This is a genomic window from Streptomyces phaeoluteigriseus, assembly GCF_001896135.2.
GTDB lineage: Bacteria > Actinomycetota > Actinomycetes > Streptomycetales > Streptomycetaceae > Streptomyces > Streptomyces phaeoluteigriseus.
Map to the genome: position 1 here is coordinate 229270 of NZ_MPOH02000006.1, position 57347 is coordinate 286616.

The window sequence follows — 57347 nt, forward strand, 5'->3', positions numbered from 1 at the left end:
TGTCGGCGACGGTGGGGCCGGCCGGCAGCACCCGGTTCTCCACCCTGACGTGCGGTGTGCCGTCGGCGACGGCGTAGACCGGGCGGTTCCAGCGGTAGATGGTGCCGTTGTGCAGGGTCAGCTCGGCCAACTCGGGGATGTCACCACGCTCCAGTGTCTCCGTCGGGTCCTGCTCGTCGCACAGGGGCAGGAGCGCGGGGAAGTAGCGCAGGTTCTCCTCGAACAGGTCGAAGACGCTGGTGATCCACCGCTCCCCGAACCACACCCGGGGCCGTACCCCCTGCACCTTGATCTCCTGCGGCCGGGTGTCGGTGGCCTGCTCGAACAGCGGGATACGCGTCTCGTGCCACAGTTCCCTGCCGAACAGGAACGGCGCGTTGGCCGCCAGCCCGACCTGCACCCCGGCGATGGCCTGGGCCGCGTTCCAGTACGCGGGGAACTCCTCCGGGGAGACCTGGAGATGGAACTGCGTGCTGGTGCACGCGGCCTCCGGGGTGATCGTGTCCGCGTAGGTGCGCAGCCGGTCGACGCCGTCCACCTCGATCCGCAGGTCCTCGCCCCGGGCCGCGAAGACCTGGTCGTTGAGCAGCCGGTAGCGAGGGTTCTCCGACAGTGCCGACTCGCCGATGTGCTCCTGCCGCAGCGTGGGCAGGATGCCGACCATGATCAGCTGCGCGCCGACCGATCTGGCCCGCTCGTCGGCGTGGTTGAGGGCGGCGCGGATCTCGGACTCCCACGCGTCGGGGCCGCCCTCCGTCAGCCGGCGGGGCGGCACGTTGATCTCGAGGTTGAACCGGCCCAGCTCGGTGTCCCAGGCCGGGTCGGCGATCGCCTCCAGCACGTCGCTGTTGCGCATGGCCGGCTCGGCGGCCTCGTCGACCAGGTTCAGCTCGATCTCCAGCCCGACCCGTGGCTCCTCGGACGCGAACCGTGCCTCGCGCAGCATGAGGGCGAACGCGTCGAGGCACTCCTGCATCTTGATCCGGTACCGGCGCCGGTCCTCGCGGGTGAAGACCATCGCCGGGACGTCCCGCCCCATGGGGCCTCCCGGGGGTCCGGGTCTGTCCTCGGACAGCTGTCACGTCCAGCGTCGCACCAGCGGGCGGCCCCGACCACGTGAGCGAGGCGCCGAGCGAGGTGGGGGCAAAGGTGCCCAGCGAGGTGCGGACCGAGGCGCGCAGCGAGGTGTCCCCCCGGCCTCAGGCCCAGCCGAAGCGGCGGTCCACGACCGCCGTGAACTCCTCCAGGGTCAGCACCGCGTCCCCGTTCTGGTCGGCCGCGTCGAACAGCGCGGAGGCGGCGTCGGCGTCACCCAGAGCCCAGACCGGCAGGTCCCCCGAGGCGACCAGGGTGGGCCCCTTCGTCCGCAGCGCGGTGATCACCTCTTCGCGGGTCAGCGTCCCGTTCGCGTCGAGGTCGAGTGCCTCGAACAGCTTGCGTGCCTTGTCGCTCATGATGCTTCCCCGTTCATGATGTTTGCCCGTCCCCGCCGACTTGCCGTCCCCGCCGGCTTCCCGTCCCCGCCGACGTCGCGTCCCCCGGCGGTTCCCGCTTCCCGTCGGTTCCCGCTTCCCGCCGCCGACGGGCGGGGAAGGGCCCCGGCCGCCCGCCCCGGAGGAAGACGCTCCCACCCCCCTCCGGGTTCCCTACCGCCGGGACCGTACCGGGTCACGGCTTGCGGGCGAGGCCTCCGTGCTCGGCGATGATCTCCGGGGTGGACGCGGAGGGGTCCGGACGCCACAGGGGCACGGAGACGACACCGGGCTCGATCAGCTCCAGCCCGTCGAAGAACGCGGTGATCTCCTCGACCGTGCGCAGGTTGTACGGGACGGCGCCGCTGGCGTTGTAGGCGTCCTGGGCCGCCTCGAAGACGGGGTCGATGCCCCGGGAGCCGTCGTTGATCGAGAGGTAACTGCCCGACGGCAGGGCTCCCATGAGCCGGGTCACCAGCTCACGGCCCTGCTCGTAGTCGGAGACGTGCCCCAGGATGTTGCTCAGGATGAGGGCGGTGGGCCGGCTGAGGTCCAGCGTCTCGGCGGCCGCCGCCAGGATGCGGTCCGCGTCGAGGACGTTGGCGTCGATGTAGGCGGTCGCGCCCTCGGGGGTGGAGTAGAGCAGCGCGCGGGCGTGCGCCAGGACCATCGGGTCGTTGTCGACGTAGACGATCCGGGCCTCCGGCGCGATCCCCTGGGCGACCTCGTGGGTGTTCTCGGCGGTCGGCAGGCCGGTGCCGATGTCCAGGAACTGCCGGATGCCCGCCTCGGACACCAGGTAGGTGATGTTGCGGCGCAGGAAGGCCCGGCTGCTGCGGGCGATGGTGACGATGCCGGGGAAGACGGCGGTGTAGGCGTCGCCGGCCTCCTCGTCGACGGGGTAGTTGTCCTTCCCGCCGAGCCAGTAGTTCCAGATCCGGGCCGAGTGCGGCACCGAAGTGTCGATCTTCTGGTGCACCGACGATCCGGGCGTCGTCGCTGAGTCGCTCATGGGTGGCGTCCGTCTTTCAGCCGAGGTGTGCAGGTTCCACCGCACAACGTACGTCCCAACAGTCACGCCGTGCACACCAGTTCACCTCTTCGAACGACACGGTTCCGTGGGGCCCGCGTCGCGCGCGGCGGGCGCGTGAGGTGCGGGTGAGTGGCGTGTGACGTGAGTGTGACGTGCCGTGACGCCGCGGGCGTGGGCCGGGTCCGGTGTCCGGCACGACAACTCCTGTGCTGGACTGGAGGCGTGGAAGCGCGGGTGGTCGGAGTCGACATCGGTTCGGTGGCGCGGGGCCGGTTCGCCTGGGCGGCGATCGACGCTCCGGTGCCGACGCTCGCCGGACAGGGGAGCGACCCGGAGACGGCGGTGCGGGCCCTGGCCGAGCGTCTGGCCGCGGGCGGCCGGGCGGCGCTGGTGCTGGAGGCGCCGATGTCGGTGCCGGTCCCGGGGGCCGACCGGGCCGACGGGTGGGCGGCGCTGGGCCGGGCTCGGACCGGTGAGGGGAACCGGGCGTGGTCGGCGGGCGCCGGCGCCGGGGCCCTGGCCACGGGAATCGCGCAGGCCGGATGGCTGCTGGCCAGGCTGGCCGGGACGGTCCCCGGTGTCAGGGCGACCACCCGGCCGGACCGGTGGGCCGCACCGCACGGCCCCCGGCTCCTCCTGGCCGAGGCGTTGGTCTCCGGCGCGGCAAGCCCGTGCCCACGGCCGGTGACCCGCACGCGGCCGACGCCGAGGCCGCGGCCCGCGCCCTCGCCGAGCGCCTGCCCGGCCTTCCCCGGATCGCCACCGACGTCGAGTGCGCCCCGCACGGCTCGCTCAACCTCCTTGCCGCCGCCGCGCTGTGGGCGGGGCTGGACCTCCCGGGCCACGAACTCCGCACGGACGTCCTGGTGTTGCGCGCCCGGCCCGCGCCCCGGCGACCGGCCTAGGTGTCGGGAAGGTCCCGTCCGCCGGGCGACGCCGGACACGCACACCCTCAGCCGCTTTGGCGGACTCATGGCGATACACCCGGTATCGGGACGGCCCTCCGCCTCGCGGTTGCGCGCACCAGACGCAACCCGGCCCGCCCTTCGGACAGACGACGCCACTTCCGACACACACGCCTCAGCGGCCCGCAGTCCGCGGAGAGAGGCACCGTAGCCGGCCCGGAGGTCCTCGTCTGCGGCCCCCGAGCGCGCGCACCCGCGCCAATTGCCGTGCTCCATCAGGTCGATCGTCCCGGACCCTTGACTCGTAACCCGCCAGTAGCGATCCTCGTCGCATATCTTGCGCGGTCATGACAATTCCGTGTGGGTCGTGGGCGCCCACGGATCCCCGGCGTCCCGGCTCGTCGACCGCGCGCTCCCGCCGACCGAGGGACGTGGGCAGTGACCATCGCTGGACGCCCGTACCGCAGACACCGGCAGATCACCGTCGTGTCATTGCTCCTGCTCGTGCTCTCCATGACCTTCGGCCCGACGCCGAGTTCGGCCGCCGGCGCCGACTGGTGGAACCCGACCGCCCGGCCCGCGCCCGACTCCCGGATCAACGTCACCGGCGAGCCGTTCACCGGTACGAACGCCCAGGGGGAGGTGCGCGGCTTCGTCGACGCGCACGACCACCTCTTCGCCAACGAGGCCTTCGGCGGCCGGCTCATCTGCGGCAAGGTGTTCTCCGAGGCGGGCGTCGCCGACGCGCTCAAGGACTGTCCCGAGCACTACCCCGACGGCTCCCTCGCGGTCTTCGACTACATCACCAGGGGCGGCGACGGCAGGCACGACCCGGTCGGCTGGCCCACCTTCAAGGACTGGCCCGCCCACGACTCGCTGACCCACCAGCAGAACTACTACGCCTGGGTGGAGCGCGCCTGGCGCGGCGGCCAGCGGGTGCTGGTCAACGACCTCGTCACCAACGGCGTGATCTGCTCGGTGTACTTCTTCAAGGACCGGGGCTGCGACGAGATGACGTCGATCCGCCTCCAGGCGAAGCTGACGTACGACCTCCAGGCCTACGTCGACAAGATGTACGGCGGCACCGGCAAGGGCTGGTTCCGGATCGTCACCGACAGCGCTCAGGCCCGCCAGGTGATCACGCAGGGCAAACTCGCCGTGATCCTCGGCGTCGAGACCTCGGAGCCGTTCGGCTGCAAGCAGGTCCTCGACATCGCGCAGTGCAGCAGGGAGGACATCGACAAGGGCCTCGACGAGCTGTACTCGCTCGGCGTGCGCAGCATGTTCCTGTGCCACAAGTTCGACAACGCGCTGTGCGGCGTCCGCTTCGACGAGGGCGGCCTCGGAACGGCCATCAACGTCGGGCAGTTCCTGTCCACGGGCACCTTCTGGAAGACGGAGAAGTGCACCGGCCCGCAGCACGACAACCCCATCGGCACCGCGGCCTCCGCGGCCGAGAAGGACCTGCCCGCGGGCGTGGAGGTACCCGGCTACGACGAGAACGCCCAGTGCAACGTCCGTGGGCTCAGCGACCTCGGCGAGTACGCCGTGCGCGGCATGATGCAACGCAGGATGATGCTCGAGATCGACCACATGAGCGTCAAGGCCACCGGCCGCGTCCTCGACATCTTCGAGTCCGCCTCCTACCCCGGCGTGCTCTCCTCGCACAGCTGGATGGACCTCAACTGGACCGAGCGGGTCTACGGTCTCGGCGGCTTCGTCGCCCAGTACATGAACGGCTCCGAAGGATTCAGCGCCGAGGCGAAGCGCACGGACGCCCTGCGCGACAAGTACGGCGTGGGCTACGGCTTCGGCACCGACATGAACGGCGTCGGCGGCTGGCCGGCCCCGCGCGGCACCGGCACCGCCAACCCGGTGACGTACCCCTTCCGCAGCGTCGACGGCGGGTCCCTCATCGACAGGCAGACGACCGGCGAGCGCACCTGGGACCTGAACACCGACGGAGCCGCCCACTACGGCCTCGTCCCGGACTGGATCGAGGACATCCGGCTCGTCGGCGGCCAGGACGTGGTCGACGACCTCTTCCGGGGCGCCGAGTCCTACCTCGACACCTGGGGCGGCACCGAGACCCACCGGGCCGGCGTCAACCTCGCCGAGGGTGCCGCGGCCTCGGCCAGTTCGCAGGAGTGGAACCCCTTCACGAGCTACGCCGCGGGCCGCGCCGTGGACGGCGACCTCGCCACCCGCTGGGCCGGCGACTGGAGCGACGACCAGTGGCTGCGGATCGACCTCGGCGCCACGAACCTGGTCGGACGCGTCACCCTCGACTGGGAACGCGCGTACGGGAAGTCGTACCGGATCCAACTCTCCGCCGACGGTCAGAACTGGCGGACGGCCTGGTCCACGACCACCGGGGACGGCGGCCTGGACACGGCCCGCTTCACCGGCACCCCCGCCCGCTACGTCCGCGTCCAGGGTGTGGAGCGCGGCACGGAGTGGGGGTACTCGCTGCGCGAGGTCGGCGTGCACAGCGGCTGACCCCGTCCCACCGGCCCGCCCGCCCCACCGCGGGCGGGCCGCCACGAGCACGAAGGACACGCACATGGCACGGATGCCGTCGGCACAACGGCGCCGGCAGCTGACGGAGGCGGCGATCCGGGCGATGACCCGCGACGGCGTCGCCGGGACGACGACCCGGTCCATCGCCACCGAGGCGGGTGTGTCCCTGAGCGTCTTCCACTACTGCTTCGACTCCAAGCAGGCCCTTGTCGAGTCCGTCATCACGACGATCACCGACCACTCCGTGACCGTCGTCCGGGAGGCCCTGCGCCCGCGGGCGACGCTGGAGGACACCGTCCGGGCCGGCTTCCAGGCGTACTGGGACCACGTCCGCGCCCAGCCCGACGAACACATGCTCACCTACGAACTGACCCAGTACGCGCTGCGCCGGCCCGGGTTCGAGCATCTCGCGCGACGCCAGTACGAGCTGTACGCCGACACCTACGCCGATCTCATCGAGCACCTGCGCGCGAGCATGGGCTTCCGGCTGCGGGTGCCCGTCCCCGTCCTGGCCCGCTATCTGGCCGCCATGACCGACGGCCTGACCCTCAACTACCTGGTGCTCGGCGACGCGACCGTCTGGACCGACATCCTCGACACGGTCACCGCCCACATCGCGGGCCTGGTGGAACCCACCTGACGACATGTCACCCGGTTCACGGGCGGGCCCTGCGGTGGAGGTGGTCGAGGGCGTCGGCCACGACGCTGCGCCGGTACCACTCGTGCCAGGTCGCCACATCACGGGCCAGCGTCTCCAGGGCCCGCTCCTGGGGGCCGGACAGCCACCGCCCCGCCGCCGGCCAGTGCGCGGAGACCACCCCGACACTGGTGCCCGCCTCGCCGATCAGTGGCGCGCAGTACAGGGAGCGCGTCCCCTCGGCCAGCAGCACCTCGCGCATCCGCGGACCGGCCAGGACCGGGTCGGTGGCCACGCTCTCCACCACCACCCGGCGCAGCGTCGAGTGGGCGACCGTGCACGGCGCCCGGACGTGCGACACCTCCGCGAACTCGTCGGCGAAGGCCTCGCCCAGGTTGCACCGTGCCTCCAGCACCAGGGTGTCCTGCGCCTCCTGCACACACAGCAGGTCCACGGAACGGGCCCCGGTCACCGCCAGCGCCTCCAGGGCCGCGGCGTCCAGCACCCGGCGCCGCTCCACGGGTGAGACGTCGGCGCGTCTGAGGAACGGCGCCGTGGGCACGGGCGGATGCTCCGACCAGGCGGGCGACCGGCCCGGCGGGGGAGTGGTCACCAGCGCCGAGGCGAGTACCCGGACCGGGACATTGCAGTGTTGGGAGGCGCCACTGAGCAGGTCGAAGGCGACGGCCGCCCCAGGCAGCCCGTACCGCTCCACGAGGATCCCCTGAGCCACACCGATCAGCGCGGAACTGCGCAGCTTGGCCCGCAGCCCGCGTACTTCGGCGTGCAGGTCGCCGACCGCCGGTGGGTGCGGAAGGTCGGCCCGGGCCGTCACCGGGCCCGAGTCGGGAGCGTCCCTGAGGCCCCGCAGGGCCGACTCCACGGTGGCGTGCGGCCTGATGCCCGGCAGCCCCGCCAGCCGCAGCGCCTCCCGCACATGCGGGCGCGGCTGCACGACCGGCAGGGGGCGGCCCGCCGCGGCCAGCCCCCGGGTGACCTGGTCGAGGGCGCGCACGGCGGCGGCGCTCGACAGATACATGTCCGTCATGTCGAGCACGGCGTGGGTCTCCGTGACCTCCGCGTGCGCCAGATGCGAGGCGAGCGCGTGGGAGAAGTCGTCGGCGTTGGAGGCGTCCAGGGTGCCGCGCACCCGCAGGAACGTCACCTGCCCCAGGCTCTCGCCGTCCAGCGGAGAGGCCTTCATCATCAGCGGGGCGGGCGGTTCGCCGGCCCGGCTGGGCTGATCGGACATCATGAGGAGAGGCGCCTCCCGGTACGGATGGATCACCAGCCGGCCGCGTCCTGACCGAAGACGTCCACCATGCCCAGCGCCGGCGACCGTATGCAACGACCCCCGGCCCCGTGTCCGCGCGGGCATGCCCGCACGCTCATCCGACGTACTGGCGTGCGGGCGACGAGCGCCGGGCGCGTTCCAGCAGGGCGATCCGCTGTTCGATCGCCGGCGGTACGGGCGACCGCTGCCTCAGCACCCAGGCCGGTCCGGCCGCCGCGTGCGCGAAGGCGCGGACCGAGGCCGCGTCCCGGGGGACCGTGAGCACCAGGTGGGCAGAACACCCAACGCCGACGGCAGCGGGCGGCGCAGCCAGGTGAACCACAGCGTGTTGCGCAGCCCCAGGATCCGGCGGGCCGTACTGTCCCGCGGCACCGAGGCCTGGTGATGGAGGGTCAGCTCCTCGACGTGACTCAGCCACCAGCCCTGCCGCAGCAGATCGGAGGCCAGGAGTTCCTCCTCGCCGCCGAGCCACAGGCCGGGATGGAAGCCGACCGCGGCGCGGAAGGCGTCGACGCGCAGGACGGTGGCCGCCGCCAGGAAGGAGCCGAGGCCCGGCCCCGGCAGGTCGCCCGGACCCGTCAGCGGTGATTCCCGGAGTTCCCTGACGACGGGGTCCTCGGTACCGTCCGGCTCCACGACGGGTCCGGGCGGTGACGGCGGCCGGCCGCCGTCCCGCGTCGAGCAGGTCCGCCGCGCGGCGCAGGCTGCCCGGCTCCCCCCAGGTGTCGTCATCGCGGAACGCCCCCTAAGGCGTGCGCATGTGACGCACCGCCAGGTCGCGGCCGACCGCGCCGAGATTCGTACCCGGCTCCGGCAGGAGGACCTCGGGGAAACCCCGGAGCACCGCTTCGGCCGTACCGTCGCCCGAGGCGTTGTCGGTGACGATCACCCGCTGCCGTTCGGGCAGTTCGCGCAGGCGGGCGAGGGTGCGCAGGAGTTCGTCCCGCCGGTCGTGGGTGATGACCACGACCGGCGTGCGGCCGTCCTCCGTGCGTTCGCTCATACCGGTCTCCGTCCGGCCGTGACGGGATCCGCCTGGTCCAGCAGCCGGGCCGCCCGCTCCACGCGCGTGGGCAGCGGGCGCGCCGGGCGAGTGCGGCGGGCAGCCGGACCGCGACCTCGCGCAGGGCACGGCGGGCGCCGGGAGCGCCGCTCACCGCGGAGGCCGCCAGCCGGGCACCCGCCCGCAGGGCCACCGGGAGCGGGCGGCGCAGCACCAGCGTCAGCACCTCGTTGCGCCGCACCTGATGGCTGCGCGCGTCCCGGCCGCCGGGCTCGGGAGCGTGCCGGGCCGTCAGCGAGGGCTCGTACGTGAGGCCCCAGCCGCCGGCCGCCAGGTCGTAGGCGAGCAGGGTCTCCTCACCTCCGAAGAAGAGCAGCGGGTGGTAGCCGCCCGCGTCGAGGAAGGCGGCACGGCGCACCACGCAGGCGCACGCCAGGAAGCCCAGCACAGGACGCCCCGACAGGTCGGGTTCGAACGGCAGGGGCGAGGCGGCGAGTACGGCGTTGATCGGGTCCTCGGCCCGGTCGGGACCGACCAGGGTGCGCGCGGCCACCAGGCCCAGCCGGGGATACCCGTCCAGGAGATCCGCCGCGCGGCGCAGGCTGCCCGGCTCCCACCAGGAGTCGTCGTCGCTGAACGCCACGTACGGGGTGGCGGCCTCGCGGACCGCGAGATTGCGGCCCACGGCACCGGTGTTGGCCCCGGGCCTGATGAGGCGGACGACCGTCGGGTGTGCGCGCACCACCTCGCGGGTCGCGTCGTCGGAGCCGTTGTCGACGACGACGACGGGCGGGCGTTCCGGCAGCGCGGTCAGCGCGTCGAGCGTGCGCAGCAGGCTGTCCGGCCGTCGCGGGTGATCACCGCGACCGTGATCCGGCCGTCACGGGCGGCCTGAGGCGACACGCGGCTCCGCTCCCCTCTCCGAAGCGGTGCGGCCGTGCCGCACCAGTGATCGCGCGGCGGCGGCGGCCTCGTCGGCCGCGATGCCCAGCAGCCGGGGGTCGGGCACGTCGCCGTGCGGGTCACCCGGTGGACCCGGCTTCCACAGGGCGAGATGACGCGGCGAACGCGGCGGGCCCCACAGCCGCGGTGCCACCGGCCCGAAGAGCGTCACGGACGGCGTCGCGTGCGCCACGGCGAGATGCGCCAGCCCGGTGTCACCACTGACGAGGAGCGTGGCTCCCGCGACGAGCGCCGACAGCTCGCCGAACGGCAGTCCGCCGCGCAGCGCGTCCCGCTCGGGCAGCCCCGCACGCCCGGCGACGTCCAGGACCAGCGCGTCCTCCCCGGGACCGCCGGTGACGACGACCCGGTGGCCGTCCTCGCGCAGCGCCCGTGCCACGGTGGCGTAGCGCCCGGCGGGCCAGCGACGGGCCGCCGACTCCGCTCCGGGGTGTACGACGACGGCCCCCGGCGCGGGCGATTCCACGGTCGGCGGCGGCAGCCGTACGTCGGCGGGGTCGGCCGGGATGCCGTAGTGGGCCAGGAAGCGGCACCACCGGTCGCGCTCGTGCTCGTCCGGCCGCCACCGCGGCGGGGGCGGGTCGGGCTGGGCGAAGGCGAGCAGCCGGCCCGGGGAGAGGGCGGCGAGGGCGTCCCGGCTCTCCGGGCCCTTGCCGTGCAGGTCGATCGCGACCTGCGGCGGCGGTCCCGTCCAGTGCGTCAGCGTCGGCACGCCCCGCCCCGGCGCCTGCGCCGGGAGGACCGTGTCCACCGCGCCGCCGGACAGCGCGGCCTCGCGCAGCGCCGACGGCAGCGCCAGCACCACCTCGTGCCCGGGGAAGGCCCGGCGGACACCGCGCAGCGCGGGCACCCCGGCGAGCAGGTCGCCCAGGCCCAGCGCGCGCAGCACCAGAACCCGAGGGGTCACCGGTGCCCCCGTCCGGGCGCCAGCCCCGCGGGGCGCGGGGACAGCGCCGCCCTTTCGGCGATGCCGGTCGTGGAGCGGCCGTCCAGATAGGGGAAGAGGACGACCTGCCCGCCCCAGCTCTCCACCAGGGGGGCCTCCGGCAGCCGCTCCAGGGCGTAGTCGCCGCCCTTGGCCCAGATGTGCGGGCGCAGTTCGGCGAGCAGCCGCTCCGGGGTGTCCTCGTCGAACACGGCGACCGCGTCCACGCACTCCAGCGCGCGCAGGACCCTGATCCGGTCCGCGACCGGCACCAGCGGCCGCCCGCCGCCCTTGCGGCGCCGCACGGAGGCGTCCGAGTTCACGCACACCACCAGGCAGTCCCCGGTACGGCGGGCCGCCTGGAGCAGGGCGACATGGCCGGCGTGCAGCAGGTCGAAGCAGCCACCGGCGGCCACGACGGTGCCGCCCGCCGCCCGCACCCGGGCGGCCGTGCGCAGGGCGTCGTCCGTCGGCTCGGCGTCGACCGCCGGGGGCGCCGGTACCGGCGGCGCGGACACCGCACGGGCGCCGCCCTCGGCGACGTACCGGGTCGCGGCGTGCACGGCTCCGCGGACCGCGGACTCGGTGAGTTCGCCGTCCGCCAGCAGGCCGGCCGCGGTCGCCGCGAATCGGTCGCCAGCGCCGCAGGCGTCACCGTCGGCCGTCACCGGCGACGGCACCAGCAGCGGCGTGTCGCCGTGCGACAGGAGGGCGCCCCGCCCGCCCAGCGTCACGGCCACCGAGGCCGCCCGCCAGGCCCGGACGAGCGTGTCCGCGTCACGGGCGGCCGTCTGGAGGGCGCCCGCGCCCTCGGGCCGCTCGTCGCCCGCGAAGCCACGCGCCTCGCTCGCCGACGGCGTGACCAGCCGCACCCCCGGTACCGGCCGCTCCCCGCGCGGATGCGGGTCCCAGACGACGGGCACCCGGGCCGCCGCCGTCGCCAGTTCCTCGCGCAGCACCTCGGCGGTGCCGCGACCGTAGTCGGCGACGAGGACGGCGCCGGCCTCGGCGACCGCCCGGCGTGCCTCGTCGGTCGCCTCGCGGGCCCGGCCGTCCCCGTCGTCCAGCCGCAGCAGCGGTGTGCCCTCGGCGAGGACCCGGGTCTTGCTGGACAGGTCACCGGTCAGCGGCAGCCGCACCAGCCGCACGCGGCCGCCCAGCGCCCGTACCAGGCAGGCGCTGGACTCGTCGTCGCCGAGCGCGGTCACCAGGGTGACGGGCCTGCCGTCGGCCGCGGCGAGCCAGGCCGCGAGGGCCGCCCCGCCCGGCCGGGTGGTGCGCCGGGCCGCGCTGACCACCGGCACGGGCGCGTCCGGCGCCAGCCGCTCGGCCCGTCCGCACAGGTCGTGGTCGAGGAGCGCGTCGCCGACGACGAGCAAGGGAGCCGGGGCACTCATACGCCGTCCCTCCCCGCCGTATCCGCCCACCGGTCCACGCGCGGGCGCCGCCGCTCCACGGCCGGGCGCCGTTCCACGGTCCGGTCGAAGGACTCGCAGAGCATGTGTACGGCCACCAGGTGCAGCTCCTGCACCGTGGCGGACGTCGCCGCCTCCACGCACAGGGCCGTGTCCGCCGCCCCCTCCAGGGGGTTGGGTGCCGGGCCGGTCAGCGCCCAGACGGTCATGCCGAGACGGGCGGCCTCCTTGGCCGCGACGAGCAGGTTCTCGCTCGCGCCGCTGGTGGACAGCAGCATCAGCACGTCCGCGTCCCTGCCGTGGGCGGCGACCTGCCGGGCGAAGATCTCCTGCACGCCGTAGTCGTTGGCGATCGCCGTGGTGGAGGACGTGTCGGCGTGCAGGGCGAGCGCGGAGAACGGCGGGCGGTCGTCGCGGTAGCGGCCGACCAGTTCGGCGGTGAGGTGCTGGGCCTGGGCGGCGCTGCCGCCGTTGCCCGCGACCAGCAGCCGGGAACCCGACCCGAGCCGGTCGGCGAGGGTGGCGCCCCACCGATTGACCACGGGCGTGGCGTACTCGCGGAACCCTTCGAGGGCCTTCATCAGGTCGTCGCAGTGAGTGACGTCGGTGTCGATCTTCATCGGACGACTCCCGAGAGCGAGGGGACGGAGGAGACGGCGCCGTAGACCTGGGCCACGCCGTCGGCGACGCGGTCCCAGGTGTAGCGGGCGAGGACGCGGCGCCGGCCCGCGGCGCGTACCGGGCGAGCCGGTCCGGGTCGTCGAGGAGGCCGCGGATCGTCGCGCTGAGATCGTGGTCCTCGTCGGGCGGCACCAGTACGCCGGTGACGTCGTCGACGACCGTGTCGAGCTGGCCGCCGACGGCGGTGGCGACGACGGGCGCGCGGCAGGCCATGGCCTCGACGGGAACGATGCCGAACGGCTCGTAGCGGGGCAGCGACAGCACCAGGTCGGCGCTGGACATGAGCTGGGGCATCCGGTCGGGGCTCACCCCGCCGAGGAGCGTCACCCGGTCGTCCACCCCGCACTCCTCGGCGATCACCCGCAGCCGCTCCGCCTCGGGTTCCGCGCCGAGCAGGGCGGGCTCGGGTCCGCCGGCGATGAGGAGTTCGGCGTCGGGGACGCCGGCCAGGGCGCGGATCGCCCGGTCGAACCCCTTGCGCGGGACGAGCCGGCCCACGGAGAGCAGCCGGCGGGGCGCGGACGGGGACCGCCGGGCTCCGGCGACGGGCGCGAACCGCACCGGGTCGACCCCGCAGGGGACGACGGAGACACGGTCGCGCGGCAGCCCCATGGCGATCAGTTCCGCCACCTCGTCCTCGCAGGTGGCGATGATGCCGCGGCACTCCCGTCCCACCGCCGACTCGATCGCGAGGCGCTGCGGCGGGCTGGTGTCGGCGGTGCCCTGGTGACGCTTCTTCACGGTGCCGAGCGCGTGGTACGTCTGCACCACCGGCACCCCCAGGGCGCGCGCCCCGGCCACCGCGGCCATCCCGGACATCCAGAAGTGCGCGTGCACCACGTCGGGTCGCTCGGTGGCCCACTCCTGGGCCAGCCACGCGCCGAAGTCCGGTATGTACGGCAGGAGTTCGTCCTTGGGTATGGGGGCCGGAGGCCCGGCGGGCACATGAACCACCTTCACCCCGTCCGGTGTGGTGACCCGCTCCGGCAGCCGGGGGTCGTCGCGGCGCGTGTACACGACGACCTGGTGGCCCCGGCGGGCCAGCTGCCCGGCGAGCTGGGCCACGTACACGTTCTGTCCGCCCGCGTCCGGGCCGCCGAGCACGGCCAGGGGGCTGGCGTGCTCGGAGACCATGGCGACGCGGCCTGCGGTCGGGCGGCTGGGGCTCATCGGGTGACCTCCTTGATCAGGCGTTCCCAGTCGTCGCGGAAACGCCGTTCTCCGTAGCGGGCCGAAACCGCGGCCCGGCCGGCCTCCCCTGTCGCGCGGGCGTACGCGGGGTCCGCGGCGAGGCGGCGGACGGCGTCCTCCAGCACGTCGAAACGGTTGGAGACCACCCCCGCCCCCTCGGGCACGGCCTCGCGGACCTCGGTGGTGTCCAGTGCCACCACGGGCATCCCCAGGAACATGGCCTCCAGCAGGGACAGCCCGAGCGACGTCCAGCGGATCGGGTGCAGGTAGAGGCGGCAGCGGGCCATCGCCGGGTGCAGTTCGCCCTGCGGCAGGTCACGGCTGCGGCAGCGGTCGGGCAGCAGCCCGAGGTGCTCGGCGAGTCCCTCGGTGCGCATGCCGAAGACGTCCAGCGGCGCCCAGCGGGCGAACCGGGGCAGCAGATCCGTCCCGGTGGTACGGCCGCGCCGCACGGGCTCGTTGACGACGACCGCGGCGCGGACCTCCTCGCCGGTCCACAGCGGGCCCGGGTCGATGATGCCGTGCTCGATCACCGTCGTCGGCGCCCGGCCGTTGTCCCACATCAGCCGGTTGAAGTGGGTGACGTGCACGACCGGCACGTCGGTCCGGCCGGCGAGGGGGTGGCGGGTGTCGACGGCCGTCCCGTGCGGGCTGTTGTGCTCGACGTACACCGCCGGGACGTCGACACCGGGGCGGCGGCCGGTCCACGCGTGCGCCAGTTCCAGCTCGTGCGGACGTTGCAGCACCATCAGGTCGATGTCCGCCTCGCGCAGCTCCGCGGGCCCCGCCTCGCGGACCGTGGGCGGCCAGTCCCAGGTTCTGGCCCGGCCCAGCCCGTCCGGCCCGCGGTCCGGCGTCACCGGGACGAGGAAGGTGTACGGGCCCTGGACGAACGACGTCAGCCATGAGCCGTGCACATGCCAGACAAGAATGTTCATGCGTGCTCCTTGAGCAGTTTCCGCACGGCCTGCACCACGTCCTGGCCGGTGACCTCGTCCAGACAGGGATGCCCGGCCACCGGACAGTGCCGGGCCCTGCTGTCCGCGCACGGCGCCCGCTGGTCACCGAGCAGCACGCTCGGCACGCCGTACGGCCCCCAGCGCTTGGCCGGGACGACGGGCGCGAACAGGGACACGACCGGGGTGCCGACCGCCGCCGCCAGATGCGCGGGGCCGGTGTTGCCGCACACCACGACGTCGGCGGTGCGCAGCACACCCGCCAGGGTGCGCGGCTCGGTCCTGCCGCCGAGGTCCACCGCCGTCCCCCCGCTGACCCGCCGGGTCAGGTCCCGCTCGTCGGGCCCGCCGGTGACGATCACCCGGTGACCGGCGTCGGTGAGCAGTGCGACGGCCTCGGCGCAGCGGTCGGGACTCCAGGCGCGGGCGGGCGCGCTGGCACCGGGGTGCACGACGACGTACGGGCCGTTGCCGGTCAGGGCGACGGTGTCCGGCGGCGGCAGGACACGCAGCCGCCCGTCGTCGCCGGGCGGCGGGGGGAAGCCCAGCGCGGCGGCGGTGTCGAGCGCCGCCTCGGCCTCGTGCCGGCCGGGCAGCCGCCGGTGCCGTACGTCCAGGAGACTGCCCGGGTGGTCGACGCTGTCGGCGCCGATCCGGCCGATCCCCGCCAGCCGGAGCACCAGCGCGGTGGGCAGAGGGCTCTGGTGGAACGAGGTCAGGACGAGGGCGACGTCGAACGCCGCCTCGCGCAGCCGCCGCACCAGAGCGTCGACGTCCGCCTTCCGCACCGGGGGCGGGTCCACGCCCTCCCACGGCGCCGACCACACCAGGACGTCGTCGACACCGGGCAGCAAGCGGGCGGCCGGTTCGCCGCGCGGCCCGCACAGCATCGTCACGTGCGTGCCGCCGGCCGCGACCGCGCGGACGGCGGGCCCGGCGAGCAGGACGTCGCCGAAGCTGTCGAGCCGTACGACCAGTGCCTTCACCGCAGGCCTCCCTGGGTCTGCGCCAGCAGCCGGTTGACCGCCGTGAGCAGGTCGGGGGCGGTCGCGGGCGCCGCCTCGACCTCCTCGGGCAACGTCACCGCCGTCGGGATCAGCACGCCCCGGGCGCCCGCGGCACGGGCGGCCAGCACATCGGCCCCGATGTCACCGATCACCAGGCAGTCCCCGGGAGCGACGCCCAGCCGGCGGGCCGCCTCGATCACCAGACCGGGACGCGGCTTGCGGCAGCCGCAGCCGTCGTCGGGCACGTGCGGGCAGTACACCCAGGTGCCCAGACCGCCGAGCAGGGCGTCGACCCGGTCGTTGACCCGGCGGACGTCGGCGTCCGTGAGCAGTCCGCGGCCGATCCCCGACTGGTTGCTGACCACGCCCGTCGCAACGCCCTCGGCCCGCAGCAGGTCCAGGGCCCGCTTCGCGCCGGGCAGCAGGCGCACCCGCTCGGGGTCGCCGTTGTAGGGCACGTCCTCGACGAGGGTGCCGTCGCGGTCGAAGAGGACGGCGGCGACCGGCACGCGGTCGGCGGTACGGCGGCTCACCGACGGCCCCCCAACGGCAGCGCCCGCCGATGGCGTACCAGGCCGGCCAGCCAGTGGTGCACCGCCAGCGGCGGGATGAGGACGCTGGTGGCCGCCATGGTGGCGACCTCGTCGCGGGTCCGCGGGCCGGGCACGATCCGGGCCGCGGCGAACTCGGCCGTGCCCAGCAGCCACAGGGACCCGGCCGCGGCGGCCGCCCGCCGCCGGCGGCCAGCGCGCACAGGGACGCGGTGAGCGCGGCCGACGTCACCAGGACGTGCCGGGGGAGCCGCCCGCGGGGCGCCTCGGCGCGGCTCCACCAGTCGCGGCCGTGCAGCCGGTTCATCAGGACGTCGTCGGCGTTGCCGCGCTGGGCCCGGACCGACACCCAGCGGTCGGCAGGCCGCACCGGGTGCCGGGTCGTGCGCAGTCCGCGCCGCAGCGTCCAGCCGGCCTCCAGAACGCGCAGCGCCAGGTCGGCGTCCTCGCGGAACGCCCGGCGGAACCGCTCGTCGAAGCCGCCCACCGCGGCCAGCGCGGCCGTCCGGTAGGCCATGTCGGCGGTCGCCCAGGCCGCTCGTTCCAGCCCGGCCGTGCCGCGTTCCCAGTCGGTCGGCCTGCGGTCCTCGGGGAGCGGGACGGTCAGCCGTCCCTGGACGCCGCCCGTGTCCGGGCCGGCCGCGTCGAGGTCGTCGGCGAGGAGCCGGGACCACTTCGGCAGCACCCGCACGTCGTCGTCGAGGAACACCGTCCAGGGCGCGGCGACCGTGCGCCAGCCGGCGTTGCGGGCCGGCGGCCGGCCCCCGCCCGCCGCTGCGCAGGGTGCGCACCCGCCCGCGCAGCACGCCGGCCGCCTCCAGCGGCAGTTCCCCGGACGGCTCCGGGCGGTCGTCGACCACGACGACCTCCTCGGGCGGATGGTCCGCCGCCGCGGCCAGCGCCCGCAGACAGTCCGCGAGACACGGCCGCCCGATCGTCGGGATCACCACCGAGTAGGCGGCGCGCCCGTCATGCGAACACCTTCTTCCGGCGGACCGCGAACGGACCGAGGGCGAGCAGGTCCACCGGCGCGGACCCGAAGCACTCCAGGGCGTCGCGCGGATCGTCGACCATCGGCCGGCGGCCGTGTTCAGGCTCGTGTTGACCACCACCGGCAGCCCGGTGCGCCGCTCGAAAGCGTCGATCATCCGCGCCACCAGTGGCTCCGCCGCCGGGTCGACGGTCTGGATACGGGCGGTGCCGTCCACGTGGACCACGGCCGGGATCCGCTCCCGCCACTCGGCGGCCACCTTGTGCACGAACAGCATGTACGGGCTGGGCAGCGGCCCGTCGAACAGCTCCGGCGCCCGCTCCGCCAGCACCATCGGGGCCACCGGACGGAACTCCTCCCGCCCCTTCACCGCGTTCAGCCGCTCCAGGTTCTCCGCCCGCCCCGGATGCGCCAGCAGCGAACGATGGCCGAGCGCCCGAGGCCCGTACTCGCTGCGCCCCTGGAACCAGGCCACGACACCGTCCCGCGCCAGCTCCTCGGCGACGGCCTCCGCGATGTCGGCCGGCTCCTCGTACGGTACGGCCGCCCGCTCCAGCCAGTCGCGCAGCTCGGCGTCGCTCCAGCCGCGGCCCAGTGCGGCCGTCGGCATCGCCTCCACCGTCTCCTTCTGGTGGGCGACGTGCAGCGCGGCACCCAGCGCCGTCCCGGCGTCACCGGCCGCGGGCTGCACCCAGACCCGCTCGAACGGTCCCTCCCGGTACAGCCGGGTGTTGGCCACGCAGTTCAGCGCCACCCCGCCGGCGAGGGTCAGCACGTCCTCACCGGTGCGCTCGTGCAGCCACCGCACCAGGTCGAGGAGCACCTCCTCCAGACAGGCCTGCGCGCTGGCCGCGAGGTCGGCGTGGTCCTGCGTCCAGGGGGCGCCCGCGGCACGCGGCGGGACCAACGACCCCCACGGGACGGGACGGGCCCGGAAACCGCCCTCCCCGTCCGTGCCGACGTACTCGCGCAGCCGGTCGAGGAAGCGCGCGGTGCCGTACGAGGCGAGTGCCATGACCTTGAACTCGTCGCTGCTGCGCAGGAAGCCGAGGTGCTGGGTGAGGTCCTCGTAGAACAGGCCCATCGAGTCGGGCAGGGACTGCGAGCCCAGGACGGTGAGTTCACGGTTCGCGTAGCGGCCCGCGAGGTGGGAGCCGCACTCGCCGCGGCCGTCGAGCACGAGGACCGCGCAGTCGGGGTACGGGGACGCCTGCCCCGCCGAGGCGGCATGGGCGACGTGGTGGGGGACGAAGCGCACCTTGGCCGGGTCGAGGCCGGGCAGCGCCTCGGCCAGGAACTCGGGGGCGCGGCGCGCGTACTCCTGCCGCAGGTGGTCCCAGGGGTCGTCGAGGCCGAGCCGGTCCGCCGGGCGCGCGAGGTCGGGATCGTAGGAGTAGGCGACCGCGTCCAGCTCGGACGGGTCCAGCCCGGCCTGCTCCAGGCACCAGCGGGCGGACAGTTCGGGCAGCTCCCAGGCGGAGAAGGGGACGGGGCGTTTGCCGTGCTTGCGCCGGCTGAAACGCTCCTCCTCCGTGGCCGCCACGATCCTGCCGTCCATGACGAGCGCGGCGGCGGGATCGTGGAAGAGGGCGTTGATTCCCAGTACGCGCATGCGATGCCTCCGTGGCGGGGGTGGGGGACGGGTCTCAGAGCTGCGGCTCCCGCGTCGGCTGGGTCGCGGCGAAGTAGGCGATCGTGTGCTTGATGCCTTCCTCCCAGGGCACCCTCGGCGCCCAGCCCAGCAGCTCCCGGGCCAGCGTCGTGTCCGGTCGGCGGCGCTGCGGATCGTCGACGGGACGGTCGACGAACTCGATCCGCGAGCCGGACCCCGTCAGCTCCACCACCCGGCGCGCGATGTCCCGGACCGTGACCTCGTCGGTCCCGCCGATGTTCACCGGCCGCACCGAGTGGCTCGCGGCCACCAGCAGGACCCCGTCGACCGTGTCGTCCACGTAGCAGAGGGACCGCGTCTGACCGCCGTCACCCGCCACCGTCAGCGGCTCACCGGCCAGCGCCTGACACACGAAGGTGGGCACCGCACGCCCGTCGTGGGCTCGCATCCGCGGCCCGTACGTGTTGAACAGCCGGACGATGCCCGCGTCGGTGTCCCGGGCCCGCACATGGGCGGTCACCAGCGCCTCCGAGAACCGCTTGGCCTCGTCGTACACGCTGCGCGGGCCGACGGGATTGACGTTGCCCCAGTAGTCCTCGCGCTGTGGATGCTCCAGCGGATCGCCGTACACCTCGGACGTGGAGGCCAGCAGGAACCTGGCACCGTCACGTTCCGTGACGGTCAGCATGTTGCGCGTGCCCGCACTGCCGACGTCGAGCGTCTCCAGCGGCAGCCGCAGATAGTCGACGGGCGAGGCCGGACACGCGAAGTGCAGGACCAGGTCGTACGGCCCCTCCAGGCGCTCCGGGCAGTCCGCCGAGGAGACGTCGCACTCGACGAACCGGAAGCCGGGGTGGCCCTCGAGGTGGGCGATGTTCGCCCGTGAACCGGACAGCAGGTTGTCGGCGCAGTCGACTTCGGCACCTGAAGCCAGCAGGCGTTCGCACAGATGGCTGCCGAGGAAGCCGGCGCCGCCGGTCACCACGGCACGACGCCAGGGCAGGCTGGGGATCGCATCATTCATGGGACGTCCTTCGCTCGCGCCCGGTAACGCCTTCACGAGGTCGGCGCACTGATCCGGTGCGGCACGGGAGGCTGTGGAGTGGGTGAAGGAACAGGACGCGCGGAGTGCTGCGCGGCAGTGCCGCCCTGATCGGCCGCCGTTTTCCCGACGGCACCGGCTCGAAGTCACCGGGACAGTAGCTTTCACACGTTGATCCCTATTGTGCTCAGGCACCGGCCGTCCCGCGACCGCGGCACAGGAGCACCGTCCCGCACCGGCGGCACCACCGGGCCCGTTCGCACCCCGTGCACCACGGACGCGGGAGTCACCCGGCGGAACCGGTGTCGGCCGCGCGGCCCGGGGCACCCGGGCCCTGGCGGGTCGCCCCGGGCCCGCCGTGCCGAGGCTGGAGGTGAAGGACATGGGTCATGGTGGGAACGTCATCGACGAGCTGATGACCGATCATCGTGAGGTCGAGGAGTTGTTCGGCAAGATCGAGGCGCTGCCGTCCGGCCACAAGGACCGCAAGATGTACGCCGACCAGGTCACGATGGAGCTGGTCAGGCACTCGGTGGCCGAGGAGGCCTACCTCTACCCGGCCGTGCGCGAGCACGTGGCGGGCGGGAACACCCTGGCCGACAAGGAACTCGAGGACCACGCCGAGGCCGAACAGATCATGAAGGACCTGGAGAGCTGCGCGGCGGACGACCCGCAGTTCGACCGGCTCACCCGCATGTTGATGACCGAGATCCGGGAGCACATCGCCGACGAGGAGGGGAACCTGTTCCCGCGGCTGCGCTCGGCCTGTCCCGCGGACGCCCTCGACGACCTGGGCGACAAGGTCCGCATGGCGAAGAAGACCGCACCGACGCGTCCCCACCCGTCCGCCCCGGACAAGCCCCCCGCCAACAAGATGCTGGCGCCGGGTGTGGGCATGGTCGACCGGATGCGCGACGCGCTGAGCGGGCGCGGCAAGAAGGGCTGACGCCCCGGACGCCACGGGCACGGGGTGCCGGGTCGCGCCGACGGCGGCGGACCCGTCGGCATGCCGTGAGAGTGCCTGTGAGCAACCGCACTCGGCACAGCAAGTACCCCACAGGCGTGCCCGTTTGGGCATGCGGAGGCACCGCGGGGGGAGTGGTCCGGCGACCACCGGCCCGTCCCGTCTGCCACGATGGTCCGCGCCGTAACCGATCAGGTGGAGTGGCCGCGCAGAGCAGCCGGCGTTCCCCGGTTCCGCCGCCCCGTGACCTCCCCTCGCACCCTCGGGTACCGCACTGTGTCTTCCCCATCCCTCTCCGCGCCCACCCCTGCCTCCGGCAGCCCCGACCGTGACGCCTCACGCTCGCCGTGGCGCTCCCTCAGGCACCGCAGCATGCGCTGGTGGTCCGTCGCGAACTTCGTGTCCAACGCCGGCACCTGGATGCAGCTCACCGTCCAGAACCTGCTGGTCCTCCAGATCACCGGGTCCGCGGCGGCCACCGGCCTGTCCATGTCCGTACAGGCGGCCCCCGCGCTCTTCATGAGCGTGGTGGGCGGTGCCGCCGTCGACCGCTGGCCGCGCAAGGTGACGGCCGCCGTCAGCCAGGCCCTGCTGGGCGTGGTCGCCTTCACCACGGCCGTGCTCGTCGCGCTGGACCTGCTCGACATGACCTCCCTGATGGTGCTGGCGGCCGTGACCGGCACCATCGCCACCATCGACGGCCCCGCCTGTGCCCTGCTCGGCAACGATCTCGTGCCCGAGGAGGACGTGCCCTCCGCGATCGGCGTGGGCGCCCTGGTCCACAACGCGGGCCGGCTCGTGGGCGCGGCGCTCGCCGGTGTCACGGTGGGTTTCCTCGGCACGGCCGCCGCCTACGCGGCCAACGGTCTGTCGTTCCTCTTCGTGACCGCGGTCATCCCGTTCCTGCGCCCGGCGGCCGGCGCGGCCGTACGCGCCGCCGCCCCCCGCGCCGTCGCCGTCCACGCCGGGAAACGCGACGACATGACCATCCGCGAGGGACTGGCCTTCTTCGCCCGCCGGCCCCGCCTCCTCGCCCTGGCCGGAGTCACCGGCATCAGCGCCGTCTTCGGGCGGAACTACGGCCTCACCCTCGCGGTGCTCGTCACCGGCCCGCTGGCCGGTGGCCCGGGCGCCTTCGGCACCGTCTCCACCGTCCTCGCCGTCGGCGGCATCCTGGGGGCGGTCCTCGGCGCCCGCCTGCGCCGGCCCTCGGTGCGCGTGGTGGGCACCCTGGCGGCGGCGGGCGGGCTGCTCCAGGTGGTGGCCGGGCTGTCGCCCTCACTCGCCGTCCTGCTGGTGCTCGTGCTCCCCATGGCCGTCGTCGAGTCCGTCTCCGACACGGCCGGAACCGCCGTGCTCCAGACCGACCCGCCCCCTCACCTGCGGGGACGCGTACTGGGCGTGTGGAGCAGCATCGGCACCGTGTGGAGCCTCGGCGGCCCGCCCGCCCTGGGCCTGCTGATGGAACTAGCGGGCCCGCGCGGCGCCCTGGTGGCCGGCGGACTCGTCGTCGCCGCCGGCATCACCGCCGGTCACGTCCTGCGTGGCCGCCGCGCCCCACGTCCCGTACCGCTCTCGACGCGTGCGGGGGAGGAGGTTCCGGGACGGGACCTGCTGGGGACGGCGGCCTGAGTCGGGGCGCGTCCGTGGCCCTCGGGGCCTGCGCCCGCGCCTCAGATGATCAGGGCCTGCCCGGGCCCAGCGGTGCCCTGGTGGGGGGCGGGCTCATGGTCGCCGCCGGCATCGCCGCCGGTCGCGTCCTGCGTGGCCGCCGGACCTCACGCCCGGGTGCCGCTTCCGACGCGTGCGGGGGAGGAGGTTCCGGGGCGGGTGGTGCTGGGGGCGGCGGCCCGAGTCGGGGCGCGTCCGTGGCCCTCGGGGGCCGCACCTCAGGCGATCGGGGCCCCTGCCCGGGAACCAGCGGCGCCCAGGAGCAGGGCCTGCCCGGGAAGCAGCGGCGCCCAGGAGCAGGGCCTGCCCCGGACCCAGCGGCGCCCTGATGACCGGCGGATTCGTCGTCGCCGCCGGCATCACCACCGGTCACAGCCTGCGCGGCCGCCGGACCCCAGGTCCCGTACCGCTTCCGACGCGTGCGGGGGAAGCGGTCTCCGGGCGGGGAGGTGCTGGGGACGGCGGCCTGAGGCCGGGCGCGTCCGTGGCCCTCGGGGCCTGCGCCTCAGGCGATCAGGGCCTGCCCGGGCCCCAGCAGGTCCATCAGCTGCGTGCTGTGCAGCTGGGTGACGGGGGCGAGGAGGTCGGGGTGGCGGAGGAGGGCCGCGGCTTCACGGTCGCGGGCGTCGGGGGCGAGGAGACGGCGGAACTCCATCGGCAGGCCGGTCGTGTGATCGCCGCCGTCCAGCCCGGCCACGGCCAGCGCGGCCAGCTCCGGATCGGTGAGCAGGCAGGCTGCCCAGCTCGCCACCACCTCGTCCACCCAGCTGCGCCACGCGTCCGCACCGTCCGTACCCGCGCCCGTGCCTGTGGGGTCCGAGTCCGTGCCGCTGATCCGGTCCAGCCTGGCCGAGCCGCCCGGCCCCGCCATGCCGACCAACGCGGCGTCCATCACGGTCGGATAGCGCAGCCAGGCCGCGACGGTCACCGCCTGGCGGGCCTGCACCTCGCACAGGGCGGACGCCAGCGCGCCGCCGCAGGCCGGGTAGGCCCGCGTCAGCCACTGGGCGGTCGCCGCTATGAGAGGGGAGAGATCTGCGCGCACTGATGGCCGTCCGAGCTGCGTACGGGGGAAGGGACCTCTGGCACCGTAGCCCGCGTCCCCCGCGCGAGGACATGGCCGAGCGCCCGGGGAGCACGTGGCCTCGGCCACACCCGGGCACCGGCCGCCGTGGTCAGTGGCGCAGGAGGTAGCCGGTGAGCAGGGAACGGGCCCGGTCCGGGCTGACGCCCAGCGCCGTGCCGACGGACTCCCAGGACAGCTCGTCGTCGCGCACCGCCTGGGCCGCCTCCTGACCGATGTCGGGCAGCAGCCGTTCCAGCATGGTCACTGCCTTGAGGGCGGCCACCGGTGCCCGGTCGGTCAGGGAGGTCAGCTGCTCCTCCAGCTGGTGCATCAGGTGGGTGAGCTGGTCGGGGAGCGGCACCGTCCGGCGCTCGACGGCACGGATGTGCACCCTCCAGTCGCTGCGTGCGGCCGAGACGTCCAGGTCGTACAAGCCTTCGTCCGACGCCCGCCACGCGCCGTCGATCGGATGGGTCTCGCCCCGCCAGCCGCACGCGCAGGCCGCGCGGAAGCCGGTAGCTCTGGGGCGGCGCAGTTTCCCGTCGTAGGCCCACCACTCGCTGGTCTCGACCACGCTGTCGGCACTGCTGCCGAAGTCCAGGTACACCGGTTTGGGTTCGCTGCCGTCGGCCAGGACCGCGCCCGCGATGCCCTCGTGGGATTCCCCGAACTCCTCAGTCGTCCAACCCACGCGTCTTCCCCCTCGTCCCTCGCCTGCCCCGAGCGGGACGTCGGCGCACGGCACGGGCGTCCCGCAGACGAACATGCCCCGGGCCGGCCACCGGTGAACCGCCCGCCCCAGGCGTTCACCGGCCGGTCGCCGACCGCGCGGCCGCACGTCCCGCTCACGGAACTCAGGCGCCTGCCGGCTTCTGGACGCGCGGGTGGTTTACCGGCGCCCGCCGGGCCGCCGGGCCGCTGGGCCGCCCGCGCCCACCGGACGGTCTTCGGCCGGTGCCCGAGCAGGAGTCTCCCACCGGCCGGTGAGGTCTTCGTACCCGCCGCCGCCCATCACCAGGTCAGGGTCCTCAGGTGCTCCGGGATGTCCCGGGGACGCGGTCAGGGGGTGTAGTCCTCATGGATCTCGTTCCGGTTTCGACGTCCGCGCGGATGGACGCGGTCGCCGCCTCCGCGTGCGCCCGGGTGTCAGCCGGCCAGCTTGTTCATCTTGCGGATCTGCCTGTCGAAGGCCCGGGCGGGGGCGAAGCGGCGCAGCATGCTCGCACGCCCGGCCAGCGGGCCGGCGGTGTAGCGCAGCTTCGGCCTGGCGTCGGTCGCCGCCGCGACGATGGCCTCGGCGACGACGGTGGGGGCGTCGCCGTCCCGGATCGCCGCCGCCATCACGCGGTCGACGGTCTGCCGCCCCTTGGCGTAGACCTGTAGGGGCGAGTCGGGCTTACCGCTGTTGGCCTCGAAACCGGTTCTGGTGTACGCGGGTTGGACGATGATCACCCGGACGCCGTGCTCGCGGACCTCGTGGTCCAGGGACTCGGAGTAGCCCTCGATCGCGTGCTTCGAGGCGGCGTAGGCGGCCATGTAGGGCTGGGGCAGGAACCCGAGTACGGACGAGATGTTGATGATGCGCCCGCGTCCCTGCGCGCGCATGTGCGGCAGCACCGCGTTCACCATGCGCATGACCCCGAAGACGTTGGTGTCGAAAACGCCCCGGGCCTGCGCGAGGGAGGTTTCCTCGGCCGCGCCCAGCGAGCCGACACCGGCGTTGTTGACCAGGACGTCGATCCGTCCGAACCGCTTGACCACCTGCTCGACGGCGGCGGTGGCCGAGGCGTCACCGGCCACGTCCAGGTCGAGGAACGTCACACCGTCGAGCGGGGTGACGCGTGAGGTGTCACGGCTGGTGCCCACCACGTCGAAACCCGCTGAGACCAGCGCGAGCGCGGCTTGCTTACCGATGCCGGATGACGCACCCGTCACGAGTGCCACCGGCCGATTCGTCGTCATGATGGACTCCGCACCCATAGGGAAACTGATCGGTTTCGCATCACCGTAAACCGATCGGTTTCCCGCTGCAAGTACGGGTGGCCGGCCGACCCGGTCGGGGTGGCCCGCTCGAAAGGCGGTGCGTCGACGAACCGGCGACGCTCACGGCGTCCTTCCCGGCCCACGGGAGGGCTGCCCGCCGTCCCGCGTGCCGCGACGGCCGAGCCGGCGCCCCCGGCTCCGCGATTGGCCGCGCCCGGATCGAGACGATCCCGACTCGCAGCCGTATGTGGGGGGAACGAGGGGCCGTGCGCCCCCGGACGCGCCGTCGATCCAAGGGACTTACCTCATGAACGCAACCGCTGCCATCGGTGTCACCGGTCTCGGTGTGATGGGCCGCAACCTCGCGCGGAACTTCGCCCGCAACGGCTACACCGTCGCCGTCCACAACCGCACCGCGGGCCGCACGCGTGCGCTCGTCGAGGAGTTCGGACACGAGGGCGCGTTCGTCCCGGCGGAGACGGCGCGGGACTTCGTCGCCGCGCTCGAACGCCCCCGTCGGCTGATGATCATGGTGCAGGCGGGGGCCGTCACGGATGCCGTCATCGACGAGTTCGCCCCGCTCCTGGAGCCCGGCGACATGATCATCGACGGTGGCAACGCCCACTTCGCCGACACCCGCCGCCGAGAGGAGGCCCTGCGTGCGCGGGGCCTGCACTTCGTCGGCACCGGCGTGTCCGGCGGCGAGGAGGGCGCCCTCAACGGGCCGTCGATCATGGTCGGCGGCTCGACCGAGTCGTACGACGTGCTGGGGCCGATGTTCGAGGCGGTCAGTGCGCGGGTCGGCGGCGAGCCCTGCGCGGCGCACGTCGGCACCGACGGCGCCGGACACTTCGTCAAGATGGTGCACAACGGCATCGAGTACGCCGACATGCAGCTCATCGCCGAGGCCTACGACCTGCTGCGCCAGGTCGCCGGATACTCCCCGGCCGAGATCGCGGACATCTTCCGCTCCTGGAACGAGGGGCGTCTCGGTTCCTACCTGATCGAGATCACCGCCGAGGTCCTCGCCCACACCGACGAGGCCACCGGCCTGCCGTTCGTGGACATCGTGACCGACGCGGCCGGGCAGAAGGGCACCGGCCGCTGGACCGTGCAGACCGCCCTCGACCTCGGCTCCCCGGTCACCGCCATCGCCCAGGCCACGTTCGCCCGCGCCGCCTCCGGCCAGGCCGACCTGCGGGCCGCCTACTCCGGGCTGCCCGGCGGCACCACCCCCGCCATCAGTCGTACGGAGGCCGCCCGCTTCGCCTCACAGGTGGAGCACGCCCTGTACGCCTCGAAGGTCATCGCCTACGACCAGGGCTGGAAGATGATCCAGGACGCGGCGGGCGAGTTCGGCTGGAAGATCGACCTCGGCGCGGTCGCCGGAATCTGGCGCGGCGGCTGCATCATCCGCGCCACGTTCCTCGACCGCATCCGCACCGCGTACGCCGCCGACCCCGAACTGGTCAGCCTGCTGGGGGAGATGGAGTTCGCCATGGAGATCACCGACGCCCAGGTGCCCTGGCGGGAGACGGTGGCCTCCGCGGCCCGTCGGGGCATCCCCGTCCCCGCGTTCTCCGCGGCCCTCGCGCACTACGACACCCTGCGCGCCGGCCGGCTCCCCGCCGCCCTGCTCCAGGGCCAGCGCGACTACTTCGGCGCGCACACCTACGGCCGTACCGACCGGCCCGGCGCCTTCCACACCCAGTGGGCCGAGCCGGGCCGCCCGGAGACGGCCTCGGCCTGAGCGCACCCCGGCTGTCCGGCCCGGGGCGACCGGGCCGGACGGGCCGGTCAGACGCGCGGCGCCGGGAACGTCGGGTACTCGACGCCCGACACGTGCTGAACGACGCGGACGACCTGGCAGGAGTAGCCGAACTCGTTGTCGTACCAGAGGTAGAGGATCGCGTTGTCGCCCTCCACCTTCAGCGCTCCGGCGTCGACGATCGAGGCGTGGCGCGAGCCGATGAAGTCGCTGGAGACCGCGTCGGGGGCGCTGATGAAGTCGATCTGGCGCTTCAGCGGCGAGGTCAGCGACACGTCCCGCAGGTAGTCGAGGACCTCGTCCCGGTCGGCCTCGCGGGCCAGCTGGAGGTTGAGGATCGCGATCGACACGTCCGGCACCGGCACCCGGATCGAGCTGCCGGTGATCCGCGCCTTGAGGTCGGGCAGCGCCTTGGCCACGGCGGAGGCGGCGCCCGTCTCGGTGATGACCATGTTGAGCGGCGCGGAGCGGCCCCGGCGGTCGGACTTGTGGTAGTTGTCCAGCAGGTTCTGGTCGTTGGTGAACGAGTGGACGGTCTCCACGTGGCCGCGCAGCACGCCGTACTCGTCCGCCATGGCCTTCAACGGCGGGACGATCGCGTTGGTGGTGCAGGACGCACAGGACAGGATCCGCTCGTCCGGCTTGATCGTGTCGTGGTTGACGCCGTGCACGATGTTGGGGACGTCACCCTTGCCGGGCGCGGTCAGCACGACCTTGTCGATACCGGGACGCAGGTGCTTCGACAGCCCCTCACGGTCCCGCCACTTGCCGGTGTTGTCGATGAGGATCGCGTCGTTGATGCCGTACGCCGTGTAGTCGACCTGGCTCGGGTCGTCGGCGTAGATCACCTTGATCTCGTTGCCGTTGGCGAGGATGGTGCTGTTGTCCTCGTCGACGGTGATCGTGCCCTGGAACTGGCCGTGCACGGAGTCGCGGCGCAGCAGTGAGGCCCGCTTGACGAGGTCCTGTTCGCCGCCCCCGCGCACCACGACGGCGCGCAGCCGCAGACCGTTGCCGGACCCGGACTTCTCGATGAGCAGGCGGGCGACGAGGCGGCCGATGCGGCCGAAGCCGTACAGCACGACGTCGCGCGGCTCCCGGCGCTCGATCTTGTCGGCGCCGGTGGCACCGGCTACGGCGTCGGCGGTGAACTCGCGCACCGACAGACCGTGGTCGTCCGCGCGGTAGTGCTCGGCGAGCAGACCGATGTCGATCTGGGACGGACCGAGGTCCAGCTCGGTGAGGGCCTGGAGGAACGGCAGGGTCTCGGTGACCGAGAGTTCCTCACCGGCGATCTGCCGGGCGAAGCGGTGGGTCTTGAGGATGCTCACCACCGACTTGTTCACCAGGGAGCGGCTGTGCAGCAGGACGGTGACGTCCCGCTCCCGGTGGAGCTTCCCGATCATCGGGATCATCGACTCCGCGATCTCCTCGCGGTTCTTCCAGTTGGTGAACGAGTCGTCGTTGACAGTCACAGAATTCTCTTTCGAGCTAGGTGGCGCTCATATGCTAACCACCTCCTGTTCCGATCATTCAAGCGCCCCCTCGCTCAGGTGTGCGGAGCCCCGGAGGTCTCCTGAGCCCCGCCCTCCGGTGAGCGACCGACGCGTCCTCACGCCTCCTCGGCCCGGCCCTCGGCGAGCGGTCGACGGGGGGATGCCGAGCGCGCACAGTGCGCCGAACGGAACCGGGGCGACATCGGGTTCCTTCGTGTTCACCCGAGGTCCGACGGCCAGGGCGCGCGGGGCCGTCGGCGCGACGGGGTCTGTAGGAGGTCGTCGAGTGCGGCCATGGTCATGACGTGCCCTCTCCTGGGGAGGGCGGGGCCGGGGGTCAGGCGCCGGTCCGCTCCTGCTCTGCGAGCCGACGGCGGGCGTCCGCCCAGTCGACGGGCAGCCCGTCGGCCGGGACCTGCCAGAAAGCGAACGCCGAGTCCTTCATGGTGGAGCGCAGCCCGTTCATGATCGACCGGTGCGGTTCGGTCCGCGCGTACCGGTACAGCGCCTCCTTGTCCTCCCAGGCCGACAGGGTCCAGAAGGTGCGCTTGAGGGGCTGGGCGATGAGCGAGGCGCCGTACGCGCCCGGTGCGCGGGTGACCTGCCGCCACGCGCTGAGGGACTTCAGGAAGAAGCGCGGTACGTCCTTGAGGGAGCGCACCTCGAAGCGGGAGGCCATGACGTAGGCCTCGGCGTCGGGGGCGGGCTCGCTGAGCGTGGTCCAGGGCAGAGTGGGCATGGCTGCGGCCTTCTGTGAGGCAGGAGGGAGGAGAAGGATCCGTGGCGGAACGATTGGATACCTTCGCTATCCATGTTAGACAGTGGAGGTATCCAATTGCTAGAGCGGAGTCGTCCCGATGCGCGTTTCCGAACTGAGCCGCCGCAGCGGTGTCTCCGTGACGACGATCAAGTACTACCTCCGCGAGGGCCTCCTCGCGCCCGGCCGGCAGACCTCGGCGACCCAGGCCGAGTACGACGACCGGCATCTGCGCAGGCTGCGCCTGATCCGTGCGCTGACGGGCGTACGAGGACTGTCCGTCGCCACCACCCGTGAGGTGTTGGACGCGCTGGAGGCGCACACCGGCGACACCCACCTCCTGCTGGGCCTCACCCTGGGCTCGGTGTCCCTGTCCGGCGAGTCCGCCGAACAGGACCCGGCGACCGGTGAAGTGGAGTCGCTCGTCGAGGAGTTGGGCTGGCACGTGCACGAGTCGGCGCCCGCTCGCGCCACCCTCGCCGAGACCCTGACCTCCCTGCGCTCGCTGGGCGTCCCCATGGACCGGCACGTTCTGTTGCCCTACGCCCGCCTCGCCGAAGGGATCGCCGCCCTGGATCTCGACCAACTCGACGACCTCCCCGACCCGTTGGAAGCGGCCGAACGAGCCCTGCTGCTGACCGTCCTCCTGGAGCCCGCCCTGATGGCCCTGCGCCGCATGGCCCAGGAGAACGAGTCGGCCCGGCGGCACGCCCCGTAGACGCGTCCGGAGTGCGGACACGTGATCTCCGGCGGGTCGCGGATGGAGGGCGGCGGGCAGTGGCCCGCGGGCGGCGTGTCGCCGACCGCCGACCGCCGGACGTCGACCGCCGACCGCCGGACGTCGACCGCCGGACGCCGGACCCCGACCGCCGGACGTCGGCGGAAGATGAGAGGCGAATGAAGGGCGGTGGCCGAAAACCCGATTGTCCGTCGTCGGAGCGGGTACGCGAGGCCGGACGTGCCAACCACCGCTACCTGGGGAGACCTGCCATGGAGACACCCGACCGCGACGTCACCACCGCCGCGAGCGCGCTGGACGCGCTGGCCAGGGACACCGGGGACACGGCCGCACTGGACACTCTCGCCCACTGCGACGTCCTGGTGCCCGTGCCCGAGGACGCCACCGACGAGGACGTGACCAACCCCAGCATGCTGGCCCTGCCCGTCCTGGAGCAGCCGGGCTCGGCGCCCATCGTCCCCGTCTTCACCTCCGAGCCCGAGATGGTCGACCTGCTCCCGGGTGTCGACCGCTACCGCGTGGTGCCCCTCGGCGCGCTCGCCCACCAGTGGCCGGAGGGCGATCTGTCGCTCTCCATCGACGCCGCGGGCGACCACCCGCTGACGCTCACCTCCGAGGGAGTACGCACCCTGCTGGCCCGGTGATCCCCGGGCTCAGCCGGCCAGCATCCGGGCCAGTACCTCGCGCTGGAGCGGCAGCACCTCGTCGTGGAGGTCGCGGCCCTTCGGGGTGAGGGCGACCCATACCCCGCGTCGGTCCTCCATGCAGACGGAACGCTCCACCAGGCCGTCCTTCTCCAGTCGCCCTATGAGGCGGGAGAGTGCGCTCTGGCTGAGGTGGACACGTCCGGCGAGATTCTGCACCCGGCACTGGTCACCCGGCCGGGGTGCCTCGGTGGCGAGGATGTCGAGCACCTCGAAGTCGCTCGCCCCGAGACCGTGCGGATGCAGCACGCGGTCGATCTCGCACGTCGTGCGCGCGTGCACCGACAGAATGTCCCGCCACCGGTCCTCGAGGTCGATCCCGGCCGTGTTCGCTGCCATACCTGCACGGTAACACCGATTCCACGGTTTGTTTACCGTGCAACTAGTGCGGGTGCAAGGGATCTCGGGCCGCGCGGGACGCGTCGGACGGCTCAGGAGGCCGCCGGGTCCTGGGTCAGCCCGACGAGGTTTCCGTCGGCGTCCTTCACGAAGGCGATCAGCTTGCCGCCGCCGACGTCCTGCACGTCCTGGAGCACGTCGGCTCCCGCCTCCACGAGTGCCGCCAGCTGGGCCCGGATGTCACTGACGTGCCAGTACGGCACCGGTCCGGTCATGCCCTTGGAGTGCCCGTTCGGGTCCAGCCCGACGTCCTGTCCGGCGGCCTTGAAGCCGACGTAGTAGCTCTCGTCGGCGTACGGCTCGACCTCGAGCAGAGCCCGGAAGAGGGCCTTCGCCCGGTCGAGGTCCTTGACGGGGTAGATGATGGTCTGCAGGCCGGCGGTCATGGCGTACTCCTCGATGATGCGGGGACCGACGGATGTCGTCGATGGCTCCACGCTAGGCCGAGGCTCCTTCGACCGCTTCTCCGATCCTGACCGTTCGGCAACGCACGCCGGAAGCGAGGGCAGCCGACCCGGTGTTCACGCCGCACCCCGGCGACCGCCCGCGGCCAGTTCGTCAGACCCCGCCTCCGACGACCCCATCCGACCGTCAGGCCCGAGGAACCGCCCGCGCGGGACCGGCGACGCCGAGGGCCTGCGCTTCATGGGCGGACCCCATCCTCAGGGCTTGCCGGCTCGAGACCGGTGACATCGAGGGCCGGGGCCTCAGGGATGGGTCCCGCGCCACGGACGTGGGCGGCTCCGGCGCTGGTCCTGCTGTCCCGAGGTTCCGGGCAGCGGCCCGCGGCCGGGGGGGCACCCCCGCGGGTGGGCGCATCCGACCGGCAGGCCCGAGGAGCCGCCGACTCGGGACGGGCGACGTCGAGGACCACGGCTACGGGGGCGGACCTCGCCCCCTGGGCCCCGCCCGCTCGGGACCGGCGACGTCGAGGGTCGGGGGCCTGAGGGGTGGGCCCGGTCTCAGGGCCCCGCCGGGTCCCGGTTCCGGTCCGTCGTCACGTCGACTCGCGTCTGACCAGTTCCGTGGGCAGGATGACCGCGGCCGGGTCCTCGCCGCCGATCTGGGCGAGGAGGACGCGGACCATCTCGCTGCTGATCCGGTCCCAGGGCTGGCGGATCGTGGTGAGCGCCGGGGTGGACGCGGTGGCCGCGGGGGAGTCGTCGAAGCCGCCGACCGCGACGTCCTCCGGCACCCGGCGGCCGGCCTGCCGCAGCGCGGCGAGCACCCCCTGTGCCATCAGGTCGACGCGACGAACACCGCGTCCAGATCGGGTGCCTGCGCCAGCAGCCGCTCGGCGCCCGCCTCACCGCTGGCCCGGCTGTAGTCCCCGGACACGACCAGCCGTTCGTCGACCTCGATGCCCGCCTCGGCGAGCACCTCCTTGTAGCCGGCGAGCCGCTCCACACCGCCGGGGGTGTCCAGCGGGCCCGTGACGACGGCGATCCGTCGACGGCCCTGGGCGAGCAGATGGCGGACCATGTCCCGCGCGCCGTCCCGGTCGTCGGCTGCCACGTAGCTCACCTTCGACCCGATTCCGATCGGCTTGCCGCAGGCGACGAGCGGCACGCCCGCCTCGCGCAGCTCGGTGGCGATCGGGTCCCCCGAGTGGCTGGACACCAGCAGTACCCCGTCGACGTGCCCGGCGGTGATGTACCGCGTGATGCGCCGCCGCTCGTCCTCGGTCCCGGCCAGCATCAGCAGCAGCGGGACGTCGTGCTTGGCCAGCGCCTGGGTGCATCCCCGCAGCAGGACGTTGAAGTTGGGGTCCTCGAAGAACCGCTCCTGGGGCTCCGTCAGCAGGAACCCGACGGAGTCGGAGCGGCCGGTGATCAGGGAGCGGGCGTGCCGGTTCACGACGTAACCCGTCCTGCGGATGGCGGCGTCGACCGCCTCCTGTGCGGAAGGGCTGACGTAGTGGCCGCCGTTGAGCACGCGCGAGACGGTCCCTCGTGAGACTCCCGCCTCGCGCGCCACGTCGTGGATCGTCGGCGGCTTGCGCCTGCCCCCCGTGCTGCTCATGGTCATGACTTTACGGCCCCGGACAGCAGGTCGAGGCTCCAGAACCGCTGAATGACCAGGAACAGCGCCACCAGCGGGAGCACCGCGAGGAACGCGCCGGTGATCACCAGCGTGTACAGGGCCGGTGTGTTGGCGCCCTGCTCCAGCAGCGTGAAGAGACCGAGCGTGATCGGGAACTTCTCGTCGTCGCTGAGCATGATGTACGGCAGCAGGAAGTTGTTCCACACGGCGACGAACTGGAACAGGAACACCGTCACCATGCCGGGGATCATCATCGGCAGCGCGATCCGGGTGAAGATCCGCCACTCGCCGGCCCCGTCCATCCGGCCGGCCTCGACCACGTCGCTCGGCACGGCCGCGGCCGCGTAGATGCGCGCGAGGTAGACGCCGTAGGGGGAGAGGACCTGCGGCAGCAGCACGGACCAGTAGGAGTCCGTGAGATCGGCCTGGGCCATCAGCAGGTACTGGGGGATGGCCAGGATGATCGGCGGCATCAGCACGCCCGCCAGCAGGACGTTGAACATCGTCTCGCGACCGCGGAAGCGGTACGTCGCCAGCGCGTAGCCGCTGAACGCGGACACGCACGTCGACAGCAGGGCGCCGAGACCGGCGTAGAGGGCGGAGTTGGCCATCCACTGCCAGTAGATGCCGTCGCGGTAGGCGTTGAGGTCGGTCAGGTTGTCGGTGAAGCCGCTGCCGGGCAGGAACGTGAACGTGGAGAACAGTTCGCTGCCCGACTTGGTGGACGCGATCACCACCCACGCCACCGGCAGCAGGCAGTACAGCGCGCCCAGGAGCAGCGTGATCGTCGGAACGAGGGAGAGCCGGCGCCGCGGCGGACGGTTGCTGTGCTCGGCACCCGTGGCGTCCGCCGCCGCCGGGGCCTTGTGGACGGCGAGAGAACTCACTGGGCTGCCCCCTGCTTGTTACGACGGTTCGCGGCCCGCAGGAAGCCGAAGGACAGCAGCAGCGTGGCGATGGCGATGATCACGGCCTGGGCGGCCGCCGAGTAGATGTCACCGGTGCCGAACGCGTCCCGGTAGACCTTCATCAGCGGGCTCCACGTCGTGGACACGGAGTTGGTGAGCGGTTTGAGGGTGGTCGGCTCGTTGAACACCTGGAGCGTCGCGATGATCGAGAAGAAGAAGGTGAGCACCAGCGAGGGCGCCACCATCGGGATCTTGATCCTGAGGGCGATCTGCAGCGGGGTGGCGCGTCCAGCTTGGCCGCCTCGTACACCTCCACCGGGATGGCCTGGAGCGAGGTGTAGATGACGATCATGTTGAAGCCGGTGCCGCCCCAGATCGCGATGTTCGACAGGGCGAGATAGAGCGGGCCGCCGTCCAGCAGGTCCGGCTGCGGCAGGCCCAGCCGCTCGAGCACGAAGTAGAAGGGGCTGACGTCCGGCAGGTACAGGAAGCCCCACAGCAGCGCCGCCACGACACCGGGGATGGCGTACGGCAGGAAGATCGCGAGGCGGGTGAACGGGGCCAGCCGCACCTTGTCGGAGTCGAGCATCAGCGCGAACACCAGGGCGAGGCCCAGCATCACCGGGACGACGATGCAGCCGTAGCCGAGGACGCGCAGGGCGCCGTCCAGCAGCTCGCTGTCGGTGAAGGCGGCGGTGTAGTTGTCCAGGCCGGCCCAGACCTCCTTCCGGGCGCCGGCGCCCAGGCCGAGGCCGGACACCTTCACCTTGTGGAAGCTGAGCCACAGCGCGTAGCCGATGGGCAGCGCGAAGAACAGGGCGAAGAGGACGGTGGCGGGAACGAGGAAGAAGTAGGGGGCGCTGCGCACCCGTTCGCGGGTGCCGACGGGAGACGGGGAGGCGTACGGGGCCCCCTCGGCCCCGTACGACTTCCGGTGTGCGCTCGTCACTCGGAGACCTCGAAGCCCTGCTTCTTCATGTCGGCCACGGTGTCCGCCTGCATCTTGTCCAGGGCGGCGGAGAAGTCCGACTTGTCCTTCGCGGCGGCGCCGAAGGCGTCCTTGAAGGTGGTGTAGGCGACGTTCACGTTCGGGCCCCAGGCCGACGGCGCCGTGGTCTTCGCGATCTTGGCGGCGGTGGTGTAGAAGTCCGCCTGGTTCGAGAAGTACGCCGGCGGGCTGATGAAGGCGCCGCTGAGCTGGGCGGAACTGGAGGCCGGGTAGATGCCGCTCTCCTTGGCCAGCGCGTTGAGCGCGTCGCCGTCGGTGTTGAGCCAGGCGGCGAACTTGGCGGCGGCCTCCTTGTTCTCGGAGTCCGTCGTGACGGCGGTGGAGGAACCGCCCCAACTGCCCGTGACATTGTCGGTCTGCGACCACTGCGGGAGCGGGGCCATGGCCCACTTGCCCTTGGTGTCCGGGGCGGCGGTGGTCAGGGTGCCCGGCGCCCACACGGCGCTGACCCAGGCGATCTGCTTGCCGGTGTTGAGCGCCTTGTTCCAGGCCGGGGTGTACATCGGCTGGTTGTCGACGGCGCCCTCCTTGACGAGGCCGCCCCAGAAGTCGGCGACCTTCCTGGTCGCCGCGTCGTTGATGCCGACCTGCCACTTGTCGCCGGAGGTGGTCCACCACTTGGCGCCGGCCTGCTGGGCGAGGCCCGCGAAGAGGCCGGAGTCGTTGGCGGAGAAGGTGGTGAGGTCCGTCTCCGGGGACTTCTTCTTCAGCGCGCGGGCGGTCTGCGCGAACTGCTCCCAGGTGGTGGGGACGGTCAGGCCGTACTCCTTGAACAGGTCCTCGCGGTAGTAGAACATCATCGGGCCGATGTCCTGCGGCACCGCGTAGACCGCGTCCGTGCCCAGCGTCGTCTGCTGCCAGACGCCGTCGGCGAACTTGCCCTTCACGTCGCCGACGTTCTTCGCTATGTCCGCCAGCGCGTCATTGCTGACGAGCGTCGGCAGCGCCTGGTACTCGGCCTGCACCAGGTCGGGGGCCTTGCCCGCCTTGTGCGCGGTGAGGATCTTGGTGACCAGCGTGTCGCCGGACGCCTGCTTCTTCACCGTGACCGTGATCTGGTCCTTCTTGCCCGGCCCCTTGTTCCACAGGTCCACGACCTTGTCCATGCCGGGCGTCCACGTCCAGTACGTGAGCGAGACCGGTCCCGACTGTGCGCCGTTGCCGTCGTCGTCGGACGAACCGCATGCGGCGAGTGCGGTGGCGCCGAGCGTCACGGCGACGGCGGAGGCTGCGACCCTGAAGAGCCGCCGGCGCTGGGTGTTGGGCATGGGTTTCTCCCCTGACCTGGGTTCCCGCCTGCTGCGAGAACTCGCCATGCATCACATGGACCGGTGTCCTCGCCCGTCGCGAGGCCCTGCCATGCTTCTGTGAGCGTTCACAGTAGAGAAACATCCCGGACACTTGTCAATGGTTGTTGCTGTGCGGTTATGTTGGGCTCGCACCGCCGAGAACGTGTGTGCACGTTCCCAAATGATCGATTAAACGGGAGAGATCCATGCCGGAGACCACCCCCAAGGGCCTCACCAGGCTCGCCTTCGGTGGGGACTACAACCCCGAACAATGGCCGGAAAGCGTCTGGCAGGACGACGTCCGCCTGATGCGTGAGGCCGGCGTCACGATGGTGAGTGTCGGGATCTTCTCCTGGGCCCTCCTGGAGCCCGCGCCCGGGGCCTACGACTTCGGCTGGCTGGACCGGATCATCGACCTGCTGCACGAGAACGGCATCCGCGTCGACCTGGCCACCCCCACCGCGGCCCCGCCCGTCTGGTTCTACCGCGAGCACCCCGAGGCCCTGCCCGTCACCGCCGACGGCGTCCGCTACGAGTTCGGCTCCCGCGCGGCGATCTGCCACAGCAACGCCGACTACCGCGCGGCCGCGGCGAACATCGCCACCCGGCTCGCCGAGCGCTACGGCGACCACCCGGCGCTCGCGATGTGGCACGTCCACAACGAGTACGGCGTGCCCGTCTCGGCCTGCTACTGCGAGTCCTGCGCCGCCCACTTCCGCCGCTGGCTGGAGACGGCGTACGGCACGGTCGAGGCGGTGAACGAGGCCTGGGGCACCGCCTTCTGGGGCCAGCGCTACGCGGCCTTCGGCGACATCAACCCGCCGCGCACCACCCCGACCGTCGGCAACCCCGGCCAGGCCCTCGACTACCGGCGCTTCGCCGACGCCACCATGCGCGAGAACTTCGTCATGGAGCGCGACATCCTGCACCGCCTCGCGCCCGGCGTCCCGGTCACCACGAACTTCATGACCGCGCTCAGCCAGTGCGACTCGGTCGACTACTGGGCCTGGGGCCGTGAGGTCGACATAGTCAGCAACGACCACTACCTGATCACCGACGGCCGCCGCACCCACGTCAACCTGGCGATGGCCGCCGACCTCACCCGCTCCGTCGCCGGCGGCGCCCCCTGGATCCTCCTGGAGCACTCCACCTCGGGCGTCAACTGGCAGCCCCGCAACCCGGCCAAGGCCCCCGGCCAGATGGCCCGCAACTCCCTCGGGCACGTGGCCCGTGGCTCCGAGGGCGCCATGTTCTTCCAGTGGCGGCAGTCCCGGCGCGGCGCCGAGAAGTTCCACTCCTCGATGGTCCCGCACGGCGGCACCGACACACGCGTGTGGCGCGAGGTCGTCGAACTCGGCGCCTCCCTCGGCTCCCTGAACCCGATCCGCGGGACCCGCACCGAGGCGGACGTCGCCGTCCTGTGGGACTGGCACTCCTGGTGGGCGCAGAACCTCGCCTGGCGCCCCAGCGAGGACCACGACCCGCGCGAACGCGCCGACGCCTTCTACGAGGCCCTCTACGACCGCCACCTCACCGTCGACTTCGCCCACCCCGAAGCCGACCTCTCGCGGTACCCGCTGGTCGTGGTGCCCGCCCTGTACCTGATGACGGAGGCGGCCGGGGACAACCTCAAGGCGTACGTCGAGAACGGCGGCACGCTCGTCGTGTCCTACTTCTCCGGCATCGTCGACGCGTCCGACGCCGTCCACGAGGGCGCCTACCCGGGCGCGCTGCGGGACGTCCTCGGCCTCACCGTCGAGGAGTTCTCCCCGCTGCTCCAGGGCGAGCACGTGCGGATCACCGGCCCGGACGGCTCCGAGCTGAGCGGCGACGTGTGGACCGAGTTCGTCGAGCCGCGCGGCGCCGAGACCGTCTGGACGTACGCCGACGGCCTCACCGCGGGCCGCCCCGCAGTCACCCGGCACCGCCTTGGCGAGGGCACCGCCTGGTACGTCTCCACCCGACTCGGTGCCGAGGGCCTGGACGCCCTGCTGGGCCGGGCCGCCGAGGACGCCCGCGTCGCCCCGCGCGCCGACCTGCCCCGGGACGTCGAGGTCGTGCGCCGCTCCGGTGAGACCGGCAGCTACCTCTTCGCCATCAACCACACCGCCACCGACGCCAAGGTGCCGCTGGACACGTCCGGCACCGAACTGCTGACGGGCGAACGCGCCGCCGGCCGCCTCGCGGTCCCGCCGGGAGCCGTGCGGGTCGTACGCCTCGACGGCTGAGCCAGACTCCCCCTCCGCCCGTGGAGCCGCGAGCCGCGGGCGGAGGGGGTCCCCTCACCCCGAGGGAGACCCACCCCATCACGTCGAAGGGACGACGGACGAAGATGTTCCATCCCAGACGCACCCTCAGAGCCCTGCTGCTCCCGCTCACCGCGGGGCTGGCGCTCACCGCCCTGCCCGCGCAGACCGCCCAGGCGGCCTCCACGCTCACGAACGCCGGCTTCGAGGCCGACGGCACCGGGGCGGCCGCCCCCAGCGGCTGGTCCGAGTACGGCACCACCAGTGCCTCGTTCGCCGAGTCCGGCGGACACGGCGGCAGCTACCGCCTCACCCACTGGGCGTCCGCCGCCTACAAGGTGGAGACGTACCAGTACCTGTCGGGGCTGACCAACGGCAACTACAAGCTCACCGCCTGGGTCCGCTCCGGCGGCGGCCAGAAGTCGGCCTACATAGCCCTGAAGAACTGCGGCGGCGCCGAACAGCGCACCGATCTGCCGGTCTCGGCCGGCGGATGGCTCCGTATCGTCGTCCCGGTCAACGTGACGAACAACCAGTGCACGGTCAGCGTCAACAGTGACGCGAACGCGGGCAACTGGATCAATGTCGACGACCTGACCTTCACGTCCGGCACGACCGGACTGTCGATCAAGGGTGCCGACATCTCGTCCCTCCCCAAGAGCGAGGCCAAGGGCGGCGTCTACAAGACCGCTTCGGGCACCACCGGCGACCCGGTCACCATCCTGAAGAACGCCGGCATGAACTACGCGCGCCTGAAGGTGTGGGTCAACCCCGCCGACGGCTACAACAACAAGGCGCGCGTGCTGGCCACGGCCAAGCGGGTCAAGGCCGCAGGCCAGAAGCTCCTGGTCGACTTCCACTACTCGGACATCTGGGCCGACCCGGGCGCCCAGAGCAAGCCGAGCGCCTGGGCGGGCCACTCGTACAGCCAGCTCAGGACGGACGTGTACAACCACACGTACGACGTGCTGAACGCGCTCAAGGCCCAGGGCACCACCGCCGACATGGTCCAGGTGGGCAACGAGATCAACGGCGGCATGCTGTGGAACGAGGGTTCCACCGCCAACTGGGGCCAGCTCGCCGGTCTGCTCAACTCCGGCTACGACGCCGTCAAGGCGGTCAACTCGTCCACCCCGGTCGCCCTGCACCTCGCCAAGGGCGGTGACCTGACCGGCACCCGCTGGTGGTTCGACAGCGCGGTCTCCAACGGCGTGAGGTTCGACGCCATCGGCCTGTCCTTCTACGGCTACTGGCACGGCACCCTCGCCGACTTCCAGACCACGCTGGACGACGCGGCCGCCCGCTACGGCAAGCCGGTCTTCGTCGCCGAGACGGCCTACCCGTTCCGTCTCGACACCAAGGACTCGCACGAGAACATCATCGACCTGTCGAGCGAACTGGTCTCCGGCTACCCGGCCACCGCGGCCGGACAGCTCGCCTGGATGAACTCGGTGGCGAGCATCGTGGAGGCCGTCCCGAACGGCCGCGGTCTCGGCGTCTTCTACTGGGAGGCCACCTGGACCGCCGTGGACGGCAACGGCTGGGACCCCACCGACGCCGCCTCCGGCAACGGCTGGGAGAACCAGGCCCTGTTCGGCTACGACGACCGGGCGCTGTCCTCCATGGCATGGTTCAGCCACCGCTGACCGTGACCTCGTGACCTCGTGACCTCGTGACCTCGTGACCTCGTGACAGCGGGGCCCGGCCGCCACCTCGCGGCCGGGCCCCTGCGCGTTCCCCGTTCCCCCGGCACGAACTGCCGTACAGCGGGTGGACGTTCGATCCTGGCCAAGGGGCGCGGAGTCCGGGACACGGTGGCCTCGACTGCGGAACAGTGGGAAGACGCGGTACGAGGAGCCTGCCCCGATCCAGGGACGGAGGGGACGACCATGCTGAGGACTCCCGTGAACGAACGAAGACTGCACATCCTGGAGTGGCTGAAGGAACCGGCGCGGCACTTCCCGCCGCAGCGGCGCGCGGACCTCGTCGAGGACGGCGTCACCGCGGACACCGTCGCGGCGAAACTGGGCGTGCACCGCAGGGTGGCCGACACCCACCTCGCCCTGCTCACCGACCTGGGCCTGCTGCGCGCCAAGCGCATCCGGCTCCGCACCTACTACCGGCGCGACGAGATGCGCATCGCCGAAGTGGCCCGCATGTTCGAGAAGGGCTGGTAGGGGGCTGGCAGGGGTCGCGCGGAAGGCCTACCGTCGGCGACCCGCACCCGTGGAAGGCACCCGCATGGACCGACCCACCGCTCTCGTCCCCGTACGCCACATCTCCCTAGGCGGCCACGGCCCCGAGGACGTCGTGCCCGATCCGCGAGGGCGCGTCCTGACCGGATTGGCGGACGGCCGGATCCTGCGCGTCGACGGCCTCGACGATCCCAGCGTCGCCCGCGTCGAGGAGGTCGCCCGCATCGACGGCCGCCCCCTCGGCCTCGAACTCCTCCCCGACGGCGACCTGTTGGTGTGCGACGCCGAGGGGGCGCTGCTGCGCGTCGGCCTCGCGGGCGGCGGCCGGGTCGACGTACTGGCCGACTCGGTGGCGGGGGAGCGGCTGCGGTTCTGCAGCAACGTCGTGGCGCTGCCCGACGGCACCGTGTACTTCACGGTGTCGAGCCGTGCCCACCCCCTGCACGACTGGATGGGCGACCTCGTCGAACACACCGGCACCGGACGCCTGCTGCGGCTGGCGCCCGGCGACGCCGAGCCCGAAGTCCTCCTGGAAGGACTCCAGTTCGCCAACGGCCTCGCGGTGAGCACCGACGGCACCTTCCTGATCGTCGCCGAGACCGGCGCCCGCCGCCTCACCCGCTACGGCCTGACCGGCCCCGCCGCCGGACAGGCGAACCCCTCGTCGAGAACCTGCCCGGTTTCCCGGACAACCTGTGGCGCGGCGCCCCCGACGGCCCGGTCTGGGTCGCGCTGGCCGGCCCCCGCGTCCCCCCGCTCGACCTCCTCCACCGGGCCGGCCCCGCCGTCCGCCACCGCGCCGCCCGCCTGGCCCTGCGCGCCCCCTTCCGCCCCTCGGGCACCATCGGCGTCCTCGCCGTCGACGACACGGGCCGGACCGTGCACCACCTCACCCGCCGCCGTTCCGGCTTCCGCATGGTCACCAGCGTCTGCGCGGCCGACGGCCGGCTCATCCTGGGCAGCCTCCGGGAACCGGGCATCGCGGTCTGTGCGGCGCCCGGGGCAGAGTGATCCGGCGTTACCCTGTTGACCAGCCGTGATCACCCCGCGAGCCGGGGCGACCGGGGGTCGAGGCAGGAGACGTAGGACATGACAGCCCCGGAGACCGACAGCCTCCGCGGCGGCGCACCGCGCAGGTCCGCCGCACCGGGACAGCTCCCGGTGGTCGCCGTGGTCGCCGTCGGCGGCGGACTGGGCGCCGCCGCCCGCTACGCGGCCTCCCTGTGGTGGCCCTCGGCGGGCGGCGGCTTCCCGTGGACGACCTTCTGGGTCAATGTCGTCGGCTGTGCCGTGATCGGCGTGTTCCTGGTGCTGATCACCGAGGCGCTGACCGCCCACCGGCTCGTCCGTCCCTTCTTCGGCACCGGCGTGCTCGGCGGCTTCACCACCTTCTCGACGTACGCCGTCGACCTCCAGCACCTGTTCGACACGGGACATCCCCGGACGGCGCTGGCCTACCTGGCCGCGACCCCGCTCGCGGCGCTCACGGCGGTGTGGCTCGCGGCGACCGCGACCCGCCGCGTCCTGACCCGGAGGCGGCCATGACGAGGCTCACCGGCAGTGCACTGCGCGTGACCGTCTTCGTCGGCGAGCACGACACCTGGCACCGCAAGCCCCTGTACAGCGAGATCGTGCACCGGGCCCACGCGGCGGGACTGGCGGGCGCCAGCGTCTTCCGCGGCATCGAGGGCTTCGGCGCCTCCTCGCTGATCCACACCTCCCGTCTGCTCTCGCTCAGCGAGGACCTCCCGGTCGCCGTCGTCATCGTCGACACGGAGGAACGGGTGCGGGCCTTCCTGCCGCGGCTCGACGAACTGGTCACCGAGGGCCTGGTGATCCTCGACCCGTGCGAGGTCATCCGGTACGCCGGCCGCGACGGGAACCAGGGCGAGACGGACACGCGGGGCAGGGGGTCGTCGTGAACTGGCTGCTGGTCGTCGCCGGAGGCATGGTCGGCGCACCCCTGCGGTATCTGACCGACCGCGCGGTGCAGGCCCGGCACGACTCCGTCTTCCCCTGGGGCACCTTCGTGGTCAACGCCGTCGGCTGCGCGGTCCTCGGCCTGGTGACCGGTGCGGCCGCCGCCGGAGCCGCCGGCCCCCACCTGAGGCTTCTCCTGGGCACCGGCTTCTGCGGGGCCCTCACCACCTACTCCACCTTCTCCTACGAGACGCTGCGGCTGACCGAGACCGGAGCGGCGCTGCACGCCGCCACCAACGTCGTCGCCGGCGTGGCGGTGGGCGTCGGGGCCGCCTTCGCGGGGGTGTGGCTCGCGCGGACGGTGTGGTCATGACCCGGAGACGCAGGCAGCGGCCTCCAGGCGGAGGAGGACATCCCGCTTTCACGGTGACCGCTCACTGAATTTCTCCTTTCACCCGCCTTGACAGCGACCGCGGGCCACCCGGAGTATCACTCCCGTGAACCTGTCAGACAGCCAGACAGGTGGCCCGGCGCCCCGTCGCATCAGCGCGATGGAAGCGGTGCTCGCCCACCTCCGCGGCGCCATCGAACACGGCCACTACGCCATCGGGGACAAGCTTCCCTCCGAGGCGGAGCTGTGCCGCACCCTCGAGGTCTCCCGGCCCGTCCTGCGGGAATCCCTGCGCGCCCTCCAGACCATGGGCCTGACGGTCTCCCGAACCGGCAAGGGCACCTTCGTCGTCGCCAACACCGTCGAGGACCCCACCTTCGGCGACTACGCGGCCAGCGACCTGCTCGAGGTGCGCCGCCACATCGAGATCCCGGTCGCCGGGTACGCCGCCGCGCGCCGCACCCCGGAGGACCTGGACCACCTGGCCCACCTCCTGGACCGGATGGAACGCGAGACCGACACGACCGCCTGGGTCGCGATGGACACCCTCTTCCACCTCGCCGTGGCCGAGGCCGCCCAGAACCCGGTCTTCCGCCGGGTCATCGAGGAGATCCGTGACGCGCTGGCGCGTCAGTCGGCCTTCCTCAACGAACTGGGCGGACGGCGCGAGCAGTCCAACCGCGAACACCGGGCCATCGTCGAGGCGCTGATCGACGGCTGCGAGTCCGACGCCGTGGAGGCCATGAGCCACCACCTCGACCGCGTCGAGACGACCCTCACCGACATCGTGCGCCCCCCGCGCACCGAATCCCCCCTGGAAGGCGGACCCGAGGCGTGAGCGAACAGCACCTCAAGGACGAGACCCGCCCCTCGACCCGTCACGTCGACGCCGGAGACGAGGGCTACAGCAAGTCCCTCAAACACCGGCACGTCAACATGATCGCCATCGGCGGCGCCATCGGCACCGGCCTCTTCCTCGGTGCCGGCGGCCGCCTCGCCGACGCCGGCCCCTCCCTCTTCATCGCCTACGCGGTCTGCGGCGTCTTCGCCTTCCTCGTGGTGCGCGCCCTCGGCGAACTCGTCCTGTACCGCCCGTCCTCCGGCGCCTTCGTGTCGTACGCCCGGGAGTTCATGGGGGAGAAGGGCGCCTACACCGCGGGCTGGATGTACTTCCTGAACTGGGCCACCACCGGCATCGCCGACATCACCGCGGTCGCCACCTACACCCACTACTGGGGCATGTTCTCCGACGTACCCCAGTGGGTGATCGCGCTGATCGCCCTGGCCGTGGTCCTCACGGTGAACCTGATCTCGGTGAAGATCTTCGGCGAACTGGAGTTCTGGTTCGCGATCGTCAAGGTCGGCGCGCTCGTGATCTTCATGTGCATCGGCATCTTCCTGCTGGTCACCCAGCACCAGGTCGACGGCACCACCCCCGGCCCGCCCCTGATCAGCGACCACGGCGGCATCTTCCCCAACGGCCTGCTGCCCATGCTGCTGATCGTCCAGGGCGTCGTCTTCGCCTACGCCTCCGTCGAACTGGTCGGCGTCGCCGCCGGGGAGACCGAGAACCCCGAGCAGATCATGCCGAAGGCGATCAACTCGATCATGTGGCGCGTGGGCCTGTTCTACGTCGGTTCGGTCCTCCTGCTGTCGATGCTGCTCCCGTGGAACAAGTACACCTCCGGCGAGAGCCCCTTCGTCACGGTGCTGTCCAACATCGGCGTCCCGGCCGCGGGCGGCGTGATGAACCTCGTCGTGCTCACGGCGGCGATGTCCTCCCTCAACTCGGGCCTCTACTCCACCGGCCGCATCCTGCGCTCCATGGCCGTCAGCGGCTCGGCGCCCCGGTTCACCGGGAGGATGAGCCGCACCCAGGTCCCCTACGGCGGCATCCTGCTCACCAGCGGCGTCTGCGTCCTCGGCGTCGGCCTCAACTTCGTGGTCCCCGCCGACGCCTTCGAGATCGTCCTGAACTTCGCGGCGCTCGGCATCCTCGCCACCTGGGGCATGATCATGATCTGTCACCTGCTGTTCTGGCAGAAGACCCAGAACGGCGATCTGACCCGCCCGAGCTACCGACTGCCGGGCTCCCCGTGGACCGAACTCGTGACGCTGGCCTTCCTCGCCTCCGTCCTGGTCCTGATGTACGCCGACGGCGGCGCCGGACGCACCACCGTGCTCTGTCTGCCGCTGATCGCCGCCGCGCTGGTCGCGGGCTGGTACGCCATCCGCGTCCGCCGCGCGCGCACCTCACCCAAGGCCGACGCGTGACCCCGCCGCCGGCCCCCACCTCACTCACCAGTGGCCAGGCAATGATGTACAGCGGTTCCCTCGCCGACGCCCCCGCGATCCGCGAACCCCTCCACGCCCCCGTCGCCCACCTCGTCCGCGGCGGGGTGACGGAGGGCATCCACTACGGCTCCGTCGTCGTGCTCGGCACGGACGGCGAGGTCGACCTCCAGCTCGGTGACATCGAGGTCGCCTTCTACCCGCGCTCCGCGCTCAAGCCCGTCCAGGCCGTCGCCATGGTGCGCGCCGGGCTCCCGCTCGACGGCGAACTGCTCTCGCTCGCCGCCGCCAGCCACTCCGGCGAGGAACGACACCTCGCCGGACCCGGCGGATCCTCGAACTGGCCGGCGTCACGGAGGACGACCTGCGCAACGTCACGGACCTGCCGTACGACCCGGTCGTCCGCGACACCTGGATACGCGAGGGCCGCCCGCCCTCCCGCCTCGCCCAGAACTGCTCGGGCAAGCACGCGGCGATGCTCTACACCTGCAAGCTCAACGGCTGGTCCCTCGACGGCTACCTCGACCCCGGGCACCCGCTCCAGCAGGCGATCGCCGAGATCGTCGAGGACCTCACCGGGCAGCGGATCGCCCGGGTCACCGTCGACGGGTGCGGCGCGCCCCTCTTCTCCGTCTCCCTCAACGGTCTGGCACGTGCGCCGCTCGCGTCACCACCGCCGTGCCGGGCACCCCCGAGGCGCGGGTCGCGGACGCGATGCGTGAGCACGCCGAGATGGCCTCCGGCTCCGGCCGGGACGTCGCCGCCCTGATGCGAGCCGTCCCCGGACTGCTCGCCAAGGACGGCTTCGAGGGCGTCGAGGTCGCCGCACTCCCCGACGGCCGTGCCGTCGCCGTCAAGATCTCCGACGGAGCGAACCGGGCCCGCGTCCCGGTCACCGCGGCGGCCCTCGTCCGCGCCGGCGTGGACCCCGCCCTCCTGACCCCCTTCGCGGGCGAGCCCCTCCTCGGCGGCGGCGAACCCGTCGGCAGCATCCGCACGGTACGCGCCCTGGACCCGGTCACGGAGCCGGCCTGCGCCTGACGTGCGGCGGGGGGACGCGGGGACGTCGAGCACCGCGGCACCCCCTGTCCGGGTGCCGGTCAGGCGCGCCCGGTGGCCGTCGGTCCGTTCATCCCACGGGGCGGCGCCCGTCGGCTCGGGTGGTCGGCATCCTGTGCCGCCGAGGCGGTCGTCCTCTGCCCGTCCCCACACCTCGCCCTCAGAAAGAGGCAGCACCTCATGACTGTCGTCGTCAGCCGCAGCGAACACGATCTGCTCGGGGACCGGGACGTCCCCGTCGACGCGTACTGGGGCATCCACACCCTGCGCGCCACCGAGAACTTCCCGATCACCGGCACCACGATCTCCGCCTACCCGCACCTGATCGACGCCCTCGCCGCCGTCAAGGAGGCCGCCGCCCTCGCCAACGAGGAACTGGGGCTGCTGGCGCCCGAGAAGGCCGCCGCGATCGTCGCCGCCTGCCGTGAGATCCGGGCCGGCGAGCTGCACGACCAGTTCGTGGTGGACGTGGTGCAGGGCGGCGCGGGCACCTCGACCAACATGAACGCCAACGAGGTCGTCGCCAACCGGGCCCTGGAACTGCTGGGCCACGCCAAGGGCGAGTACCGGTACCTGCACCCCAACGAGGACGTCAATCTCGGTCAGTCGACCAACGACGTCTACCCGACCGCCGTCAAGGTCGCGACCGTCTTCGCGGTGCACGGCCTGCTCAAGGCCATGGCCGTCCTCCAGGACGCCTTCGCCCGCAAGGCCGTCGAGTTCCGCGACGTGCTGAAGATGGGCCGCACCCAGCTCCAGGACGCCGTCCCGATGACCCTCGGCCAGGAGTTCTCCACCTTCGCCGTCATGCTCGACGAGGACCGCAGCCGTCTCGCCGAGGCCGCCGAGCTGATCCACGAGATCAACCTCGGCGCCACGGCGATCGGCACGGGCCTCAACGCGCCGGTCGGCTACGCCGAGTCGGCCCGCCGCCACCTCGCCGAGATCACCGGCCTGCCGCTCGTCACCGCCGTGAACCTCGTCGAGGCGACCCAGGACTGCGGTGCGTTCGTCCAGATGTCCGGCGTGCTCAAGCGGATCGCGGTGAAACTCTCCAAGAGCTGCAACGACCTGCGTCTGCTGTCCTCCGGACCGCGTGCAGGCCTCGGCGAGATCAACCTGCCGCCCGTACAGGCCGGTTCGTCCATCATGCCCGGCAAGGTCAATCCGGTGATCCCGGAGGTCGTCAACCAGGTCGCCTTCGAGGTGATCGGCAACGACGTCACCATCACCATGGCCGCCGAGGCCGGACAGCTCCAGCTCAACGCCTTCGAGCCGATCATCCTGCACTCCCTGTCGGAGTCGATCACCCACCTGCGCGCGGCCTGCCTGACCCTCGCCGAACGCTGCGTGACCGGCATCACCGCCAACACCGAGGTGCTGCGCGCCAGTGTGGAGAACTCCATCGGCCTGGTCACCGCCCTCAACCCGTACATCGGGTACACGGCCGCCACCGACATCGCCAAGGAGGCGCTCGTCACCGGCCGCGGTGTCGCCGAACTCGTCCTGGAGAAGGGCCTGTTGCCCGCCGAGCGGCTCGCCGCCCTGCTCCGCCCCGAGGTCGTCGCGGGCAACGGCTCGCCCCTCGCCTGACCCGTCCCCGACCTGCGACGACGCGCCGGAACCGGCCCGGAGGCACAATGGCGATCATGACAACGACGTCGTCCCTCACGTTCCAGCCGGTCCTGGAGCGCATCGCCGAGGAGATGGCCCGCACCCCCGGCCGCGGCCGGCCCGCCGACTACATCCCGGCGCTCGCCGCCCGCGACGCCCGCAGCTTCGGCATGGCCGTGGCGGAGCTGGACGGCACGGTGTACGGGGTGGGGGACTGGCAGGAGCCGTTCTCGACGCAGTCCATCACCAAGGTCTTCACCCTCGCCCTGGACCTGGCCCGCGAGGGCGACGAACTCTGGGAGCACGTCGGCCGCGAACCCTCCGGCAACCCCTTCAACTCACTGGTCCAGCTGGAGTACGAGAACGGCATCCCCCGCAACCCGTTCATCAACGCGGGCGCGCTCGTGGTCACCGACCGCCTCCAGACCCGTAGCGGAGACGCGGCGGGCGAACTGCGGGACTTCCTGCGGGCCGAGAGCGGCAACGCGGTGCTCGACTTCGACCTGGAGGTGGCCGCCTCGGAGTCCGCGCACGGCGACCGCAACGCCGCCCTCGCCCATTTCATGGCGTCCTACGGCAACATCGACAACCCGGTGCCGACCCTTCTCGACCAGTACTTCCGCCAGTGCTCGATCACCGCCTCCTGCGCGGACCTCGCCCTGGCCACCGGCTTCCTCGCCCGGCACGGCGTCCGCGCCGACGGCACCCGCCTGCTCAGCCGCAGCCAGGCCAAGCAGGTCAACGCCGTCATGCTGACCTGCGGCACCTACGACGCGGCCGGTGAGTTCGCCTACCGCGTGGGCCTGCCCGGCAAGAGCGGCGTGGGCGGCGGCATCATCGCAGTCGTACCGGGCCGCTGCACGCTGTGCGTGTGGAGTCCGGGCCTGGACGAACGCGGGAACTCGGTGACGGGCGTGGCGGCCCTGGAGCGGTTCACGACGCTGACCGGCCTGTCCGTGTTCTGAGCGGTGTTCCGCACGGCCGTGCTCACCAGCCGTGGCACTCGCTGTTGTCGCCGCCCGACCGGCACTGCGACTGAGGGCCGCCGTACCCGTCGAGGGGGCGGGCGGGCGGTTCTCGGAGTACTGCTGGAGCAGCCCGTAGGCCGCGGTGAGCACCAGCAGGATCCCGGCGACGGCCTGGAGACAGGCGGTGACGTACGCCCGCCCCCGGCTCGCGAGGAACGCCGTGCCCAGCACGAGCAGGCCGAGGACGAGGAGGCACACGCCGGCGGGCGTGAAGCTGACGGACGAGTCGTCGTCGGAGCCGAACAGGTCGAATCCGGCCTCGCTCAGCCCCCGGAGACGCCGACCAGCGCGGCCAGGGCGTCCAGCGCGAGCGGGACGAGAGTCACGAGGACGTCCGCCACCGGGTGCGGACGGCCGGACGGAGGGCTGGGAGAGGCCGGGGCCGTCGTCATGCCCCCAGCTTCGCCACCGTACGGCGCCCCGTCCTGCGTACGCGTACTCAACGCTGCCGACTTCATGACGGGCGGGCGCGAACACGCACACGCCGGTCACGCACACGCCGGTCACGCCCAGGCCGCCGCCCGGAGAGGGGCACGTCGCTTTCCGGCCACCCGGCGTTGACACCCTGACGGAGTGTTGGCCATGGCTTCTCCCGCCGATCTCCGCCGCTGTCAGGTCCTGGGCCTGGCCGGCACGGCCTGTCTCGCGCTGGGCGGTGGGACGGCCGGTGCGCTGCCCGCCCGGCAGCTCCTCGCCCCGTCCTCCCCGCACGCCGTACTGGGCCTGGTCGGGGTCTACTTCGGGCTGGTGCTGCTGACCGCGGCCTGGGTGCTGCTGGGCCGGCTGGTGCGCGGCGGCGACCCGCCCACCCCGCGCGCCCTCGTGGCCGTCCTCGCCGTGTGGGCCGCCCCGCTGCTGATCGCACCCCCGCTGTTCAGCCGGGACGTCTACAGCTATCTGGCCCAGGGCGCGATGGTCGACGCGCACATCGACGTCTACGCCCACGGTCCGTCCCGGCTCGGCGGCCCCCTCGCCGACGAGGTCGCGCCGCTGTGGCAGCACACCGGCGCCCCCTACGGCCCGGTGTTCCTCGCCCTCGCCGCCGCCCTGTCGGGCCTGACCCGCGGCGAACTGCCCGCGGGCCTCGTCGGCATGCGCTGCGTCGCGCTGGTCGGGGTCGCGCTGATGGCCGCCGCCCTGCCCCGGCTGGCCCGGCACAGCGGCGCCGACCCGTCCGCCGCGCTGTGGCTGGGCGCCCTCAACCCGCTGGTCCTGCTGCACCTGGTGGCAGGCGCCCACAACGACGCCATCATGCTGGGCCTGCTCGGTGTCGGCCTGGTCGCCGCCCTCGGCGGCCGTCCGGCCCTGGGCGCGGTCCTGATCACCCTCGCCGCCCTCGTCAAGGCACCCGCCGTCCTCGGGCTCGCCGCCGTCCTGGTCCTCCAGCTCCGCGCGGGACGGCATCCGGTGCGAGCCGTGCTGACCACGACGGTGGCGGCGGCCGCCACCACGGTCACCGCGACCACCGTCGCCGGCACCGGCTACGGCTGGATAGGCGCCCTCAGGACCCCGGTCTCCTCGCAGAACTGGGCCCTCACCAGCCTCCTCGGCCGGGCCACCCGCGCCCTGCTGGAGAGGCTCGGCAGCGACCTGGCCCCGCTGGCGGTCCCCGCCTGGCACGCGCTGGGCCTCGCCGGCACCGCCGTGGCCCTGGTCGCCATCTGGTGGCGGCTGCGCCCGCGCCCGGTGTACGCGCTCGGCCTGAGTCTGGCGGCGGTCGCCGCGTTCGGCCCGGCGATCCGCCCCTGGTACGCGCTGTGGGGCCTGTTCCTGATCGCCGCCGCGGCCCCCAGCACCTCGGTACGGCACCGGATGGCGGCCGTGGCCGGCGTCCTCGCCCTCGCCGTCCTCCCCGACGGCGGTCCCGCCGACGCGGGCCGCCTGGTCCTCGCGGTCTCCGGCGGCGCCCTCGCCGTGGTCGTCCTGTGGCAGGCCCGCCTCGCGGCGCGGACCCCGACGGCCCTGGGACGTCCGGCATGAGGCGCCTTCCGGGGCCGGGCACCGACCGCGGGCGCCTCCTGCTGATCCTCGCGCTCGCCGCGGCCGTCACCGTCTTCACCGCGACGGTCCCGCTGCTGCGCGACTGGTTCGACCTGCGCGTCTACCACGGCACCGTCGACTCCTGGGTCCACGACGGCGGCCGGGTCTACGACTACCGGGTGCCGGGCACGCCGTACGGCTTCACCTACCCGCCGTTCGCGGCCGTCGTCATGCTGCCCATGGCCCTGGTCGGGCTGCACACCGCGATCGCGGCGGCCCTGCTGCTCAACCTGACGGCCCTCACGGTCGCCGTCCGCATCCTGACCGGGCCGGGATGGCGCCGCCACGGCTGGTACGGCGTCGCCCTCGCCGCCTGTGCCCTGGCACTGTTCGAGCCGCTGCGGGACACCCTCAGCTTCGGCCAGGTCAACCTCCTGCTGCTCGCCCTCGTGCTGACCGACTGCTCGCTGCTGGCCACCGGCCGGACCCGCTGGGCGGGGATCGGCATCGGGCTCGCGGCGGCGGTCAAGCTGACGCCGGCGCTCTTCATCGGTCTGCTGCTGGTCGCCGGGCGGCGGCGTGCGGCGGCCGTTGCCACCGGGGTCGCCGTGGCGGCGACGGGGTGCGCGGCCCTGGCCGCCCCGGACGCCTCGCGGTTCTACTGGACGCACGCCCTGTGGGACACGACCCGGGTGGGCCGCCTCGACTACGTCTCCAACCAGTCGCTCCAGGGCATCCTGGCGCGGCTGGGCGTGGAGAGCCGTCCCGTCTGGGGGGCGCTGGTGCTGCTGGTGCTGTGCTGCTGGGCATGGCGGTCCCGGCGGGCGGTGGCCGCGGGGAACTGGCCGGCCGCCTTCGCCCTCACCGGTCTGACGGCCTGTCTGGTCAGCCCCATCACCTGGGTGCACCATCTGGTCTGGCTGCTGCCGTCCTTCGCCGTCCTGGTCCGCGCCGGGCACCCGCGCGTGGCGGGCGCCCTGTACGCGGTGCTCTGCACCAGCGTGGTGTGGCTGTGGTTCGACGACGCCTCCGGCGTCGACGGCTTCCTCGGCGGCAACCTCTACACCTGGATCACCCTCGGTCTGTTGCTACGGCTGCCGGTCGGTCAACCGCCCGAGCGGCGTCGGCCCAAGAGCCACAGCACCAGGGCGACGGAGCCACCGCCCAGCACGGCGGCACCCGTGACGACGGCCGCCTCGGACCAGCCGGGCCCGTCGTCCGCCGCGGCGACCGTGTCGGAGACGGTGACCGCGGCGGCGGCCACGGGTGTCGCCTCCGGCCCCGGCCTCGGCCGCGCCCGCAGCGCGTCCAGCGAACCCACGGGGTCGACCCGCCCGGCCGCCCCGAACCCCCAGTCGAGCAGCTCGCGCGCCTCCTCGTAGACGGCGAAGCCGCCGCCGGCCTGGGGGTTGAGCACCGTCACGACTAGGGTGCGGTCGCCCCGCCGGGCGGCGGCCACGAGGGTGTTGCCGGCGGTGCTGGTGTAGCCGTTCTTGATGCCGATCAACCCCGGGTACGGCGCCACCCCGTTCGTCCCGCTGAGCAGACGGTTGGTGTTGACGATGCCGTACGTCCCCCCGTGGCGCCCCGGGAAACGGGCCTCGGCGGTGGCGCAGTACCGGGCGAAGTCCGGGTTGCGCAGCCCGGCCCGTCCGAACACCGCCAGGTCGTAGGCGGAGGACACCTGGCCGGGGGGCGTCGTACCCGTCCGGGGACACCACGCGCGTGTCCAGGGCGCCCAGGGAGCGAGCCTTGGCCTCCATGCGGGCGGCCGTGGCACGCCAGCCGCCGTTGAGCGCGGCGAGTACGCGCACGGCGTCGTTGCCGGAGTTGAGGAACACCCCGTGCCACAGGTCGGAGACGCGGTACGACCGGCCCTCGGCGACTCCCACCAGGCTGCTGCCGGCTCCGATCCCGGTCAGCTCCGCCTCGGAGACCCGGTGCCGGATGCCGCCGGGCAGGACCGGCAGCACCGTGAGGGCGAACAGGGTCTTGAGGGTGCTGGCGGGAGGCAGCTTGCGGTGCGCGTTCGACGCGGCGAGCACCTCGCCGGTGCCGGCGTCGGCCACCAGCCACGACAGTGCGGAGACGGCCGGCACGCCGGGGGCTCCGGGGCGTGGCCGGACCTGCGTACCGGAGCGGTACAGCAGGGCGGGCCGCGGTGCCGTCGCGTGCGGTCCGCCGGCCGGACCGGGGTCCGCCCCGGCCGGTGCGGCGTACAACGCGGGCCCGAGGGCCAGGACGCCCGCCACGCAGAGCACGCAGGCCGACGCGGCGGCCCGAGAAGAGAATCCGATCGTCATATGATCAACGTAAGAATGAAGCGGGCCTTCCCCGCGCTGCCCGTGCCGCAGAGGGGGGCGCGTGCACCCGGATGCCGCAGCGGTCCGGTGACACCCCCGAGGCGAGGGATCAGGCGGCTGGAAGGGTCGGCTGGACGCGGCGGATGAACGTCGCGTTGTCCGGGGTGGCACGCATCCGCTCCAGAAGCGTCTCCAGGTTGGCCTGGCCGTCCCGGGTCCGGAGGGCGCGGCGCAGGCCGCGGGCGGCGGTCAGCTCGCCGGGGGAGAGCAGGAGTTCCTCGCGGCGCGTGCCGGAGGTGTTGATGTCGACGGCCGGGAAGACGCGGCGCGAGGCCGGTTCGCGGTCGAGGCGCAGCTCCATGTTGCCGGTGCCCTTGAGCTCCTCGAAGTAGAAGTCGTCGGCGCGGGAGCCGGTCTCCACCAGTGCGCTGGCGAGGATGGTGAGCGAGCCGCCCTCCTCGGCGGTCCGCGCGGCCCCGAAGAACCGCTTGGGTCCGATGAGCGCGCCGGCGTCGACGCCGCCGCTGAGGGTGCGGCACCTGCGGCGGCTGCGTTGTTGTGGGCCCGGCACAGCCGGGTCAGGGAGTCCAGCAGGATCACGACGTCCTCGCCCGCCTCGACGAGCCGCTTGGCACGTTCGATCACCAGGTCGGCGAGCGCGATGTGCTGCCTGGGAGCCTGGTCGAACGTGGAGGCGTAGACCTCGCCGCGCACCGAGCGCCGCATGTCGGTGACCTCCTCGGGGCGTTCGTCGAGCAGCAGCACCATCAGCCGTGCCTCCGGGTGGTTCCCGGCGACCGCGGCGGCGAGCTGCTGGATGAGGACGGTCTTGCCGGTCTTGGGCGGTGCGACGATCAGCCCGCGCTGGCCCTTGCCGACCGGCGCGAGCAGGTCGACGACCCGTCCGGCGAGCCCGGCCGCCGGGTGTTCGAGGCGGAGCCGCTCGTGCGGATGCAGGGGCGTCAGATCACGGAAGTGGCGGCGGCCCCGCAGCGCGTCGGGCGTACGTCCGTTGACGCGCGCCACGTCGGTCAGGGCACGCCGGCCGTCGCGCAGCCCTTCGACGGAGTCGCCCTTGCGCAGGCCGAACCGGCGGATCAGGGCGGGTGCGACCTGGACGTCGTCGGGGGCGGGCAGGCAGGCGGCGGCGCGCAGATGCCCCTTCCCGTTGCCGTCGATGTCGAGGACACCGGTGACGAGCTGGGCCTGGGGCTGCTGCCGGACAGGGGGGTGTTCGAGCGTGGTGGTCATGGTGGTCGGTCCTTTCGAGGACACAAGGCATTGAGGCATGCGAGGGAAGGGGGTGAATCCGCGAGGGGGAGGGGCGGTGTACGCGCGCCTCCGGCGGTGGGGAAGCAGGACCTCGGACACGGCGGAACCGCTGTTCACGAAATCTCTGCGGAAGAGCCGGCGCCTCGACCGGGATCGGCGGGCGCAACAGCGAACTGGGAGAGGAACCGCACCGGCGCCCCGAAACGAGGGCGTACACAGGTGCTGTGGAGGAGCCTACCACCCACTTCGCCGTCATGGCGAGGGGTGCTGTGCTTCCACTCCCTCAACACCGGGGCGGCCCCAGCTGTTCCGGTGTCGTTCCTCCCCTGGTCCGGACCACAGTGTCATGGGTCGGTGCCAGATGTCCCCAGACCATAACGATCCGGGGCGACAGGGTACTTGACCTCCTACGCTGCACTATCTTCACGGCATGTCCACGCCGCCCAAGCCTCCGCAGGAACCCGAGCAGCCGTCCGGGGCGCCGGCTCCGCCGAGTGCGTATCCGTATCCGAATCCGCAGTCGCCGGGCCCAGGGCCGGCGACGAGTTACCCGCCGCCCGCCGCGCCCGTACCGGGCCAGCAGAGCTTCTACGCCACTCCGACCCTGGTCGGCCAGCCGGGCCAGCCGGGCCAGCCGGGCCAGCCGGGCCAGCCGGGCCAGCCGGGCCAGCCCGCGGCCGGTTATCCGTACGGTCAGCAGGGCCCGTATCCGCCGGTTCCTCCGCCGCCGGGTGGCGGGGGCGGGGCCGGCCGGGCGGTGCTCTGGGTGGTCGTGGGTGCGGTCGTCGCGTCCGCGGCCTGGGCGGCGGGCGTCTTCCTGATCGGGGGCAAGGGCGCCGACGCGGACCTGCGCGGCTACACGGCGCCGGCGAACCTCTGCTCCAGCACGGACTACTCCTCCTTCGAGACGGAGTACCCGGACAACGACGGCTCGCCGACGCACAACGCCCTCAAGGACCCGGCTCTCGACGAGAGTTACTGCAGCATCAACCTGAAGAAGACCGGATCGAGCTACGCCGACGCCTACCTCTCCACCCAGGTCGACCTGCACAGGAAGTCCGACCCCGGGCCGGAGTTCACGGCCATGTGGAAGAACTACGAGGAGAGGTACCCCGGTTACGACGTGGAGACCGTCGAGGGCATCGGCGAAGAGGCCTACCTGGTCAGCGAGGACACCACCAGCGGCTCCACCAGTGGTTCCCTGTACGCGACGCTGGCCGTGCGGGACGGCTGGACGACGTACACGATGAGCTACAGCGCGTACCTGTCCTCCTACGACGACGACGACAAGGACCCGCCGTCGCTCGACGACGTGAAGGACTGGATGAAGGCGGATTCGAAGTCCACGCTGGAGCAGCTCAAGGACTGACGCCCGCGCACGCGTGATGGCCGGCTCACGGGGTTCCCCCGGGGTGCCGGCCACCGGTGTGTTCAACGGGTGCGCGCCTCGGCCTCCTTCGCGATCTGCTCGAACCGCGCCCCCATGGCCTCGGCCAGCGCGTTCGCCCCCGACAGGGGCCGCACCATCACCGTCAGCCGGTCGATGAGCCCGTCCTCGTCGACATGGAGGAAGTCGCAGCCGCTCAGTTCCCGCTCGCCGACCCGCGCGGTGAAGACCAGCGCGTGGTCGCGGCCGTCCGCACCGGCGAGTTCCTGCTCGTACCGGAAGTCCTCGAAGACCTCCGCCACTGCGCGCAGGATCGCCGCGGTGATCGCCTTGCCGGGGTAGGGCTTGAACACGACCGGGCTGGTGAACACCACGTCCTCGGCGAGCAGGGCCTCCACCGCGTCGAGATCGCCGGCCTCGACCGCCTCTCGGAACGCGCGCATCCAGATCACCTCATAATCAATTAGTTGACTAAGTGCGGATGACAATAATCAGCTGCTGTTACCGTGTCCACATGTCGCTCAAGTACGCCGTCCTGGCCGCGCTCCTGGAAGGCGAGGCCTCGGGCTACGAACTGTCCAAGGTCTTCGACATCTCCCTCGCGAACTTCTGGCCCGCGACCCCGCAGCAGCTCTACCGCGAACTGGAGCGCCTCGCGCAGGACGG

The 57347-nt window shown here is 72.7% G+C and carries 44 protein-coding genes and 12 pseudogenes (2 of these 56 only partly in view); 24 read left to right on the forward strand and 32 right to left on the reverse strand.

The window, feature by feature from the left end; all coding sequences use genetic code 11:
• From BM536_RS06580 to BM536_RS06590, 3 genes are all read right to left on the reverse strand, one after another.
• A protein-coding gene (locus BM536_RS06580; RefSeq protein WP_073491778.1) for a glutamate-cysteine ligase family protein crosses the window boundary here: on the reverse strand, window positions 1-1039 show its 5' portion. The gene continues 440 nt to the left of window position 1, outside the view; the window shows 1039 of its 1479 coding nt (coding positions 1-1039); it begins with the start codon at window positions 1037-1039; its stop codon lies off the left edge, out of view.
• 160 nt (window positions 1040-1199) lie between these two features.
• Window positions 1200-1454, reverse strand: coding sequence for an EF-hand domain-containing protein (locus BM536_RS06585; RefSeq protein WP_073491779.1), 255 nt, complete (start codon window positions 1452-1454; stop codon window positions 1200-1202).
• A 214-nt stretch (window positions 1455-1668) separates the two neighbouring features.
• On the reverse strand, window positions 1669-2484 hold the full coding sequence (locus BM536_RS06590; protein WP_073491780.1) for an SAM-dependent methyltransferase: 816 nt from the start codon (window positions 2482-2484) through the stop codon (window positions 1669-1671).
• A 692-nt stretch (window positions 2485-3176) separates the two neighbouring features.
• Here BM536_RS06590 and BM536_RS06595 point away from each other — a divergent pair.
• From BM536_RS06595 to BM536_RS06605, 3 genes are all read left to right on the forward strand, one after another.
• Window positions 3177-3410: a hypothetical protein gene (locus tag BM536_RS06595; protein WP_094102656.1), complete on the forward strand. Its 234-nt coding sequence runs from the start codon at window positions 3177-3179 to the stop codon at window positions 3408-3410.
• Between the two features lie 438 nt (window positions 3411-3848).
• Window positions 3849-5909: a galactose-binding domain-containing protein gene (locus BM536_RS06600; protein ID WP_073496988.1), complete on the forward strand. Its 2061-nt coding sequence runs from the start codon at window positions 3849-3851 to the stop codon at window positions 5907-5909.
• A gap of 64 nt (window positions 5910-5973) precedes the next feature.
• Entirely contained in the window at window positions 5974-6570 is a 597-nt protein-coding gene (locus tag BM536_RS06605; protein WP_073496990.1) for a TetR/AcrR family transcriptional regulator, read from the forward strand.
• 16 nt (window positions 6571-6586) lie between these two features.
• Here BM536_RS06605 and BM536_RS06610 read toward each other — a convergent pair whose 3' ends face one another.
• The 13 genes and pseudogenes from BM536_RS06610 to BM536_RS06670 form a co-directional block, all read right to left on the reverse strand.
• Entirely contained in the window at window positions 6587-7822 is a 1236-nt protein-coding gene (locus BM536_RS06610) for an ANTAR domain-containing protein (protein ID WP_143650819.1), read from the reverse strand.
• 133 nt (window positions 7823-7955) lie between these two features.
• A pseudogene (locus BM536_RS06615) lies at window positions 7956-8864 on the reverse strand (glycosyltransferase family 2 protein).
• Window positions 8861-9767 (reverse strand): annotated as a pseudogene (locus BM536_RS06620) (glycosyltransferase family 2 protein). The pseudogenes BM536_RS06615 and BM536_RS06620 overlap by 4 nt, the downstream one beginning before the upstream one ends.
• Window positions 9745-10734, reverse strand: coding sequence for a glycosyltransferase family 9 protein (locus BM536_RS06625; protein ID WP_094102658.1), 990 nt, complete (start codon window positions 10732-10734; stop codon window positions 9745-9747). The pseudogene BM536_RS06620 and the gene BM536_RS06625 overlap by 23 nt, the downstream one beginning before the upstream one ends.
• Window positions 10731-12149, reverse strand: coding sequence for a D-glycero-beta-D-manno-heptose 1-phosphate adenylyltransferase (gene rfaE2 / locus BM536_RS06630; RefSeq protein WP_094102659.1), 1419 nt, complete (start codon window positions 12147-12149; stop codon window positions 10731-10733). Before rfaE2 ends, BM536_RS06625 begins: the two co-directional genes overlap by 4 nt.
• The gene (locus BM536_RS06635; RefSeq protein ID WP_094102660.1) at window positions 12146-12787 is read right to left on the reverse strand and encodes a D-sedoheptulose-7-phosphate isomerase; all 642 of its coding nucleotides are present in this window, start codon (window positions 12785-12787) and stop codon (window positions 12146-12148) included. Before BM536_RS06635 ends, rfaE2 begins: the two co-directional genes overlap by 4 nt.
• Window positions 12784-14018: pseudogene (locus BM536_RS06640) on the reverse strand (glycosyltransferase). Before BM536_RS06640 ends, BM536_RS06635 begins: the two are co-directional and overlap by 4 nt.
• Window positions 14015-14977: a glycosyltransferase gene (locus tag BM536_RS06645; RefSeq protein ID WP_094102661.1), complete on the reverse strand. Its 963-nt coding sequence runs from the start codon at window positions 14975-14977 to the stop codon at window positions 14015-14017. Before BM536_RS06645 ends, BM536_RS06640 begins: the two are co-directional and overlap by 4 nt.
• Window positions 14974-15981, reverse strand: coding sequence for a glycosyltransferase family 9 protein (locus BM536_RS06650; protein WP_094102662.1), 1008 nt, complete (start codon window positions 15979-15981; stop codon window positions 14974-14976). The genes BM536_RS06645 and BM536_RS06650 overlap by 4 nt, the downstream gene beginning before the upstream one ends.
• Complete coding sequence (locus BM536_RS06655) at window positions 15978-16535, reverse strand: D-glycero-alpha-D-manno-heptose-1,7-bisphosphate 7-phosphatase (RefSeq protein WP_211362836.1); 558 nt, start codon at window positions 16533-16535, stop codon at window positions 15978-15980. The genes BM536_RS06650 and BM536_RS06655 overlap by 4 nt, the downstream gene beginning before the upstream one ends.
• A pseudogene (locus BM536_RS06660) lies at window positions 16532-17503 on the reverse strand (glycosyltransferase family 2 protein). The gene BM536_RS06655 and the pseudogene BM536_RS06660 overlap by 4 nt, the downstream one beginning before the upstream one ends.
• A 19-nt stretch (window positions 17504-17522) precedes the next feature.
• Window positions 17523-19156, reverse strand: a pseudogene (locus BM536_RS06665) (carbamoyltransferase family protein).
• Window positions 19157-19190: 34 nt separating this feature from the next.
• A complete protein-coding gene (locus BM536_RS06670; protein ID WP_073497000.1) occupies window positions 19191-20180 on the reverse strand; it encodes an NAD-dependent epimerase/dehydratase family protein in 990 nt (329 codons plus the stop codon).
• Window positions 20181-20580: 400 nt separating this feature from the next.
• Here BM536_RS06670 and BM536_RS06675 point away from each other — a divergent pair, with 400 nt between their 5' ends.
• Window positions 20581-21144 (forward strand): hemerythrin domain-containing protein, encoded by a 564-nt coding sequence (locus tag BM536_RS06675; protein WP_073497002.1) that lies wholly within the window; start codon window positions 20581-20583, stop codon window positions 21142-21144.
• A gap of 390 nt (window positions 21145-21534) precedes the next feature.
• Window positions 21535-22794 (forward strand): MFS transporter, encoded by a 1260-nt coding sequence (locus tag BM536_RS06680; protein ID WP_245873292.1) that lies wholly within the window; start codon window positions 21535-21537, stop codon window positions 22792-22794.
• Window positions 22795-23338: 544 nt separating this feature from the next.
• Here the strand turns inward: BM536_RS06680 and BM536_RS06685 are convergent.
• The 3 genes from BM536_RS06685 to BM536_RS06695 all read right to left on the reverse strand — a co-directional run bounded on the left by BM536_RS06685 (window position 23339) and on the right by BM536_RS06695 (window position 25861).
• Window positions 23339-23878, reverse strand: a complete 540-nt coding sequence (locus BM536_RS06685) for a hypothetical protein (protein WP_094102664.1) — start codon at window positions 23876-23878, stop codon at window positions 23339-23341.
• 130 nt (window positions 23879-24008) lie between these two features.
• Window positions 24009-24590 (reverse strand): hypothetical protein, encoded by a 582-nt coding sequence (locus BM536_RS06690; RefSeq protein ID WP_073497142.1) that lies wholly within the window; start codon window positions 24588-24590, stop codon window positions 24009-24011.
• A 455-nt stretch (window positions 24591-25045) separates the two neighbouring features.
• A complete protein-coding gene (locus tag BM536_RS06695) occupies window positions 25046-25861 on the reverse strand; it encodes an oxidoreductase (protein ID WP_073497146.1) in 816 nt (271 codons plus the stop codon).
• Window positions 25862-26189: 328 nt separating this feature from the next.
• Here BM536_RS06695 and gndA point away from each other — a divergent pair, with 328 nt between their 5' ends.
• Window positions 26190-27632 (forward strand): NADP-dependent phosphogluconate dehydrogenase, encoded by a 1443-nt coding sequence (gene gndA / locus BM536_RS06700; protein WP_094102665.1) that lies wholly within the window; start codon window positions 26190-26192, stop codon window positions 27630-27632.
• Window positions 27633-27679: 47 nt separating this feature from the next.
• Here gndA and BM536_RS06705 read toward each other — a convergent pair whose 3' ends face one another.
• Window positions 27680-29125: a glyceraldehyde-3-phosphate dehydrogenase gene (locus BM536_RS06705; protein ID WP_073497138.1), complete on the reverse strand. Its 1446-nt coding sequence runs from the start codon at window positions 29123-29125 to the stop codon at window positions 27680-27682.
• Between the two features lie 358 nt (window positions 29126-29483).
• Window positions 29484-29885 carry a DUF3291 domain-containing protein gene (locus tag BM536_RS06710; protein ID WP_073497136.1) on the reverse strand — a complete coding sequence of 134 codons (402 nt, stop codon included), beginning with the start codon at window positions 29883-29885 and terminating at the stop codon, window positions 29484-29486.
• Window positions 29886-30003: 118 nt separating this feature from the next.
• On the opposite strand from BM536_RS06710, the gene BM536_RS06715 reads away from it, so the two are divergent.
• Together BM536_RS06715 and BM536_RS06720 are read left to right on the forward strand one after the other, a co-directional pair.
• Complete coding sequence (locus BM536_RS06715; protein ID WP_073497134.1) at window positions 30004-30621, forward strand: MerR family transcriptional regulator; 618 nt, start codon at window positions 30004-30006, stop codon at window positions 30619-30621.
• Between the two features lie 272 nt (window positions 30622-30893).
• The gene (locus BM536_RS06720; RefSeq protein WP_073497130.1) at window positions 30894-31286 is read left to right on the forward strand and encodes an SseB family protein; all 393 of its coding nucleotides are present in this window, start codon (window positions 30894-30896) and stop codon (window positions 31284-31286) included.
• 9 nt (window positions 31287-31295) lie between these two features.
• Here BM536_RS06720 and BM536_RS06725 read toward each other — a convergent pair whose 3' ends face one another.
• The 6 genes and pseudogenes from BM536_RS06725 to BM536_RS06750 all read right to left on the reverse strand — a co-directional run bounded on the left by BM536_RS06725 (window position 31296) and on the right by BM536_RS06750 (window position 36973).
• Window positions 31296-31685: a MarR family winged helix-turn-helix transcriptional regulator gene (locus BM536_RS06725; RefSeq protein WP_073497128.1), complete on the reverse strand. Its 390-nt coding sequence runs from the start codon at window positions 31683-31685 to the stop codon at window positions 31296-31298.
• A gap of 92 nt (window positions 31686-31777) precedes the next feature.
• A complete protein-coding gene (locus BM536_RS06730; RefSeq protein ID WP_073497144.1) occupies window positions 31778-32131 on the reverse strand; it encodes a VOC family protein in 354 nt (117 codons plus the stop codon).
• A gap of 611 nt (window positions 32132-32742) precedes the next feature.
• Window positions 32743-33773 (reverse strand): annotated as a pseudogene (locus BM536_RS06735) (LacI family DNA-binding transcriptional regulator).
• Window positions 33770-34675, reverse strand: a complete 906-nt coding sequence (locus BM536_RS06740; protein WP_073497126.1) for a carbohydrate ABC transporter permease — start codon at window positions 34673-34675, stop codon at window positions 33770-33772. Before BM536_RS06740 ends, BM536_RS06735 begins: the two are co-directional and overlap by 4 nt.
• Window positions 34672-35645: pseudogene (locus BM536_RS06745) on the reverse strand (carbohydrate ABC transporter permease). The gene BM536_RS06740 and the pseudogene BM536_RS06745 overlap by 4 nt, the downstream one beginning before the upstream one ends.
• Entirely contained in the window at window positions 35642-36973 is a 1332-nt protein-coding gene (locus BM536_RS06750; protein ID WP_073497122.1) for an ABC transporter substrate-binding protein, read from the reverse strand. The pseudogene BM536_RS06745 and the gene BM536_RS06750 overlap by 4 nt, the downstream one beginning before the upstream one ends.
• Before the next feature lie 227 nt (window positions 36974-37200).
• On the opposite strand from BM536_RS06750, the gene BM536_RS06755 reads away from it, so the two are divergent.
• The 12 genes and pseudogenes from BM536_RS06755 to BM536_RS06810 all read left to right on the forward strand — a co-directional run bounded on the left by BM536_RS06755 (window position 37201) and on the right by BM536_RS06810 (window position 49676).
• Window positions 37201-39222 (forward strand): beta-galactosidase, encoded by a 2022-nt coding sequence (locus BM536_RS06755; protein WP_073497120.1) that lies wholly within the window; start codon window positions 37201-37203, stop codon window positions 39220-39222.
• 104 nt (window positions 39223-39326) lie between these two features.
• Window positions 39327-40886, forward strand: a complete 1560-nt coding sequence (locus BM536_RS06760) for a glycosyl hydrolase 53 family protein (RefSeq protein WP_073497119.1) — start codon at window positions 39327-39329, stop codon at window positions 40884-40886.
• A 243-nt stretch (window positions 40887-41129) separates the two neighbouring features.
• Window positions 41130-41417 (forward strand): ArsR family transcriptional regulator, encoded by a 288-nt coding sequence (locus BM536_RS06765; RefSeq protein ID WP_073497117.1) that lies wholly within the window; start codon window positions 41130-41132, stop codon window positions 41415-41417.
• A gap of 64 nt (window positions 41418-41481) precedes the next feature.
• Window positions 41482-42446 (forward strand): annotated as a pseudogene (locus tag BM536_RS06770) (SMP-30/gluconolactonase/LRE family protein).
• A gap of 78 nt (window positions 42447-42524) precedes the next feature.
• Window positions 42525-42980: a fluoride efflux transporter CrcB gene (gene crcB, locus BM536_RS06775; protein WP_094102666.1), complete on the forward strand. Its 456-nt coding sequence runs from the start codon at window positions 42525-42527 to the stop codon at window positions 42978-42980.
• Window positions 42977-43357, forward strand: coding sequence for a DUF190 domain-containing protein (locus BM536_RS06780; RefSeq protein WP_073494304.1), 381 nt, complete (start codon window positions 42977-42979; stop codon window positions 43355-43357). The genes crcB (BM536_RS06775) and BM536_RS06780 overlap by 4 nt, the downstream gene beginning before the upstream one ends.
• On the forward strand, window positions 43354-43728 hold the full coding sequence (crcB, locus tag BM536_RS06785) for a fluoride efflux transporter CrcB (RefSeq protein ID WP_073494303.1): 375 nt from the start codon (window positions 43354-43356) through the stop codon (window positions 43726-43728). Before BM536_RS06780 ends, crcB (BM536_RS06785) begins: the two co-directional genes overlap by 4 nt.
• A 178-nt stretch (window positions 43729-43906) precedes the next feature.
• Window positions 43907-44584: a FadR/GntR family transcriptional regulator gene (locus tag BM536_RS06790; protein WP_073494301.1), complete on the forward strand. Its 678-nt coding sequence runs from the start codon at window positions 43907-43909 to the stop codon at window positions 44582-44584.
• Window positions 44581-46020, forward strand: coding sequence for an amino acid permease (locus BM536_RS06795; protein WP_094102667.1), 1440 nt, complete (start codon window positions 44581-44583; stop codon window positions 46018-46020). Before BM536_RS06790 ends, BM536_RS06795 begins: the two co-directional genes overlap by 4 nt.
• Before the next feature lie 44 nt (window positions 46021-46064).
• Window positions 46065-47079: pseudogene (locus BM536_RS06800) on the forward strand (asparaginase).
• Window positions 47080-47277: 198 nt separating this feature from the next.
• Entirely contained in the window at window positions 47278-48690 is a 1413-nt protein-coding gene (gene aspA, locus BM536_RS06805) for an aspartate ammonia-lyase (protein ID WP_073494312.1), read from the forward strand.
• 47 nt (window positions 48691-48737) lie between these two features.
• Window positions 48738-49676 (forward strand): glutaminase, encoded by a 939-nt coding sequence (locus tag BM536_RS06810; protein WP_073494299.1) that lies wholly within the window; start codon window positions 48738-48740, stop codon window positions 49674-49676.
• Window positions 49677-50002: 326 nt separating this feature from the next.
• Here the strand turns inward: BM536_RS06810 and BM536_RS43885 are convergent, their stop codons facing one another.
• Window positions 50003-50131, reverse strand: coding sequence for a hypothetical protein (locus BM536_RS43885; RefSeq protein WP_281258544.1), 129 nt, complete (start codon window positions 50129-50131; stop codon window positions 50003-50005).
• A gap of 190 nt (window positions 50132-50321) precedes the next feature.
• Here BM536_RS43885 and mptB point away from each other — a divergent pair, with 190 nt between their 5' ends.
• Together mptB and BM536_RS06820 are read left to right on the forward strand one after the other, a co-directional pair.
• A complete protein-coding gene (gene mptB / locus BM536_RS06815; RefSeq protein WP_094102668.1) occupies window positions 50322-51719 on the forward strand; it encodes a polyprenol phosphomannose-dependent alpha 1,6 mannosyltransferase MptB in 1398 nt (465 codons plus the stop codon).
• The gene (locus tag BM536_RS06820) at window positions 51716-53101 is read left to right on the forward strand and encodes a glycosyltransferase 87 family protein (RefSeq protein WP_094102669.1); all 1386 of its coding nucleotides are present in this window, start codon (window positions 51716-51718) and stop codon (window positions 53099-53101) included. Before mptB ends, BM536_RS06820 begins: the two co-directional genes overlap by 4 nt.
• A gap of 83 nt (window positions 53102-53184) precedes the next feature.
• Here BM536_RS06820 and BM536_RS44275 read toward each other — a convergent pair.
• The 3 pseudogenes from BM536_RS44275 to rho all read right to left on the reverse strand — a co-directional run.
• Window positions 53185-53499, reverse strand: a pseudogene (locus BM536_RS44275) (hypothetical protein); the annotation flags it as partial.
• Window positions 53471-54022: pseudogene (locus BM536_RS42450) on the reverse strand (D-alanyl-D-alanine carboxypeptidase family protein); the annotation flags it as partial. The pseudogenes BM536_RS42450 and BM536_RS44275, both read right to left, overlap by 29 nt.
• Before the next feature lie 109 nt (window positions 54023-54131).
• Window positions 54132-55273: pseudogene (gene rho / locus BM536_RS06830) on the reverse strand (transcription termination factor Rho).
• 451 nt (window positions 55274-55724) lie between these two features.
• Between rho and BM536_RS06840 the strand changes: the two are divergent.
• Entirely contained in the window at window positions 55725-56663 is a 939-nt protein-coding gene (locus tag BM536_RS06840) for a hypothetical protein (protein WP_245873293.1), read from the forward strand.
• 62 nt (window positions 56664-56725) lie between these two features.
• Here BM536_RS06840 and BM536_RS06845 read toward each other — a convergent pair whose 3' ends face one another.
• Window positions 56726-57124: a nuclear transport factor 2 family protein gene (locus BM536_RS06845; protein WP_073494310.1), complete on the reverse strand. Its 399-nt coding sequence runs from the start codon at window positions 57122-57124 to the stop codon at window positions 56726-56728.
• Window positions 57125-57195: 71 nt separating this feature from the next.
• Here BM536_RS06845 and BM536_RS06850 point away from each other — a divergent pair, with 71 nt between their 5' ends.
• Window positions 57196-57347 carry the 5' portion of a PadR family transcriptional regulator gene (locus BM536_RS06850; RefSeq protein WP_073494295.1) on the forward strand. Its footprint extends 418 nt past the window's final position, so 152 of the gene's 570 nt are visible here — the first part of the coding sequence; its start codon is at window positions 57196-57198; its stop codon lies beyond the right edge, outside the window.

What these genes read in the sequence shown, in the direction of transcription:
- BM536_RS06845 (WP_073494310.1), bottom strand. Translation starts at nt 57,124, where the DNA reads ATGCGCGCGTTCCGAGAGGCGGTCGAGGCCGGCGATCTCGACGCGGTG.
- BM536_RS06670 (WP_073497000.1), bottom strand. Translation starts at nt 20,180, where the DNA reads ATGAATGATGCGATCCCCAGCCTGCCCTGGCGTCGTGCCGTGGTGACC.
- BM536_RS06790 (WP_073494301.1), top strand. Translation starts at nt 43,907, where the DNA reads ATGGAAGCGGTGCTCGCCCACCTCCGCGGCGCCATCGAACACGGCCAC.
- BM536_RS06635 (WP_094102660.1), bottom strand. Translation starts at nt 12,787, where the DNA reads ATGAAGATCGACACCGACGTCACTCACTGCGACGACCTGATGAAGGCC.
- BM536_RS06710 (WP_073497136.1), bottom strand. Translation starts at nt 29,885, where the DNA reads ATGCCCACTCTGCCCTGGACCACGCTCAGCGAGCCCGCCCCCGACGCC.
- BM536_RS06605 (WP_073496990.1), top strand. Translation starts at nt 5,974, where the DNA reads ATGGCACGGATGCCGTCGGCACAACGGCGCCGGCAGCTGACGGAGGCG.
- crcB (WP_094102666.1), top strand. Translation starts at nt 42,525, where the DNA reads ATGACAGCCCCGGAGACCGACAGCCTCCGCGGCGGCGCACCGCGCAGG.
- BM536_RS43885 (WP_281258544.1), bottom strand. Translation starts at nt 50,131, where the DNA reads ATGACGACGGCCCCGGCCTCTCCCAGCCCTCCGTCCGGCCGTCCGCAC.
- BM536_RS06720 (WP_073497130.1), top strand. Translation starts at nt 30,894, where the DNA reads ATGGAGACACCCGACCGCGACGTCACCACCGCCGCGAGCGCGCTGGAC.
- BM536_RS06820 (WP_094102669.1), top strand. Translation starts at nt 51,716, where the DNA reads ATGAGGCGCCTTCCGGGGCCGGGCACCGACCGCGGGCGCCTCCTGCTG.
- BM536_RS06725 (WP_073497128.1), bottom strand. Translation starts at nt 31,685, where the DNA reads ATGGCAGCGAACACGGCCGGGATCGACCTCGAGGACCGGTGGCGGGAC.
- gndA (WP_094102665.1), top strand. Translation starts at nt 26,190, where the DNA reads ATGAACGCAACCGCTGCCATCGGTGTCACCGGTCTCGGTGTGATGGGC.
- aspA (WP_073494312.1), top strand. Translation starts at nt 47,278, where the DNA reads ATGACTGTCGTCGTCAGCCGCAGCGAACACGATCTGCTCGGGGACCGG.
- BM536_RS06675 (WP_073497002.1), top strand. Translation starts at nt 20,581, where the DNA reads ATGGGTCATGGTGGGAACGTCATCGACGAGCTGATGACCGATCATCGT.
- BM536_RS06810 (WP_073494299.1), top strand. Translation starts at nt 48,738, where the DNA reads ATGGCGATCATGACAACGACGTCGTCCCTCACGTTCCAGCCGGTCCTG.
- BM536_RS06715 (WP_073497134.1), top strand. Translation starts at nt 30,004, where the DNA reads ATGCGCGTTTCCGAACTGAGCCGCCGCAGCGGTGTCTCCGTGACGACG.
- mptB (WP_094102668.1), top strand. Translation starts at nt 50,322, where the DNA reads ATGGCTTCTCCCGCCGATCTCCGCCGCTGTCAGGTCCTGGGCCTGGCC.
- BM536_RS06760 (WP_073497119.1), top strand. Translation starts at nt 39,327, where the DNA reads ATGTTCCATCCCAGACGCACCCTCAGAGCCCTGCTGCTCCCGCTCACC.
- BM536_RS06590 (WP_073491780.1), bottom strand. Translation starts at nt 2,484, where the DNA reads ATGAGCGACTCAGCGACGACGCCCGGATCGTCGGTGCACCAGAAGATC.
- BM536_RS06695 (WP_073497146.1), bottom strand. Translation starts at nt 25,861, where the DNA reads ATGACGACGAATCGGCCGGTGGCACTCGTGACGGGTGCGTCATCCGGC.
- BM536_RS06780 (WP_073494304.1), top strand. Translation starts at nt 42,977, where the DNA reads ATGACGAGGCTCACCGGCAGTGCACTGCGCGTGACCGTCTTCGTCGGC.
- BM536_RS06755 (WP_073497120.1), top strand. Translation starts at nt 37,201, where the DNA reads ATGCCGGAGACCACCCCCAAGGGCCTCACCAGGCTCGCCTTCGGTGGG.
- rfaE2 (WP_094102659.1), bottom strand. Translation starts at nt 12,149, where the DNA reads ATGAGTGCCCCGGCTCCCTTGCTCGTCGTCGGCGACGCGCTCCTCGAC.
- BM536_RS06765 (WP_073497117.1), top strand. Translation starts at nt 41,130, where the DNA reads ATGCTGAGGACTCCCGTGAACGAACGAAGACTGCACATCCTGGAGTGG.
- BM536_RS06680 (WP_245873292.1), top strand. Translation starts at nt 21,535, where the DNA reads ATGCGCTGGTGGTCCGTCGCGAACTTCGTGTCCAACGCCGGCACCTGG.
- BM536_RS06730 (WP_073497144.1), bottom strand. Translation starts at nt 32,131, where the DNA reads ATGACCGCCGGCCTGCAGACCATCATCTACCCCGTCAAGGACCTCGAC.
- BM536_RS06750 (WP_073497122.1), bottom strand. Translation starts at nt 36,973, where the DNA reads ATGCCCAACACCCAGCGCCGGCGGCTCTTCAGGGTCGCAGCCTCCGCC.
- BM536_RS06840 (WP_245873293.1), top strand. Translation starts at nt 55,725, where the DNA reads ATGTCCACGCCGCCCAAGCCTCCGCAGGAACCCGAGCAGCCGTCCGGG.
- BM536_RS06645 (WP_094102661.1), bottom strand. Translation starts at nt 14,977, where the DNA reads ATGAACATTCTTGTCTGGCATGTGCACGGCTCATGGCTGACGTCGTTC.
- BM536_RS06585 (WP_073491779.1), bottom strand. Translation starts at nt 1,454, where the DNA reads ATGAGCGACAAGGCACGCAAGCTGTTCGAGGCACTCGACCTCGACGCG.
- BM536_RS06610 (WP_143650819.1), bottom strand. Translation starts at nt 7,822, where the DNA reads ATGATGTCCGATCAGCCCAGCCGGGCCGGCGAACCGCCCGCCCCGCTG.